The organism is Streptomyces sp. NPDC005423 (genome assembly GCF_040606415.1).
GTDB lineage: Bacteria > Actinomycetota > Actinomycetes > Streptomycetales > Streptomycetaceae > Streptomyces.
The window spans coordinates 110,742-164,982 of sequence record NZ_JBEXET010000015.1; the positions used below are offsets into that span (position 1 = coordinate 110,742).

General features: G+C 72.6%; 47 protein-coding genes and 5 pseudogenes (1 of these 52 running past the window's edge). 24 read left to right on the forward strand and 28 right to left on the reverse strand.

The window, feature by feature from the left end; translation table 11 throughout:
- Together ABZT12_RS18290 and ABZT12_RS18295 are read right to left on the reverse strand one after the other, a co-directional pair.
- Window positions 1-191: the 5' end (the start) of a MarR family transcriptional regulator gene (locus tag ABZT12_RS18290; RefSeq protein WP_356384894.1), read on the reverse strand. It extends 259 nt beyond the left edge of the window; 191 of the gene's 450 nt are visible here — the first part of the coding sequence; its start codon is at window positions 189-191; its stop codon lies beyond the left edge, outside the window.
- A gap of 96 nt (window positions 192-287) precedes the next feature.
- The gene (locus ABZT12_RS18295) at window positions 288-1,238 is read right to left on the reverse strand and encodes an NADP-dependent oxidoreductase (RefSeq protein WP_356384897.1); all 951 of its coding nucleotides are present in this window, start codon (window positions 1,236-1,238) and stop codon (window positions 288-290) included.
- A gap of 71 nt (window positions 1,239-1,309) precedes the next feature.
- Between ABZT12_RS18295 and ABZT12_RS18300 the strand changes: the two genes are divergently transcribed.
- On the forward strand, window positions 1,310-2,257 hold the full coding sequence (locus ABZT12_RS18300) for a helix-turn-helix domain-containing protein (RefSeq protein ID WP_356384900.1): 948 nt from the start codon (window positions 1,310-1,312) through the stop codon (window positions 2,255-2,257).
- A gap of 348 nt (window positions 2,258-2,605) precedes the next feature.
- On the opposite strand, the gene ABZT12_RS18305 is transcribed toward ABZT12_RS18300, so the two are convergent.
- Window positions 2,606-3,169 carry a TetR/AcrR family transcriptional regulator gene (locus ABZT12_RS18305; protein WP_356384903.1) on the reverse strand — a complete coding sequence of 188 codons (564 nt, stop codon included), beginning with the start codon at window positions 3,167-3,169 and terminating at the stop codon, window positions 2,606-2,608.
- The gene (locus ABZT12_RS18310) at window positions 3,166-3,528 is read right to left on the reverse strand and encodes a DUF1304 domain-containing protein (RefSeq protein ID WP_356384906.1); all 363 of its coding nucleotides are present in this window, start codon (window positions 3,526-3,528) and stop codon (window positions 3,166-3,168) included. The genes ABZT12_RS18305 and ABZT12_RS18310 overlap by 4 nt, the downstream gene beginning before the upstream one ends.
- A gap of 216 nt (window positions 3,529-3,744) precedes the next feature.
- Between ABZT12_RS18310 and ABZT12_RS18315 the strand changes: the two genes are divergently transcribed.
- Entirely contained in the window at window positions 3,745-4,137 is a 393-nt protein-coding gene (locus ABZT12_RS18315; RefSeq protein WP_356384909.1) for a VOC family protein, read from the forward strand.
- Window positions 4,138-4,221: 84 nt separating this feature from the next.
- Here the strand turns inward: ABZT12_RS18315 and ABZT12_RS18320 are convergent, their stop codons facing one another.
- The 3 genes from ABZT12_RS18320 to ABZT12_RS18330 all read right to left on the reverse strand — a co-directional run bounded on the left by ABZT12_RS18320 (window position 4,222) and on the right by ABZT12_RS18330 (window position 6,009).
- Window positions 4,222-4,518, reverse strand: a complete 297-nt coding sequence (locus ABZT12_RS18320; protein ID WP_356384912.1) for a DUF4235 domain-containing protein — start codon at window positions 4,516-4,518, stop codon at window positions 4,222-4,224.
- 207 nt (window positions 4,519-4,725) lie between these two features.
- On the reverse strand, window positions 4,726-5,175 hold the full coding sequence (locus ABZT12_RS18325) for a nitroreductase family deazaflavin-dependent oxidoreductase (protein ID WP_356384915.1): 450 nt from the start codon (window positions 5,173-5,175) through the stop codon (window positions 4,726-4,728).
- Between the two features lie 204 nt (window positions 5,176-5,379).
- Window positions 5,380-6,009 carry a LysE family transporter gene (locus tag ABZT12_RS18330; RefSeq protein ID WP_356384918.1) on the reverse strand — a complete coding sequence of 210 codons (630 nt, stop codon included), beginning with the start codon at window positions 6,007-6,009 and terminating at the stop codon, window positions 5,380-5,382.
- A gap of 289 nt (window positions 6,010-6,298) precedes the next feature.
- Between ABZT12_RS18330 and ABZT12_RS18335 the strand changes: the two genes are divergently transcribed.
- From ABZT12_RS18335 to ABZT12_RS18345, 3 genes are all read left to right on the forward strand, one after another.
- A complete protein-coding gene (locus ABZT12_RS18335; protein ID WP_356384921.1) occupies window positions 6,299-7,513 on the forward strand; it encodes a cytochrome P450 in 1,215 nt (404 codons plus the stop codon).
- 13 nt (window positions 7,514-7,526) lie between these two features.
- The gene (locus tag ABZT12_RS18340) at window positions 7,527-7,733 is read left to right on the forward strand and encodes a ferredoxin (protein ID WP_356384924.1); all 207 of its coding nucleotides are present in this window, start codon (window positions 7,527-7,529) and stop codon (window positions 7,731-7,733) included.
- Between the two features lie 61 nt (window positions 7,734-7,794).
- A complete protein-coding gene (locus ABZT12_RS18345; RefSeq protein WP_356384927.1) occupies window positions 7,795-8,370 on the forward strand; it encodes a flavoprotein in 576 nt (191 codons plus the stop codon).
- On the opposite strand, the gene ABZT12_RS18350 is transcribed toward ABZT12_RS18345, so the two are convergent.
- From ABZT12_RS18350 to ABZT12_RS18360, 3 genes and pseudogenes are all read right to left on the reverse strand, one after another.
- The gene (locus tag ABZT12_RS18350; protein ID WP_356384930.1) at window positions 8,325-9,149 is read right to left on the reverse strand and encodes a hypothetical protein; all 825 of its coding nucleotides are present in this window, start codon (window positions 9,147-9,149) and stop codon (window positions 8,325-8,327) included. The genes ABZT12_RS18345 and ABZT12_RS18350 overlap by 46 nt on opposite strands.
- A gap of 150 nt (window positions 9,150-9,299) precedes the next feature.
- Window positions 9,300-9,938: pseudogene (locus tag ABZT12_RS18355) on the reverse strand (alpha-glucosidase/alpha-galactosidase); the annotation flags it as partial.
- Window positions 9,939-9,948: 10 nt separating this feature from the next.
- A pseudogene (locus tag ABZT12_RS18360) lies at window positions 9,949-10,215 on the reverse strand (ABC transporter substrate-binding protein); the annotation flags it as partial.
- 220 nt (window positions 10,216-10,435) lie between these two features.
- Between ABZT12_RS18360 and ABZT12_RS18365 the strand changes: the two are divergent.
- Together ABZT12_RS18365 and ABZT12_RS18370 are read left to right on the forward strand one after the other, a co-directional pair.
- The gene (locus ABZT12_RS18365) at window positions 10,436-11,407 is read left to right on the forward strand and encodes an aldo/keto reductase (RefSeq protein WP_356384933.1); all 972 of its coding nucleotides are present in this window, start codon (window positions 10,436-10,438) and stop codon (window positions 11,405-11,407) included.
- 801 nt (window positions 11,408-12,208) lie between these two features.
- Entirely contained in the window at window positions 12,209-14,062 is a 1,854-nt protein-coding gene (locus tag ABZT12_RS18370) for a ricin-type beta-trefoil lectin domain protein (protein WP_356384936.1), read from the forward strand.
- 10 nt (window positions 14,063-14,072) lie between these two features.
- Here the strand turns inward: ABZT12_RS18370 and ABZT12_RS18375 are convergent, their stop codons facing one another.
- The 4 genes from ABZT12_RS18375 to ABZT12_RS18390 all read right to left on the reverse strand — a co-directional run bounded on the left by ABZT12_RS18375 (window position 14,073) and on the right by ABZT12_RS18390 (window position 19,220).
- On the reverse strand, window positions 14,073-14,621 hold the full coding sequence (locus ABZT12_RS18375; RefSeq protein WP_356384939.1) for a universal stress protein: 549 nt from the start codon (window positions 14,619-14,621) through the stop codon (window positions 14,073-14,075).
- A 19-nt stretch (window positions 14,622-14,640) separates the two neighbouring features.
- The gene (locus tag ABZT12_RS18380; RefSeq protein WP_356385039.1) at window positions 14,641-15,891 is read right to left on the reverse strand and encodes an arsenic transporter; all 1,251 of its coding nucleotides are present in this window, start codon (window positions 15,889-15,891) and stop codon (window positions 14,641-14,643) included.
- 69 nt (window positions 15,892-15,960) lie between these two features.
- On the reverse strand, window positions 15,961-16,632 hold the full coding sequence (locus ABZT12_RS18385; RefSeq protein WP_356384941.1) for a DUF4232 domain-containing protein: 672 nt from the start codon (window positions 16,630-16,632) through the stop codon (window positions 15,961-15,963).
- Between the two features lie 209 nt (window positions 16,633-16,841).
- Window positions 16,842-19,220 (reverse strand): SpoIIE family protein phosphatase, encoded by a 2,379-nt coding sequence (locus tag ABZT12_RS18390; RefSeq protein ID WP_356384944.1) that lies wholly within the window; start codon window positions 19,218-19,220, stop codon window positions 16,842-16,844.
- Between the two features lie 202 nt (window positions 19,221-19,422).
- Here ABZT12_RS18390 and ABZT12_RS18395 point away from each other — a divergent pair, with 202 nt between their 5' ends.
- Window positions 19,423-19,602, forward strand: a complete 180-nt coding sequence (locus ABZT12_RS18395) for a hypothetical protein (protein WP_356384947.1) — start codon at window positions 19,423-19,425, stop codon at window positions 19,600-19,602.
- Here the strand turns inward: ABZT12_RS18395 and ABZT12_RS18400 are convergent.
- Entirely contained in the window at window positions 19,599-21,065 is a 1,467-nt protein-coding gene (locus ABZT12_RS18400) for a cytochrome bc complex cytochrome b subunit (protein WP_356384950.1), read from the reverse strand. The two genes, ABZT12_RS18395 and ABZT12_RS18400, sit on opposite strands and share 4 nt — an antisense overlap.
- Before the next feature lie 257 nt (window positions 21,066-21,322).
- Here ABZT12_RS18400 and ABZT12_RS18405 point away from each other — a divergent pair, with 257 nt between their 5' ends.
- From ABZT12_RS18405 to ABZT12_RS18415, 3 genes are all read left to right on the forward strand, one after another.
- Window positions 21,323-21,568, forward strand: coding sequence for a hypothetical protein (locus ABZT12_RS18405; RefSeq protein WP_356384953.1), 246 nt, complete (start codon window positions 21,323-21,325; stop codon window positions 21,566-21,568).
- 3 nt (window positions 21,569-21,571) lie between these two features.
- The gene (locus ABZT12_RS18410; protein WP_356384956.1) at window positions 21,572-21,955 is read left to right on the forward strand and encodes a toxin Doc; all 384 of its coding nucleotides are present in this window, start codon (window positions 21,572-21,574) and stop codon (window positions 21,953-21,955) included.
- Between the two features lie 779 nt (window positions 21,956-22,734).
- Window positions 22,735-23,166 (forward strand): protease inhibitor, encoded by a 432-nt coding sequence (locus tag ABZT12_RS18415; RefSeq protein ID WP_356384959.1) that lies wholly within the window; start codon window positions 22,735-22,737, stop codon window positions 23,164-23,166.
- 149 nt (window positions 23,167-23,315) lie between these two features.
- Here the strand turns inward: ABZT12_RS18415 and ABZT12_RS18420 are convergent, their stop codons facing one another.
- From ABZT12_RS18420 to ABZT12_RS18430, 3 genes and pseudogenes are all read right to left on the reverse strand, one after another.
- Complete coding sequence (locus tag ABZT12_RS18420; protein ID WP_356384962.1) at window positions 23,316-23,606, reverse strand: STAS domain-containing protein; 291 nt, start codon at window positions 23,604-23,606, stop codon at window positions 23,316-23,318.
- 368 nt (window positions 23,607-23,974) lie between these two features.
- Window positions 23,975-25,480, reverse strand: coding sequence for an MFS transporter (locus tag ABZT12_RS18425; RefSeq protein WP_356384965.1), 1,506 nt, complete (start codon window positions 25,478-25,480; stop codon window positions 23,975-23,977).
- A gap of 219 nt (window positions 25,481-25,699) precedes the next feature.
- Window positions 25,700-26,113, reverse strand: a pseudogene (locus ABZT12_RS18430) (ATP-binding cassette domain-containing protein); the annotation flags it as partial.
- Window positions 26,114-26,315: 202 nt separating this feature from the next.
- On the opposite strand from ABZT12_RS18430, the gene ABZT12_RS18435 reads away from it, so the two are divergent.
- Complete coding sequence (locus tag ABZT12_RS18435; protein ID WP_356384968.1) at window positions 26,316-27,686, forward strand: S1 family peptidase; 1,371 nt, start codon at window positions 26,316-26,318, stop codon at window positions 27,684-27,686.
- Window positions 27,687-27,822: 136 nt separating this feature from the next.
- Here ABZT12_RS18435 and ABZT12_RS18440 read toward each other — a convergent pair whose 3' ends face one another.
- Complete coding sequence (locus ABZT12_RS18440; protein ID WP_356385042.1) at window positions 27,823-29,904, reverse strand: SpoIIE family protein phosphatase; 2,082 nt, start codon at window positions 29,902-29,904, stop codon at window positions 27,823-27,825.
- Window positions 29,905-30,109: 205 nt separating this feature from the next.
- On the opposite strand from ABZT12_RS18440, the pseudogene ABZT12_RS18445 reads away from it, so the two are divergent.
- Window positions 30,110-30,805, forward strand: a pseudogene (locus tag ABZT12_RS18445) (response regulator transcription factor); the annotation flags it as partial.
- On the opposite strand, the gene ABZT12_RS18450 reads toward ABZT12_RS18445, so the two are convergent.
- From ABZT12_RS18450 to lanKC, 4 genes are all read right to left on the reverse strand, one after another.
- Entirely contained in the window at window positions 30,728-32,617 is a 1,890-nt protein-coding gene (locus ABZT12_RS18450) for an ABC transporter ATP-binding protein (RefSeq protein ID WP_356385045.1), read from the reverse strand. The pseudogene ABZT12_RS18445 and the gene ABZT12_RS18450 sit on opposite strands and share 78 nt — an antisense overlap.
- Window positions 32,614-34,296, reverse strand: coding sequence for an ABC transporter ATP-binding protein (locus tag ABZT12_RS18455; RefSeq protein ID WP_356385048.1), 1,683 nt, complete (start codon window positions 34,294-34,296; stop codon window positions 32,614-32,616). The genes ABZT12_RS18450 and ABZT12_RS18455 overlap by 4 nt, the downstream gene beginning before the upstream one ends.
- Before the next feature lie 168 nt (window positions 34,297-34,464).
- Window positions 34,465-34,584 (reverse strand): SapB/AmfS family lanthipeptide, encoded by a 120-nt coding sequence (locus tag ABZT12_RS18460; protein ID WP_356384971.1) that lies wholly within the window; start codon window positions 34,582-34,584, stop codon window positions 34,465-34,467.
- Window positions 34,585-34,628: 44 nt separating this feature from the next.
- Window positions 34,629-37,256 carry a class III lanthionine synthetase LanKC gene (lanKC, locus tag ABZT12_RS18465; protein WP_356384973.1) on the reverse strand — a complete coding sequence of 876 codons (2,628 nt, stop codon included), beginning with the start codon at window positions 37,254-37,256 and terminating at the stop codon, window positions 34,629-34,631.
- 193 nt (window positions 37,257-37,449) lie between these two features.
- On the opposite strand from lanKC, the gene ABZT12_RS18470 reads away from it, so the two are divergent.
- From ABZT12_RS18470 to ABZT12_RS18495, 6 genes are all read left to right on the forward strand, one after another.
- Window positions 37,450-39,903 carry a SpoIIE family protein phosphatase gene (locus tag ABZT12_RS18470; protein WP_356384976.1) on the forward strand — a complete coding sequence of 818 codons (2,454 nt, stop codon included), beginning with the start codon at window positions 37,450-37,452 and terminating at the stop codon, window positions 39,901-39,903.
- A 94-nt stretch (window positions 39,904-39,997) separates the two neighbouring features.
- Window positions 39,998-40,282 carry a hypothetical protein gene (locus ABZT12_RS18475; RefSeq protein WP_356384979.1) on the forward strand — a complete coding sequence of 95 codons (285 nt, stop codon included), beginning with the start codon at window positions 39,998-40,000 and terminating at the stop codon, window positions 40,280-40,282.
- Window positions 40,283-40,375: 93 nt separating this feature from the next.
- Window positions 40,376-41,443 (forward strand): glucose-1-phosphate thymidylyltransferase, encoded by a 1,068-nt coding sequence (locus ABZT12_RS18480; RefSeq protein ID WP_356384982.1) that lies wholly within the window; start codon window positions 40,376-40,378, stop codon window positions 41,441-41,443.
- Window positions 41,440-42,411 (forward strand): dTDP-glucose 4,6-dehydratase, encoded by a 972-nt coding sequence (rfbB, locus tag ABZT12_RS18485; RefSeq protein WP_356384985.1) that lies wholly within the window; start codon window positions 41,440-41,442, stop codon window positions 42,409-42,411. The genes ABZT12_RS18480 and rfbB overlap by 4 nt, the downstream gene beginning before the upstream one ends.
- A complete protein-coding gene (rfbD, locus tag ABZT12_RS18490; protein WP_356384988.1) occupies window positions 42,411-43,277 on the forward strand; it encodes a dTDP-4-dehydrorhamnose reductase in 867 nt (288 codons plus the stop codon). Before rfbB ends, rfbD begins: the two co-directional genes overlap by 1 nt.
- A gap of 25 nt (window positions 43,278-43,302) precedes the next feature.
- Entirely contained in the window at window positions 43,303-44,151 is an 849-nt protein-coding gene (locus ABZT12_RS18495; RefSeq protein ID WP_356384991.1) for a hypothetical protein, read from the forward strand.
- 91 nt (window positions 44,152-44,242) lie between these two features.
- On the opposite strand, the pseudogene ABZT12_RS18500 reads toward ABZT12_RS18495, so the two are convergent.
- From ABZT12_RS18500 to ABZT12_RS18510, 3 genes and pseudogenes are all read right to left on the reverse strand, one after another.
- A pseudogene (locus ABZT12_RS18500) lies at window positions 44,243-44,434 on the reverse strand (dTDP-4-dehydrorhamnose 3,5-epimerase); the annotation flags it as partial.
- 6 nt (window positions 44,435-44,440) lie between these two features.
- A complete protein-coding gene (locus ABZT12_RS18505; RefSeq protein ID WP_356384993.1) occupies window positions 44,441-46,396 on the reverse strand; it encodes a glycosyltransferase family A protein in 1,956 nt (651 codons plus the stop codon).
- A 134-nt stretch (window positions 46,397-46,530) separates the two neighbouring features.
- Window positions 46,531-46,686 carry a hypothetical protein gene (locus tag ABZT12_RS18510; RefSeq protein WP_356384996.1) on the reverse strand — a complete coding sequence of 52 codons (156 nt, stop codon included), beginning with the start codon at window positions 46,684-46,686 and terminating at the stop codon, window positions 46,531-46,533.
- Between the two features lie 180 nt (window positions 46,687-46,866).
- Here ABZT12_RS18510 and ABZT12_RS18515 point away from each other — a divergent pair, with 180 nt between their 5' ends.
- From ABZT12_RS18515 to ABZT12_RS18535, 5 genes are all read left to right on the forward strand, one after another.
- Window positions 46,867-47,682 (forward strand): SAM-dependent methyltransferase, encoded by an 816-nt coding sequence (locus ABZT12_RS18515; RefSeq protein ID WP_356384999.1) that lies wholly within the window; start codon window positions 46,867-46,869, stop codon window positions 47,680-47,682.
- Window positions 47,683-47,752: 70 nt separating this feature from the next.
- Window positions 47,753-48,256 carry a metallophosphoesterase gene (locus ABZT12_RS18520; protein WP_356385002.1) on the forward strand — a complete coding sequence of 168 codons (504 nt, stop codon included), beginning with the start codon at window positions 47,753-47,755 and terminating at the stop codon, window positions 48,254-48,256.
- A gap of 83 nt (window positions 48,257-48,339) precedes the next feature.
- Window positions 48,340-50,196 (forward strand): cellulase family glycosylhydrolase, encoded by a 1,857-nt coding sequence (locus ABZT12_RS18525; RefSeq protein WP_356385005.1) that lies wholly within the window; start codon window positions 48,340-48,342, stop codon window positions 50,194-50,196.
- 133 nt (window positions 50,197-50,329) lie between these two features.
- The gene (locus ABZT12_RS18530) at window positions 50,330-50,986 is read left to right on the forward strand and encodes a TetR/AcrR family transcriptional regulator (RefSeq protein WP_356385007.1); all 657 of its coding nucleotides are present in this window, start codon (window positions 50,330-50,332) and stop codon (window positions 50,984-50,986) included.
- Between the two features lie 200 nt (window positions 50,987-51,186).
- Window positions 51,187-53,148 (forward strand): RICIN domain-containing protein, encoded by a 1,962-nt coding sequence (locus ABZT12_RS18535; protein ID WP_356385010.1) that lies wholly within the window; start codon window positions 51,187-51,189, stop codon window positions 53,146-53,148.
- 66 nt (window positions 53,149-53,214) lie between these two features.
- Here ABZT12_RS18535 and ABZT12_RS18540 read toward each other — a convergent pair whose 3' ends face one another.
- Both ABZT12_RS18540 and ABZT12_RS18545 read right to left on the reverse strand, forming a co-directional pair.
- On the reverse strand, window positions 53,215-53,556 hold the full coding sequence (locus ABZT12_RS18540; RefSeq protein ID WP_356385013.1) for a hypothetical protein: 342 nt from the start codon (window positions 53,554-53,556) through the stop codon (window positions 53,215-53,217).
- Between the two features lie 5 nt (window positions 53,557-53,561).
- Window positions 53,562-54,241 (reverse strand): cbb3-type cytochrome c oxidase subunit I (locus ABZT12_RS18545; protein ID WP_356385016.1); only part of this gene is annotated, 680 nt, incomplete at its 5' end.

Consider the following 54,241-nt stretch of genomic DNA (forward strand, 5'->3'; position numbering starts at 1 on the left):
GCGAGCTGCGCCGCCGACAGTCCGTCGTGGCGCTCCAGCACGGTGAGCGCCGTGTACTGGAGCGCGGTGATCCCGTAGGGCCTGACCAGCTCGTCCAGGCGGGACCGGACGGCGAGTTCCACCTGCTTGACCATGTACAGCAGGGACGGGGGTGTCTTCTCCGCCCGGGGTTCCGCTTCGGTGCCGTCCATGGACGCAGCCTAGTAAGGCTGCCAGGAGTGCCGTCCGTGCCGAGGCCTGGTCCCAGGGAGGGCGGTCAGGCCTGTGCGCACGTCCTGACGGGGATGTCAGTCGACCACCAGGACCAGCTTGCCCGTGGTCCGGCCGGTCGCGCCGAGCGCGTGCGCCTCGGCGGCCCGGGCCAGCGGGAACGTCTGCGCCACGGTCGCCCGCAGCTTGCCCTCCTCGACGAGTTCCGCGATCGCCCGCATCCCCGCGCGGTCGGCGTCGACGAGCATCCTCGCCGCCCGCATGCCGAGCCGCTCGGCCTCCTCGGGGAACTCCGCCGAGCCGATCGGCACGATCGAGACCACGATCCCGCCCGGCCGCAGCACCCGCAGCGACCGTACGGAGGTCTCGCCGCCGAGCGTGTCCAGGACGACGTCGACGTCCTTGACCACCTCGGCGAAGTCGGTCTCCCGGTAGTCGATCGCCTCGTCCGCGCCGATCTCCCGCAGGAAGTCGTGCTTGCCCGCGCTCGCCGTGCCGATCACGTACGCGCCGCGTGCCTTGGCGATCTGCACGGCCACGTGCCCGACCCCGCCGGCCGCCGCGTGGATCAGCACCCGTTGGCCGGGCCGCAGCTCCGCCGTCTCGACCAGGGCCTGCCACGCGGTCAGCGAGACCAGCGGCAGCGCGCCCGCCTGGACGTGGTCGATCCCGGCGGGCTTGTGGGTGAAGCCGCGGGCCGGGGCGGTCACGTACTCGGCGTGCGAGCCGTGCCCGAAGGGGTAGGACAGCATGCCGAAGACCTCGTCGCCCGGCGCGAAACGGGCGACGCCCACGCCGACGGCCTCGACCGTGCCGGAGACGTCCCAGCCGAGGACGAACGGCGGCTCGCCGAGGAAGCCGCCGGTGGCGCGGTGCTTCCAGTCGGTCGGGTTGAGTCCGGCGGCGCGGACCCGGACCAGGATCTCGTTGGGACGCGGCGACGGCCGCTCCACCACCGCCTCCTGGAGGACCTCGGGCCCGCCGAGGACGTTCTGGGTGATGACTCGCATGGTGTTCACAGTGCTCATGGTCAACCAGCTTGGCGGCTGCCGCCCGACGGGAAAATGGCACGATGGCCACCCTTCGATAGGATCGTGCCATGCAACCTCCGGAGCGGGTCGTGGTCCTGGCGCTCGACGGCGTCTATCCCTTCGAGCTGGGCATGCCCAGCCGCATCCTCGGCGCGGCCGACGGCAGGTACGAGGTGCTGACCTGCTCGGTGGACGGTCGACCGGTGCGTGCCAACGCCGACTTCACGATCACCGTCGAACACGGGCCGGAGCTGCTGAGGACGGCGGACACGGTGATCATCCCGGCGGTCGACGCGTCGCGCGTCACCGCCGAACCGGCCGCCGAGGTCACCGCCGCGCTCGCCCTGGTCCGGCCCGGGACCCGGTACGTCTCCATCTGCACCGGCGCCTTCGTGCTGGCCGCGGCCGGGCTCCTCACGGGCCGCACCGCCACCACCCACTGGAGCCTGGCGGACCGGTTCCGCGAGATGTTCCCGCGGATCACCCTCGACCCCGGAGTGCTCTACGTCGACGACGGCGCCGTGCTGACCTCGGCCGGCGCGGCCTCCGGTGTCGACGTGCTGCTGCACCTCGTGCGCCGGGACCACGGCAGCGAGCTGGCCACCAAGGTCGCCCGCCGCTGTGTCGTGCCGCCGTTCCGCGACGGGGGACAGGCCCAGTACATCGAGCAGCCGATGCCCGAACCCGGCGTGACGAGCACCGCCGCCACCCGGGACTGGGCCCTCACCCGCCTCGACGAGCCCCTCGCCCTGGCCGACCTGGCCCGGCACGCCGGGATGAGCCGGCGCACCTTCGCCCGCCGCTTCAACGAGGAGGTCGGGCTGAGCCCCGGCCGCTGGCTGATCCAGCAGCGCGTGGCCCGGGCCCGTCACCTCCTGGAGGCCAGTGACCTGCCGGTCGACCAGATCGCCGGCCAGGTCGGCTTCGCGACGGGCGCGTCCCTGCGCCAGCACCTGCACGCGGCGATCGGCGTCTCCCCGCAGGCGTACCGCCGTACGTTCCAGACGACACGCTGACGACGAACGGCCCGCTCGGTCCGCCGCATCCGGCCCCAACTCCCGCCTGCTGCACGGCACCTGGGGCACGCTGACGGCGTACATCCGGGTCGGTCTGCCGTATTCGGGCCCCCACTTCCGCCTGCTCTACGGCTTCTGTGGCACGCTGACCACGAATGGCTCGGCCAGTCCGCAGGACCCGGCCCCAACTCCCGCCCGCTCAGCAGATCTTGCGGCACGCTGACGGCGTACATCCGGGTCGGTCTGCTGTAACTGACCCCAACTCCAGCCTGCTCAAAGGCTTTTGCGGCACGCTGACCGCGCACGTCCGCGTCGGTCCGCCGTACCCGAACCCCAACCCTCGCCTGCTCAGCGGCTCCTGTGCAGCGTGACCAGCAACTGCCAGACCTGGTCGGCGATTTCGTCGGCGGTCGCTTCGAGCAGCCCGTGCAGCCAGTCGGCCAGCACGCCCGCGAAGGTGGCGGCGACGGCCGACGCGACGAGGGGAGCGTCGGCCGCGCCCGCGAGTTCCCGCTCGCGGAGGCTGTAGGCCCGCAGGTCCCGGTGGAGCACCCGGCCGAGCGGACCGCCGCCGCCCGGCGTCAACAGGGCGCGGTACAGGGCCGCGTGAGGCACCAGACCGGCGAAGAAGAGCGGCAGGGCGGGCGGCGCGTGGACCGGGTCGGGGCGGCCCCGCCAGGCGTGCAGGGCCTCCACCGCGTCCCGGACCACGTCGGCGCACGCGTCGACGGCCAGCGCCTCAAGGTCGGCGTAGTGGACGTAGAACGTGGCCCGCCCGACCCCCGCCCGGCGCACCAGTGCGGCGACGCCGACCTCCGCCAACGGGTGTTCGGCGCACTCGTCGAGGAGGGCCTCGCGCAGTCGCGCCCGGGTGCGGGCGGCCCGCGGGTCCTCGGGCGCGGGGCGGCTCACCGGGCGATCAGGACGGCGGCCAGCGCCACTGCTCCGGGCAGCGCCTGGGCGAAGAGGATGCGCCGGTTCGCCGTGGCCGCGCCGAACGCGCCGGCCACCACGACGCAGACGAGGAAGAACACCTGGACCCGGAAGCCGGTCGGATCGGCCGCTATCAGGCCCCAGACCAGACCGGCCGCCAGAAACCCGTTGTAGAGCCCCTGGTTGGCGGCCATCGGCGCGGTCGCCCGGGCCAGCTCCGGATCGAACCCGTGCAGTCCCCGACCGGGCTTCTTCTCCCAGAGGAACATCTCCATCACCAGGATGTACACGTGCAGTGCGGCCACCAGCCCCACCAGCACATTCGCGACCGTGTTCATGAGCAGACGACTCCTCTGTATCCGCGCGGGGTGCCCAGATGTTCAAGACAGGTGTCCATCATAGCTGGACGGGTGTCCATGTGAAAGCGGGGCCCGCTCGTCGCGTACCGGGCGCGGGCGCGGGCGCGGGAACGGCGGCGGAGTGAAAGCGGAGGACGGGGATATCCGGTAGGGAAACGCGGCGGGGTCCCGCCCGCACCGTCCCACGGAGGAACCATGGCACTCGTGATAGCCGGTCACATCGTGCTCGACTGCGCGGAACCGGAGAAACTCGCCGTGTTCTACACGGAGTTGCTGGAAGCGGTCCAGACGGAGGCGACGGCCAACCGCGTCGAGATCAGCGCCCCGGGCGGAATCCAGATGGCGTTCCGACGCGATGTGAACGCCGCCCCGCCGAGCTGGCCGCGCCCGGAGAACTCCCTCCAGGCCCATCTCGACTTCCTGGTCGAGGACTTGGACGAGGCCGAGCGCAGGATCATCGGGCTCGGCGGCCGTCCGCTGGACACCAAGGACTTCTCGGGCCCGTACGAGGAACGCGGTTACGCCGATCCGGCCGGGCACTCCTTCACGCTCCGCCTCCTCACCCCGACCGCGCCGAAGCAGGACTGAGGCCGCGGGAGGGCGGGGCCGAGAACCGGAGCGGGCCCGGGGGTGAAACGCCACCCCCGGGCCCGCTCCCGTACTACGCGCTGGTCAGTCCCGGCCGCCCTTGTCCTGGGCCGGCCAGGTCCCCGTGGAGCGCTCGATGGCCTTCGCGCCGGAGCGGTCCACGACGCCGCGCACCACCGCGAACAGGGCGCCCTGCACGGCGGCGGCGAGCAGGATCTCGCCCCAGCCCCGGTCCCGGTCCAGCGGGTCCGGCGCGTCGTCCTCATGCCGTACGGCCTTCCATGCGGCACGGAACGCGCGCGCCGCCAGAGCCCCGCTCACGGCGCCGAGCACCAGCCCGACGGGTTGGTAGACGAGCGGGAGTTTCTTCTTCTTGGCCACCTGGATCTCCTCTGCGTGCCACGTGTTCGGCAGACCGACCGTGCCACCGGAACGCGGTGCGCGGTAGTCCGGCGCGAGGACGCACGCACCTCGACGGGGCACGGAACGGCCCCGCCGCGACGGGGGAACGCGGCGGGGCCTGGAATCCGGGTTCCCGTGAGCCACCGGCTCATGCCTGCCCGGATCGGATTTCTCCGGGCGCCGGTCTCAGTGGGTGCCGCCCGGCTCCAGCACGAACACCGGGATCTCCCGGTCGGTCTTCTCCTGGTAGTCGGCGTACGACGGATACGCGGCCACCGCCCGCTCCCACCACGCGGCCTTCTCCTCGCCGGTGACCTCACGGGCCGTCATGTCCTGCTTGGCCGGACCGTCCTGCAGCTCGACGCGGGGATCGGCCCGGATGTTGAAGTACCAGACCGGGTGCTTGGGCGCGCCGCCCTGGGAGGCGACGACGGCGTAGCGGCCCTCGTGCTCGACGCGCATCAGCGGGGTCTTGCGGATCTTGCCGCTCTTGGCGCCCACCGTCGTCAGCAGGATGACGGGCAGGCCCGTGTCCTGGAGCGTCGTGCCCTTGGTGCCGCCGGAGCTCTCGTACAGCTCCACCTGGTCGCGCACCCACTGGCTCGGGCTCGGTTCGTACTCGCCCTGAAGAGGCATGTCATCCGTCCCATCTCGCGTACTGCGGCTGCCCCGCACCGGGTGGCAACGCCGGTCCGGGCGGGCTTCCTCCCTACCGTATTCCCCGAATGATCACGGTGACCGCGTTCCGCCGCGGGTCTGGCGTGTCCGCGTCGCACGCGGCGGGATCCGGCTGCCGGACGGGCACCGCAACGGCACGTTCACGCCAGCCGGCCCCGCGCGTCACGACCGCACCACCATCCGGACGGCCAGCGCCACGATCACCGCGCTCGACCCGAGCGCCGTCACCAGCCGCCCCCGCCGACCCGTCAGGGCCCGCCCGAGCAGCGCGCCGCTCCCCGCGAGCAGCAGTTGCCAGCTCGCTGACGCGACGAAGGCAGCCACCACGAACACCCCTTGTTCCAGAGGCTGTTCGGTGCCCTGCGTGCGGGAGCCGAGGACGAGGGCGGCGAAGTAGACCACGGTGGCCGGGTTGAGGAGAGTGACCCCGAGCAGGGTGAGGAAGGCCCGCGCCGGGCTCGGCGGGTCCGGGGCGGCGCGGGTGGCGGGGCGGCCGGCGCGGTGCTGCCGTACGGCGGTGACCGTGCCGCGTGCCGCCAGCGCGAGCAGGACGAGGGCGGACGCCCAGCGCAGCGGGGTCAGCACCGGGCGCAGCGCCCCGGAGAGGGCGGCGCCGCCGACCGTGGCCAGCAGGGCGAAGACGCCGTCGGCGGTCGCGACCCCGAGCGCGGCCGAGGCACCGGTCCGCAGCGACGTACGGGCGGTGAGGGAGACCAGGTAGGCCGCGACCGCGCCGACGGGCACGGCGATGCCGTAGCCCGCGAGCAGCCCCGCGACGAGCGGGGCGGTCATGACCGCGCGGAACCGGGCCCTCCGGGACGGCCGGGCCGCTGTCGGCCGCGCACCGCGAGGGTGGCGGAGGCCGGCGGCAGCGGGACATCGATCGTGGGCATGGCGCGATCCTGGCGGCGGCGCCCCCGCACCGGCAACCGAATTACGGCCCGGAACCGACGGCCCCGGCCGCCAGGTTCGGCCAGATCGGGCGTGTCCCCGATCTGGCCGAACTTCCCATGGCCCCATAGATGCCTGGGGCATCTAATGAAGATCGGTACGACGCACTCTTCTGTCTGCGAGGTCTTCCATGACGGAACTGACGGAACTGACGGGCCCCACCCGAACCGTCGCCTTCCCGCAGGACCGCACCTGTCCCTACCACCCGCCCACCGGCTACGACCCCCTGCGCGCCGAACGCCCACTGGCCCGCGTCACCCTCTACGACGGCCGCCCGGCCTGGCTGGTGACCGGACACGCCGCCGCCCGCGCGCTCCTCGCCGACCAGCGCCTCTCCACCGAGCGCAACCACCCCGACTTCCCCGCCGTCACCGCGCGCTTCGCGGGGCTGCGCAACCGGACGACCGCGCTGCTCGGCGTCGACGACCCCAGACACCGCACCCAGCGGCGCATGCTGATCCCCGGCTTCACCCTGCGCCGCGCCGCGGAGCTGCGCCCGAGCATCCAGCGCATCGTCGACGAACGGCTCGACGCGATGATCGCCCAGGGCCCGACCGCCGACCTCGTCTCCGCCTTCGCCCTCCCGGTGCCCTCGATGGTGATCTGCGCGCTGCTCGGCGTGCCCTACGCCGACCACGAGTTCTTCGAGGCGCGGTCACGACGGCTGCTGCGCGGCCCGAGGCCGGAGGACTCCCAGGCCGCGCGCGACGAACTCGACCTCTATCTGGGCGAGTTGCTCGATCGCAAGCTCGCCGAGCCCGGCGAGGGACTCCTCGACGACCTGGTCCGCGAGCAGCTGCGCACCGGCGAGGTGGACCGCGAGGAAGCGATCGCGCTGGGGCTGATCCTGCTGATCGCGGGACACGAGACGACCGCCAACATGATCTCGCTGGGCACCTTCACCCTGCTGCGGAACCCCGAACGGCTCGCCGAACTGCGGGCGGATCCGGGCCTGTTGCCGGACGCGGTGGAGGAACTCATGCGCATGCTGTCGATCGCGGACGGTCTGCTGCGGCTGGCCAAGGAGGACATCGAACTGGACGGCACGACCATCCGGGCGGGCGACGGCGTGCTCTTCTCGACCTCGGTCATCAACCGCGACGAGGACGTCTACGCCGCCCCCGACAGCCTCGACTGGCACCGGCCCACCCGCCACCACGTCGCGTTCGGCTTCGGCATCCACCAGTGCCTCGGCCAGAACCTGGCCCGCGCCGAGCTGGAGATCGCCCTGCGCACCCTCCTCGATCGGCTCCCCACGCTCGCCCTGGCCGCCCCGGCCGACGAGATCCCCTTCAAACCCGGCGACACGATCCAGGGGATGCTGGAACTCCCCGTGACCTGGTAAGAGGCTGCGGTCCATGCACACCGAAATCACCATCGACAAGGACCTCTGCATCGGAGCCGGCCAGTGCGCCATGGCCGCCCCGGGCGTCTTCACCCAGGACGACGACGGCTACAGCACCCTGCTGCCCGGCCGTGCGGACGGCGCGGGCGATCCGATGATCCGCGAAGCGGCCCGGGCCTGCCCGGTCACCGCCATCACGGTGTCCGACACGGCGGACTGAGCCACCGGGCACGAGACCGCACCCCGATCACCGCCGACGGCGACCACAGTAGGGTTCCCGGATGACCGAACCCGCCGGGAAACCCTTCCTCTACGTCGTCGTCTGCGGTGCCGGGATCGCCGCCGGAGTCGGCGAACTCATCGCCGCCGCGCAGCGACGGGGATGGGAGGTCGGGGTCATCGCGACCCCGGTCGCCGCCTCCGGCTTCTTCGACGTCGCCGCCGTCGAGGAGCGGACCGGCCGCCCGATCCGCTCCGCCGGACGCAGCCCCGGGGACCCGCGCCCGTTCCCGCCCCCGGACGCCGTGGTCGTCGCACCCGCCACCTTCAACACCGTCAACAAGTGGGCGGCCGGCATCGCCGACACCCTCGCCCTGGGCACCCTCTGCGAGGCGTACGGGCTGGGCGTCCCCACCGTCGTACTGCCGTGCGTGGGCGAGGCGTTGGCGGCGCACCCCGCCTACCGGGGGAGTCTGGAACGGCTGCGCGGGATGGGCGTCCGGTTCGCGGACCCGTACTCCGGCGAGGTCCAACAGGACGGAAGGCGGCCGGAGTTCGCGTGGGAACGGGCGCTCGACCTGCTCGACAGCCCTCAGGAACAGCCGACCGTGGGACCCGCCAGCATGCCGCCGGTGTAGAGCGCCTGGCCCCTGGGCGTCCAGTAGCCCAGCTTCGAAACCACCGTGGAACAACGGGAGTTGAGGGTCACACGCACCCGTACGGTGTCCGGGTGCCCGGGCTGGAGGTCGGTGAGGGCGCAGTCCAGGGAGTGGTGCAGCCGGACCTTCGAGGGGTGGCGTCCGACGAGCGGATTGACGCAGCGCCGGTCGGAGGTGGTCAGCTCCGCACCCGAGCCCTCCTCGGCGATGAGCCCGAAGCGCGCGCTGCCGTCACCCCCCTCGCTCTCCCGGGAGACGGTGTACGTCAGCGTCGTCACGGAACCGGGCGCCAGCGTGGAGCGGTCGACGTCGATGCGGTGCGTGGGCCGCTGTTTCGGCGCGGTCAGGGTGAGGGTGGCGCGCACCGTGCCCGAGAGTTCGACCCCCGAGGGAACCGAGCGGACCTGGACGGCGGCCGTGACGTCGTAGGTTCCCGGACCCGGATAGTCCTGCGCACCCGGCAGCGCGCCCGAGACGACCGTTCCGTCGGTGCGCCGCGCGGTCCAGCCGCCCGAGGTGAGACACGTGTACGGCTCGGCCGCGCCGCGCCGCCGGCAGCTCGCCGGCGCCGAGACCGCCATGGTGGGGGTGCCGCTGCCCGCGCAGAGACTCACCGTGGCGCTCTCACCGTGGCCGCCGCGCAGAGTCCCGGCGGGCGCGCACAGGGTGGACGGCGGTTCGGCCACGGGTGCCGGTGCCGGGCCGGCCCAGGCGGGCGACACCAGGGCCAGGGGCAGGGCGACCGCCCCCAGCAGCATGCTCCGGTTCGTCGGACGTCTCGACACCTGGTTGCCTCCAGTACCACCGGTGCGACCGGCCGGGCGCCGGTCGTCTGCGCCGAGGATGCGGGAGGCCAGGGGTGCCCGGCCGCTCCCACGCCGGGTGGTCACCCCGACGCCGGAGGCCCCTCAGTGCCCCAGCGTCACCCGCAGCTCCGGCTGGAGCAGCTCCCCGTGCGCCCGTACGAGGTCGTCGCAGAGGTCCCAGATCCGTTCCACCGGCAGCGCCGCGGCCGTCGCCGGGTCGGCCATCGCCGCGTGCCGGATGTGCCGTGGATCGCCGTCCGCGGCGGCCCGTACCACCAGGTCGGTGACCGAGACGTACGCGCTGTTGAGGGCCGCGCACTGCGGGGGCAGTGCCCCGATCCGGGTCGGCTGGACGCCCAAGGCATCGACCAGGCACGGGACTTCGACGACGGAGTCGGCCGGGAGATTGTCGATGAGACCCCGGTTGGGGACGTTGCCGTAGACCGTGCGGGGGGTGCCGGTCAGCACGCTGTGGATGATCTGCGGGGCGTACTCCAGGGTGCCCTCCACCGGGAGCGGGGTCCCGGCGGCCAGCGCGTCCCGGGTCCGCCGGTAGCTCGCCGTGTTCTCCTCGACGATCCCCAGATAGGCGCCGACCGGCAGCCGCAGCCGCTCGACCTCCTCGGCGTGCGGCAGGTACCAGGGCACGTACTCGGCGGAGTGCTCGCTGGTCTCGGTGGGGTAGTGGCCCAGCCTGCGGTACATGTCGACCCGGACCCGCCGCAGCAGTCCGGGGTCCTTCTCGATCGCCTCGTGACAGTCTCCTGTTGTAGACGACGGCCAGCGAGTCGAGGACGGCGGGTGCGGCCCGCACCCGGCCGTTGACGGTGACCGCGTCCCGCACCGGTTTCCAGAACGCGCTCCACGGCGTCGGCCCCGAGCGCAGCGCGGACGTCAGGTCGACCACCCGTGGGCTGCGCGCCACGCTCGCCAGGTCCGAGCCGAAGACGTAGGCGACGTCCGGACAGGCGCCGGCGGCGAGCGCGGCGGTCACCTTCTGGAGCATCGCGTCGGCCAGCCGGATGGCGTCGCGGTCCTGGCGACTCTGGCCGGGCTTGGAACCTGTCCGCTACCGGCTGGGCGCACCTCTCGCGTACCGCGCCGAACGCGCGGGCACGTCCAGGATCAAAGCGCTCGCGGGCGCCACCCGTCAAGGGCGCGCACCGCATGCGTGACCTGGAGCGCGCACGAAACGTACGCTCCCCCTGGTACCGAACCCGAAGGCAGGAGCAGCGACGATGCAGTACGTGAAGCTCGGTTCGACGGGCCTGGACGTCTCCCGGATCTGTCTGGGCTGCATGACCTACGGCCTCCCGGACCGCGGCGTCCACGAGTGGACCCTCGACGAGGAGGCGTCCCGCCCGCTGATCCGGCAGGCGCTGGAGGCGGGCATCACCTTCTTCGACACCGCCAACGTCTACTCCGACGGCACCAGCGAGGAGATCGTCGGCCGGGCACTGCGTGACTACGCCCGCCGCGACGAGATCGTGCTCGCCACGAAGGTGCACGGTCGCACCCACGCCGGGCCCAACGGCGCGGGACTCTCCCGCAAGGTGATCATGGCGGAGATCGACCACAGCCTCGCCCGCCTCGGCACCGACCACGTCGACCTCTACCAGATCCACCGCCACGACCCGCACACCCCGGTCGAGGAGACGATGGAGGCGCTGCACGACCTGGTGAAGGCGGGCAAGGTCCGTTACATCGGGGCGAGTTCGATGTACGCGTGGCAGTTCGCCAAGCACCAGCACACCGCCGAGCGGGGCGGCTGGACCAAGTTCGTCTCCATGCAGAACCACTACAACCTCCTCTACCGCGAGGAGGAGCGCGAGATGCTGCCGCTCTGCGCGGACCAGGGCGTCGGGGTGCTGCCCTGGAGCCCGCTCGCGCGCGGTCGGCTGACCCGCGACTGGGGCACGGAGACCGACCGCAGCGCCAGCGACAACTTCGGCAGCCGTCTCTACTCGGAGGCCGACCGGACCATCGTCGAGGCCGTCACCCGGATCGCCGGCGAGCGGGGCGTCCCGCGCGCCCAGGTCGCGCTCGCCTGGCTGCTGCACCAGGACTCGGTGGCCGCGCCGATCGTGGGCGCGGCCAAGCCCCGGCACATCGAGGACGCCGTGGCCGCCGTCGAACTGGAGCTGACCGCCCAGGAGATCGAGGCGCTGGAGCGTCCCTACACCCCGCACGCGATCAGCGGCCACTCCTGACGGCCCATCAGTTTCCCCTTTGATGACAAGTCAGCTCGAACCGTGCGGTGCGAATCCCGCTCCGCACGGCCCCACTTGGTGCGGACTCCGCCTGTCCATGGCCTCATTCGGGGCCCCGTGCTCCCTCTTCTCGCCGCGCCGGGCCCGGCCGCGTCCCGCCGCCTCCGGTTGTGCCCGGCCGTTCCCCCGCGACCAGGTGTTCCGCGGTCCCCGGACGATTCCGCCTGGCGCGTACCAGCGGGTACGGCCCGTGAAGTCCTCACTCCTCCGCTGTGCCCGCCTATTGGTTTCGCGCACATCCCGCACGGTGGCGGTGTGTGTTCGCCCACTTCGGAGACGAACCCCCGCCGCCCGGTAATGGCCCCCGCCTCTCGGAGATGACCTGCGGAGATCGCGCGAAGCGCACGGCCTCCGTCGGCCTTGTCGCGCGCTCTGCGGGACCCGGCCAATGGTTCTGGCAAATGCCGTCTCGATAGGACGGCATTCCCGCGTCGGCGCCTATTGACGTCGTGTCGATTTACCGGGGCGGAGACCCGGCGCGCAAAACCGGGGCACACCTTGTTCCGCCTCGCTGACCTGTGCAAAGGTGTGCCCTGTCGGCGCGCAGACAAGGGATGTTCGTCCTCTGCGCGCACGAGGCCGATCCCGTACGCTACGCCACCCCCCATGCTTCAAAAGTCTTTCCCCAGGCGGACGTTCGAGATGCCGAATCTCGTACGGGTGGGCCCGGTCCCTCGCTGACCGGACCGCATACCCGTTGGTATGGACTATTTACCGTGTTTTCCCTGGAGGAATGCAGCCGTGAAGGACGCAGGTCTGTCGAATTCCCCAACCCCGGTGCACCCGTTCGACGTGACCGACGAACAACTGAGTACCGAGCTGAAGAACTGGACGGGGTCGACGCCCGCGCTGCAACCCGTCGGTGAACTGCTGGACCGGCACTGGGAAGCGGCCTACGCCTACGCCCGGCTGTGCACCGACGGACCGCATCCGGCGGGGATGCTCACCACGGCGGCCTTCACCCGGCTCTTCGGGGAATCCCTGCGCCAGGGCGGCCCCAGCTCCGCCTGGCGGCCCCAACTCCTCGTCACCGCGCGCCGCATCGCCGCCGAGTGGGACACCGACCACCGGCAGGAGATGCTCCACCCCGACCTGCGTTCCGGGGGCCGCGACGGCGACCGGGCCGCGGCCCGCATGCTGCCGCCGCCCGAACGGCGCCTGCTGTCAAGGGCGTTCCAGCGGCTGCCGCAGACCGGACGCACCCTGCTCTGGCACATCGAGGTCGAGTCCGAGCCCCTCGCGACCCCCGCCGGTCTCCTCGGTCTCGACGTGGACGGCGCGCGCGCCGAACTGGACCGGGCCCGTGGACGGTTGCGCGAGGAGTGCGTCCAGGCCCACCGTGAGCTGGCCTCCGACGAGGAGTGCCACCGCTACATCCGGCTCCTGGACGTGACCTACCGGCGCGGCGGACACGACGTCGACCCCGACCTCGCCCAGCACCTGACCGGATGCAAGCACTGCCGGTACACCGCCGACCAGTTGAACCAGTTCAACGGGCGGCTCGGCACGGCGCTGGCCGAAGCCGTGCTGGGCTGGGGCGCACACGCCTACCTGGAGATCAGGGCGGGCAGCGGCCTGCCCGCGGAACCGGCCCCGACCTCGGCCGAGTTCGTGGTGCTCTCCGGCCCGGGCCGCGGTGAGCGCCGCTCGGCCCACCGGGCGGCCCGCCGGGTCCGCCGCCGCAACCTCGCCGCGGCCGTCCTGACCGCGAGCGCACTCGTCGTCGTCCCGCTCATCCTGTGGGCGGTGCTCGGCTCCGGCGACGGATCGTCGTCGAGCGCCGCCGGACACACCTCCGGCGCGTCCGGCAGCGGCAGGTCGACGGCAGGGCCGTCCTGGGCCGGGGCCGGCGACAGCACGCAGGGCACGCTCAGCGGCCGGCTGCACAACGTCCAGTCCGGTCTGTGTATCGGCGTCGTGGGCAAGAAGCCCGTCAAGGGCGCGGAGGCCGAGTTGCAGACCTGCTCCTCGGCGGCCGGCCAGCAGTGGGCGTACGACACCGACGGACAGCTGCGCCGCGCCGCCGACCCCAACCTCTGCCTCGACTCCCACCTCGGCTACTCGGTCCAACTGGCGCCGTGCACCGGCACGTCGGCGGCCGGCACCAAGAGCGTCCGCTACGACTTCACCCTGCAGGGCGTCCTCGTACCGCGCTGGAACCAGGACCTGGCGCTGGCCCCCGCCTCCACCTCCGGCGGCGGCGCACTCGTCCTCAAGACCCGGGCGGACAGCTCGACCCAACGCTGGGTCTTCGACACCTCCAAGACCGACCCCCAGATGCAGGTGGTCAACTGGGACGCCGACACCGCCGGGTCACCGGCCCCCTCGGTGACCCCCACCCCGAAGACCGCCAAGAAGCCCTCGCCCGCGCCGAGTTCGACCCCGCCCCCGTCGGCGGCGGCCTCGCAGCCGGCCCCGGCGGCCTCGGTCCCGGCCGGCGACCCCTGCGCCGCCAACCCGTACTTCTGCTACGGCAACGGACAGGACGGCCAGAACGGCGGTTCCGGGTACGGCGGTTCCGGGTACGGAGGCTACGGCTACGGGGGTTACGGCTACGGGGGTTACGGAGCCGGCTACGGACCCCGCGACCACTGACAACTGGACCTCAGTGAACGGGAGTCGGGCCCGGACCGGGACCGCGGCCCGGTCCCGCGTCGCCCGGACCGCGGCCCGGCGGCGGGGGAGGGGGCAGCGTCGAGAGGTCCGGCGCCGCCTCCGGCCACACCAGGAGGACCGGGCACGGGGCATGATCGACCGCGAAGCGCCCGGCCCGCCCCAGACTGTGCGGGCCGAGCCGGGCCCGGTCGCCGTCCCGTGCCAGCACCAGCAGATCGGCGTCGCCGGCGGCCGCCACCACTTCGTGCTCGACCCGCCCGGTCCGCTCCAGCCGGGTGCACGGCCGTCCCAGCCGTTCGGCCGCCGCGTCCAGCAGGGCCGCCGCCGACGCGCCGCCCAGATCGGCGAGAAGGGTCCCCGGATCGCGTTCCGCCCGGCCCCGGCCCAGCAGCCCGGCGAAGGCGCCGCGCGCGACACCGGGCACGTCCGGCTCGCTGACGTGCAGCAGCACGACCTCCGCCCCCTCCGGGGCGTGCCCGCGCACGGCGTCCACACACGCGGGCCAGGTGCCCTCCACCAGCCAGGCGATCACACGCATCGGTGGGCCTCCCCAGGCGTCAGAGAACGTGCAGTGATCCCCACAGTGCCACCACGGCGGGGACCAGCGCGATCGGTACGGCGTAGAGCCCCAGCCGGGTGAACTCCCAGAGGTCCACGTCATGTTCGTGCTGCCGCACGATCCGCCGCCACAGCAGCGTCGCGAGCGATCCCGCGTAGGTCAGGTTCGGGCCGATGTTCACCCCGAGCAGCACGGCGAGCACCGCCCCCGGCCCGGCCGCGGCCGTCAGCGGCAGCAATACCAGCACGGCCGGCAGGTTGTTGATCAGATTCGCCAGTACGGCGGCGAGCACGGCGGTCCCGAGCAGTGCCGGCAGGCCCGTGCCACCGGGCAGCAGGTGCCCGAGCGCGTCGGAGAGACCGTTGTCCACGACCGCCCGCACCACGATGCCCAGCGCCAGCACGAACGCCAGGAACGCGGGCGCCGCCGCCCGCACCACCGTCACGGGGGTGGCCTTGCCGCGCACCAGGGCGCGGACGGCCAGCACCAGGGCACCCGCCAGCGCGGCCCACGCCGGTTCGATGCCCACCGCCGAGGTCAGGACGAACCCGGCCAGCGTGCCGGCCACGGTGACCAGCGCGAACAGCGGCAGTTCCGGCGCGTCGGCAGGGCCGGGCGAGGGCGCGGCAGCCGCCAGGTCGGTGGCGAAGAAGCGCCGGAACACCCCGTACTCGGCGCCGATCGCGACCAGCCAGGGCAGCGCCATCAGCGCGGCGAACCGGGTGAAGCTGAGCCCGCTCGCCGCGAACGCCAGCAGGTTCGTCAGATTGGAGACCGGCAACAGCAGCGAGGCGGTGTTCGACAGGTGGGTGCACGCGTACACATGCGGCTTGGGGCGTACGCCCATCCGGGAGGCCGTCGCGAACACCACCGGGGTCAGCAGCACGATGGTCGCGTCCAGGCTGAGCACGGCCGTGATGACCGAGGCCAGCGCGAACACGGCCGTCAACAGCCGCCCGGGGCCGCCCGCCGCCCAGCGGGCCATCCACGCCCCGCACGCCGTGAAGAGCCCCTCGACGTCGCAGAAGTGGGCGAGCACCAGCACGGCGGCGAGGAAACCCACCACCGGCCCGAGCTGCTCCGCCTCCGCCCGGGCGTGGTCGAGCGAGATCGCCCCGGTGACTACGGCGATGCCGGCGGCCGGGACCGCCATGGCCGCCTCGGGCCAGCCGAAGGGACGGACCACGGCCCACACGAGCACGGCGGCGAGCAGGACGACGGACAGGGTCTCGGCGAGGGCGGTGTTCAGGGGTCGGTCCTCCGGGACGCGGTCGGTGGTGCCCGCCCATCCAACCAGGCGGGGGTGAACGAGCCCAGGTCAGGCGCCCGTGCCGGCGGCGAACACGGTCAGGAACACCGAGGAGGAGTTGCCCGAGACGGGCACCGCGCCCCCCGTCCACCTGACCTTCAGCGGGTCCCGCTCGTCGGGCGGGGTGATCACCAGCGACGCGGGGGTCGCCGTCTTCGCCCCGCTGACGCCGGGGTTGGAGAACGTCAGCCCCGCCCAGGCGCTGCGCCCCGGTTTCAGGGTGACCGTGGCGGGAGTGCCGGACTCCCGGCGCGGGTCGGGACCCAGCTGCTTGCCGGACGCGTCGACGAAGGCGGCGCCGGGGAATCCGCGCAGGGTGCAGGTACGGCCGGAGGTGTTGGTGAGGACGAGCGGGAAGTTCTCCTGGCCGGCCCCCGGATCGTCACGGCCCACGGAGGCGCGCAGTGCGGAGGTGTGGCACCGGCCGCCGGTGGCCGTACCGGAGCCCGTGGCGGACTTCGAGGTGACCGGGGTGGTGGTGGTGGTGGCGCTCGCCGGGGCGCTCCGCGGCCCGGAGGCGCCGGTCGTGAAGGACTCCTGTCGCGCGGCGCTCGGGGCGCGCGGGGCGCGCGGGGCGTTCGATGGACCGCTGTCGTTTCCACAGGCGGTCAGCAGGCCCAGCACGGCGACCGCGCTCGCCAGCAGGGCCGTCCGGTGCGGGGACTGGGACGTGTTCGTCATGTCCGACACTCCTGATCTCACCGCCGGCCGTAGGTGTACGACGCCTCGTGCGCCGTGACGGGAGTCCGCTGCGCGTCCGGCGGGAACCGTGCACGGAACTCCGGTGACTCTTCCCGTACGAGGGTCAGGTGACCCGCGGGGAGCGGAGTATGCGGGAGCGGGAGGCGCCCGGCGGGGCGGGCCCGGCCGACCTTCGCGCCCTGAGGCGCTCACTCGTCGCCGAGCAGGGTGATCTCCGCCCAGATCGTCTTGCCGTCGGCGGTGTGCCGGCTGCCCCAGCGCTGGGTCAGCTGGGCGACCAGCAGCAGCCCCCGGCCGCCTTCGTCCCAGGTCTTCGCGCGGCGCAGATGGGGCGCGGTGTGGCTGGTGTCGGACACCTCGCAGGTCAGCGTGGCGGTGTCGTGGATGAGCCGGAGCCGGATGGGGTGCGCGCCGTAGCGGATGGCGTTGGTGACCAACTCGCTCACGACGAGTTCGGCCGTGAACGTGGCTTCGCTCAGTCCCCAGGTGTCGAGCTGTTCGATGACCTGTTTGCGGATCGGGGCGACCAGCGCCGGGTCGCCGGGGATGTCCCAGGTCGACACCCGGGAGGCCGGCAGCCCCTGGGTGCGGGCCAGCAGCAGCGCCACGTCGTCGGTGGCGCCGCCGTGCGGGAGCAGGGTGTGCAGGATCCGGTCGCAGGTCTCGTCGAGCGAGTCGGAGGAGGTGAACAGGGCGTCGAACAACAGGCGTTGACCGGTGTCCGTGTCCCGTGCGCGGCTCTGCACCAGCCCGTCGGTGTAGAGCGCGAGCACGGTGCCCTCGGGCAGCTCCAGCTCGACCGACTCGAAGGGCAGCCCGCCCAGGCCGAGCGGCGGCCCCGCGGGCAGCTCGATCTGCTCGGGCGGGCCGCCGGGCCGGACCATGGCGGGCGGCGGATGTCCGGCGCGGGCCATCGCGCAGCGCCGTGACACCGGGTCGTAGACCGCGTAGAGGCAGGTCGCGCCGACCTCGCCCGGGCTGCCCTCGCCGTCGGCCTCGGTGGAGAGCCGTACGACGAGGTCGTCGAGGTGGGTCAGGAGCTCTTCCGGGGCGAGGTCGATGTCGGCGAGGGTGCGGACGGCCGTACGCAGGCGGCCCATGGTCGCGGAGGCCTGGATGCCGTGGCCGACGACATCGCCGACGACCATGGCGACCCGCATCCCGGAGAGCGGGATCACGTCGAACCAGTCGCCGCCGACCCCGGCCCGGGCCGCCGGCAGATAGCGCGAGGCGGCCTCCAGGGCGGCGGTGCTCGGCAGTCTGAGGGGCAGGAGGCTGCGCTGGAGGGCGAGGGCGGTCTCGCGCTCGCGGGAGAAGCGGCGGGCGTTGTCGATGCAGACGGCGGCGCGGGTGGTGATCTCCTCGGCGAGCAGCTTGTCGTCGTCGGTGAAAGGGTCCGGTCGCCGGTAGCGGGCCAGGACCGCGACGCCGAGGGTGAGACCGCGGGCCTGGATCGGCACGGACATCGAGGAGTGGATGCCGAGCTCCTTGACCTGCCGGTAGCGCTCCGGGTCCCAGGACAGCCACTGCCGGAGGGCGTCGCCGGAGACGACGAGGGTGCGGCCGGCCACCATCGCGTCGGCCTGCGGCGACTCGGTGGGGTACAGCTCCGGCTGGCCGGGCCTGGTCACGGCCTTGGGGCTGTCCGGCCGCACCGAGCGGTGGGCGGCCCGGCGCAGCCGGAGCGGGGCGGTGAGCGCCGAGGGGGGTTCGCCGCCGTGCTCCGGCGGGTCGAGCAGGTCGATGCTCACGAAGTCGGCGAGGGCGGGCACGCACACGTCCGCCAGCTCCTGGGCCGTCCGGGTGACGTCGAGGGTGCTGCCGATGCGTACGCTCGCCTCGTTGACGAGTTGGAGCCGCTCGCGGGCAAGGTGGTTCTCGGTGAAGTCGTGGGCGGCGAGACAGACGCCCCGCACCCGCCCCTCGGCATCGTTGACGGGGGCCAGCCGGACGAGCCAGGCGTGCGCCCGGTCCTCGCCGCCGGTCCGCATGTACGTCTGGACGTCCCGCGCGGTACCGGTGGTGAGGACCCGGAGCATCTCCAGTTCCAGTTGCACGCTCTCCGGCTTGCCGCCGATCTCGGGAAGCCGCAGCCCGCGGACCCGGTCCTCGGGGACTCCGATCACGTCGGCCATCGCGTCGTTGACCTGGCGCAGCCGCAGCTGTTCGTCGTAGACCGCGACGGCACAGGGCGACTGGGTCAGCGCGGCGGTCTCGAGGGGGTCCTCCGCGGCGGCCGGGGAGCCGCCCGTCAGCGGGGTCACGAGGAGCCAGCCGCCGGTGCCGCCTTGCCGGGGGCCGTCGCGGTGGGCGAGCAGCCACACGGTCAGGGCCCGGCCGTCGCGGTGGCGAAGGGTGAGCGTGCCGTCCCAGCGCGACCCGGCCGGCACCGGCGGTCGCCCGGCGTCGGCGTCGGCCAGCAGCCGGGCGGCGGGGCGGCCCACGACGTCGGCGGCGGTGTGGCCCAGCAGCCGCCGGGCACCTTCGTTCCACTCGACCAGCGTGCCGTCGGGGCCGATGACGGCGCGCGCCGTCCCGGCATCGTCGAACGGGTAGACCGGGCTCATCGGCGCCACTCCATCGCACGCACACACTCACGGTGAACAGCACGTCACTTGCGTTCCAGCCTATGGCCTGTCGTTTGGATCAGGTGGCAGACGGGTGCGGTGCCGTGTCGGTTTGGCTGAGCGGGGGTGCGGTGCGGGCGGCCGCCGCGAGGCGACGGGCGTCCTCGTGCGCGGGCGGGGCCGGGCGTGGGGGAGCCGGTGAGTGACGACATCCCTCGCCGCCGACGGCCGTTCGCCGCGCTCCGTGACCGCCGACGTCGTCGACGCCCGTGGCGTGGTGATGCCCGACGCCGAGTGCCTGGGCCTGACGGCCTCCGAGGTGTACGGCGGCTCCCTGGCCGGGCGGACAACCGGCCAGGGGCCGGGTCGGCGGCCCAACTAGGGCTCGCGCTCGGCGAGTTCCCTCTGTCGTCTGTGCGCGGTCAGGGTGTGGAGTTCGGCCTGGCCGAGCGGCCGGCGCACCTCGACGTACTCGCCGTGCGGCAGGCGCCTGATGACACCGGTCTCCCGGCCGTGCGCGACGAGTTCGCTGTCCCGGAGCTGGAGGCCGAGGCAGATACGGCGGGTGGCGACCGCGACGACGGCCGGGACGACGAAGACGCCGACCCGGACCAGCCAGGTCACGGTGTTGATCGACAGGTGGAGGCGGGTGGCCACGATGTCGTTCCCGCCGCCCGCCAGCAGGACCAGGTAGAGGCTGATCCAGGCCGCCCCGATCGCCGTGCGGCCGGGGCGGTTGCGGGGGCGGTCCAGCAGATGGTGTTCGCGCTTGTCACCCGTGAGCCACGCCTCCAGGAACGGGTACCCGCCGATGAGGACCAGCAGCAGCGGGAAGACCACGACCGGGATCAGCACGCCGAGCACCAGGGTGTGGCCCGCCACCGTGACCTCCCAGCCGGGCATCACCCGGACCAGTCCCTCCGCGAAGCCCAGGTACCAGTCCGGCTGGGCGCCCGTGGAGACCTGGTCGGCGCGGTAAGGGCCGTACAGCCAGACGGGGTTGACGCTCGCCACCGCCGCGAGCACGGTGAGGAGGCCGAAGACGAGGAAGAAGAAGCCGCCCGCCTTCGCCAGGTACACCGGCATGAACGGGGCGCCCACCACGTTGCGTTCGGTGCGGCCGGGACCCGCGACCTGGGTGTGTTTGTGGAACACCACCAGCAGGAGGTGCACCACGACCAGCGCGGCCATCACACCCGGGATCAGCAGGACGTGCAGCGCGTAGAAGCGGGAGACGATGTCGTGGCCCGGATACTCCCCGCCGAAGAGCCACATGGACAGGTACGTCCCCACCACCGGCACCGACAGCAGGGCCCCGTCGACGAACCGCAGGCCCGTCCCGGAGAGCAGATCGTCCGGCAGCGAGTAGCCGAGGAGGCCCTCGAACAGGCCGAGGAAGAGCAGGGTCCAGCCGAACAGCCAGTTCAGTTCGCGCGGTCTGCGGAACGAGCCGGTGAAGAAGTGCCGCATCATGTGCGCCAGCATCGCGGCGACGAAGACCAGCGCGGCCCAGTGGTGCAGTTGCCGGATCAGCAGGCCGCCGCGCACGTCGAAGCTCAGGTGCAGCGTCGAGGCGTACGCGTCGGACATCCGGATGCCGTTCAGCGGGACGTAACTGCCGTGGTACGTCACCTCGTTCATCGACGGATGGAAGAACAGGGTGAGGTAGACGCCGGTGAGGACCAGCACGACGAAGCTGTACAGACAGATCTCGCCGAGCAGGAACGACCAGTGGTCCGGGAAGACCTTGCGCAGGTACCGCTTCCCGAACGCGTGCAGCCCGAGCCGGCCGTCGAACCAGTCGGCGACGCGCTCGCCCCGTCCGGCCTTCTGTGCGTCCCTCACGCCAGTCCCTCCTCGTCCCGGTGCGCGTACGGTGGTTCACGTACGGCGCCGCACAGGCGGCGATGCGTCTCACCGCCGGCGTGCGCACTACTGCGAGGGGCGGCGGGGGGCCGGATGTGACAGCGCCCGGCCGCAATGTGACGTATATCTCAGGGAGTTGGGGGCAGCGGACGGCCGGCCGCCCGCTTGGTACCGTCTCCCGGTACTTGCCACCTGGGGTTATTTACGGGTAAGTACCCGCGCGGTACTGTGAAGGCATGCCAGCTCTCAACGTGGAGTTCAGCGATCGCGAGCTAGAGGATCTGCGGCAGATCGCCAAGGAGCGCGGTACGTCGATGAAGGCCCTCGTCCGCGCGGCGGCCGCCGCCGACATCGCCCGGCACCGGGCACTTCAGGAGGGTGCGGAGGCGTTCCGCCGCTTCTTCGCCACGCACGCCGACGAGTTCGCCGCCGCCTTTCCCGACGACGAACCGGGCAGCGGCGGCGAGGGGCGGGTCGCCTGACCCATGGCCCTCGCCCCGGTGCTCCACATCGACGTGCCCTGGCTGCTCCAGCGCCATGAGGAAGTCCTGCCCGACCAGCCCACGATCAACGACTTCTCGGCGCTGGTGGCGGCCGTGGCCCGGCACCGCGTCGATCCGCCGCGCCTCGGCGTCGACTCCGACCCGGCCTGGCGGGCCGCCGCCCTGCTGCACACGCTCGCCCTGCTCAAGCCGCTGCCCTCGGCCAACGCCCGCTTCGCCTGCGCCACGGCCGTGGCGTACATGTTCGTCAGCGACGCCGGCATCGACCCGCCGTACGGCGCGCTCGTCGACCTCGCCCGCGACCTGATCGCCGGCAAGACGGACGTGTACGGCGCGGCGGACCGGCTGCGCTCCTGGCGGATCTGAGCGCACCGCCGCCGTACCGAACCTTCCCGACGAGGCGGTCGCCGCGGGCGACAACCACCGGGCGGCCCGTCTCGCCGGCCGCCTGAGCGACTCGGCGACAGGGCCGTCCGCCCACCCCTGGGCCGTCGGCGGAGGGGCGGGCGGACCGGGGCCGGTGGCCGTACCGCGCGGGAGAGCCGCCTCGCCGCGCGGGGCCTCCGAGGAAGGGCCGGTTCCAGTGGACTACGGCACCTCGCGCCACGGCAGCGTGCGGGCCGCCCCGGCGTGTGCACGGGTTTCACACGGGGCGCACGCGATCCCGGACGCCCGGAACCGCGCCGGACCGGACGCGGTGACCTTCGTGTGCGGAGCAACAACCTTGCCCCGCAACGGCGTTGACCTCGCGGTGGGTTCGACGGTGACCAACTGGCCGGGGCCGCAGAGGTCGCAGAAGGCGTAGGGGGTGAGCGTGGCGCCCGGTGCTCGGCTGCGCGCGGCTCGGGCGGCACCTCGTCGCCCGCCCGCGCGGGCGCCGGAGGCCGTGGCGGAGTGTTTCAGGACTATTAACGAGGCCGGGAAAACAGGCCATCCGGCCGGGTTGAACGATCAAGAACCCCGTCGTTGCGGGGGCGAGGTCCGCGCGTTCCGTTACTTCGCGCCACTGATTCAATACGAAAGGTTACCGAAACCTGTGGGTCCGATGTGAGTTCCGGCGGCGGACTCGGCAGAGTGGCGCCCGCCGGTCCGGCACCGACCGAGCGGGACCCGGCACCCTCGAACCGAGCGGAAGGATGCACACAATGCGGAACACCGCGCGCTGGGCGGCGACCATGGGACTCACGGCCGCCGCCGTCTGCGGACCCCTGACCGGGTCCGCCCTCGCGACCCAGAGCACCCCCGCCGCGCTCTACGCACCGTCGGCCCTGGTGCTCACCGTGGGCCACGGACACGACGCCGCCACCGTCACCCCGGAACGGGCGGTGACCCTCACCTGTGCGCCCACGGCCTCCGGCACCCACCCGGCCGCGCCCCAGGCCTGTGCCGAACTACGCGCCGCCGGCGGTGACTTCGACGCCCTGCGGCCCGTGGACGGCGTGCTGTGCACCAAGCTCTACAACCCCGTCGTCGTCACCGTGGAAGGCGTCTGGCAGGGCAAGCGCGTCTCCTACGAGCGCGCCTTCGCCAACGCGTGCGTGAAGGACGTGTACGGAGGCAACGTCTTCTCCTTCTGAGGTCCCACCCCCGAAGACCGGGATCGCGCGGCCTCCGTGAGCATCAGGAAGGGCCCGTAGCTGGGGAGTGCGTGCCCCTGTCGCGGAGTAGCGCGGTCCCGCACCAGGGACCGGCCGGGCGGTGTGGGGTCGCCCGCCGGTCCCTGGCATCACCCCCGCTCCCCGGGCATCCCGGGGAGCGGGGGGAAACGTTTCAGCAGTCCCGAGGCCCGCAGCAGCCGGTGCAGGCGCGGCCCGTCGGACACGATCCGCAGCCGGCCGCCGCGCTCCCTGGCCCGTCTCTCGGCCCGGCAGAGCACCCGCAGCCCCGAACAGTCGAAGAACACGACGGAGCGCAGGTCGACCAGGACGTCGGGCTCCGGCCCCGCGGTCGCGGCGTCCAGATGCTCGACGAGGAGCCCGGCACTCGCCATGTCGATCTCGCCCGAGACCTCGACCACGGTGAACGGGGCACGTGCGTGGGTGCGGGCGTACGGATTGGCTTCCGGGGCGCGAGACCGTACGTCTGCGCACCCTCGTCCCCCGGTGACGACAGGGCGTCGTCACCGGCTTCCGGTCGGGGTCCTGTTCTCATCGGCCGCTCCACCTCGGCAGGAGGCGTATTCGATCTCGGTAGTTACCCGGCAAGGGCACCTGTCATCCCCGACACGCCGACCGCAAGATCTGGTTCACTCGACCCAGTGAATTCCCGCGAAAATGGTTGACTGAGCCGACGATCACGGCAAGGGGGAGGGGCCGCCGTCTCCCTGCGGACGGCGGCCCCTCGGGTACGAGCGGCTCTGCGGGACCGGTTCGAACCGGCCCCGGATCACATGTGGACGACCGGTGCGGCGTCCGCGGCCTGCTGCGGGACCCCGCGGCGGTAGAGCCCGAACGCGATCAGCGCGCCCGCGGCGAAGAAGCCCGCCGACCACCAGAACGCGGTGGTGTAACTCTCGATCGTGGCCCGTGCCTGGACCAGCTTGTTCGTGGCGTCCTTCCCGGCCAGGTAGTCGGTGGCGGCGCTCGCGGCCAGCGTGTTCAGCAGCGCCGTACCGATCGAACCGCCCACCTGCTGCATGGCGTTGACCGTCGCGGAGGCCACACCCGCGTCCTCGGCGGCCACTCCGCTCGTCGCCAGCTGCATGGCCGGCGGCATCACCATGCCCAGTCCCGCGCCGGTCACGATCAGCTGCGGCAGCACCGCGCTCAGGTAGTGCGAGCCGACCCCGAGGCCGCTCAGCCAGGCCATGCCGACCATGGCGATGGCGAAGCCCAGCGGAATGACCGTCTTCGGGCCGAGCCGGGGCACCAGGACCGTGGTGCCGAGCTGCGCCATGACCATCAGGGCGGCGATCATCGGCAGGAAGGCCACACCGGTCTTGGTGGGGCTGAAGCCGAGGTTCAGCTGGAGGTAGTAGGTGAGGAAGAGGAAGACACCGAACATGCCCGCGCCGGTGATCAGCACGGTGACGAACGAGGCGGCCCGGTCACGGTCGAGCAGGATGCGCAGCGGCAGCAGCGGGTGCGCGGAGCGCGTCTGCCACCAGGTGAAGCCGGCCAGCAGCAGCCCGCCCGCGATCAGGAAGCCCCAGGTCTGCGGCGAATTCCAGTCGTGGGTCTCGGCGTTGGAGAAGCCGTAGACGAGGGAGAAGAGGCCACCGGCGACCAGGACGGTGCCGGGCACGTCCAGCTTGGAGCCCGCGGCGTCGCGGTGGTTGCTGAGCAAAACCCAGCCGCCGGCGAACGCGACCACGGCGATGGCCACGTTGACGTACAGCGTCCAGCGCCAGTCGAAGGCGTCGGTCAGGACACCGCCGAGCAGCAGGCCCACCGCGCCGCCGGCACCGGCGATGGCGCCGTAGACGCTGAACGCCTTGGCGCGCTCGCGGGCGTCGGTGAAGGTGGTGTTGAGGAGGGAGAGCGCGGCGGGGGCGAGGAGCGCGCCCGCGACACCCTGTAGGGCGCGCGCGACGACCAGCATGTCGAAGCTGGTGGCGGCGCCGCCGAGCGCCGAGGCGGCGGCGAAGCCGACGACACCGCCGAGGAAGGCGGTCTTGCGGCCGAAGAGGTCGGCGATCCGGCCGCCGAGCAGGAGCAGGGAGGCGAACGCGAGGGCGTAGGCGGTGACGATCCACTGCCGGTTGCCGTCGGAGAAGCCGAGGTCGGCCTGGGCCGAGGGCAGCGCTATGTTCACGATGGTGGCGTCGAGCACCACCATCAGCTGGGCGACGGCGACGATCGCGAGGATCCACCACCGCTTGGGGGAGGCCGCGGGCGCCGCCTCCGCGACGGCGTCCGCCGCGGTGCCGTCGGGCAGGGTTTTCTGGGACATGGGGGAACCACTCCAGGGAAGTCGTTCAGGCGTTACCAAAACGTAAACGAAACGGTTTCGTACACATCAAGACTAGAGCACTCCCAGCGAAACGGCAACGTTTCGCTGGGAGGGTGGGCGGCACCCGGTGAGCCCGCGCGCCGGACGCGACGCGGGTGCCTCACGGGTGGTGATCTCACGCATACCGGGACGGTGTCTGCCGGGCGGGAACCGTCCAGGTCACGCCAGCTGTCGCCGCACCAACTCGTGCAGGCGTCCGCGCGTGTCCGCCAACAGCTCGGCCGGTGGCCCCTGTTGGGCGGCCTTGCCGTAATCCATGACGATGACGCGGTCGGCGTCCAGCACCGTGGAGAGGCGGTGCGCGATCACGACACGCGTGGCGTCGAGGGCCTTGGTGCTCTCGATCACCGTGTGCTGGGTCGCGTTGTCCAGCGCGCTGGTCGCCTCGTCGAAGAAGGGGATGTGCGCCGGCGGATCAACGCCTGCGCGATCATGAGGCGTTGGCGCTGTCCGCCGGAGACGGCCCCGCCGGCGACGATCGTGTGCGGGCCCATCGGCATCCGCGCGATGTCCACCCCGCACTGCCTCCGTACGGCGGACGGGTCCAGGGCCGCGTCATCGCACGACAGCTCCGTGTGCCGGTCCGGGGGTCGACAACTGCCCCGCTCCACCCCCAAGTCTGGGATTGCGCGTCACCGATTCACCGTTTCGCAAAGGAAGTTGGCAAACGGAATTGAACGCGCCGCCCCGCCCGTGCGTACCAACGGACATCCAGGCGCCCCCATCAGCCGCCGTACGACGGCACAAGACCCCGGTCCCCAGGAGGTCGAGAAGTTTGAGTCACAAGCGAATTCCGAAGCGCAAGGCCGCGATAGCGGCGGGCGGTGTCGTGGCGCTCGGAGTAGCGGCGATCCTGCTGCCGAACGCCAACGCGTCGCAGGGCAACTCCGCGGGCAGCACCGCCCCGAAGACCTTCAAGGCGACGGACGCGTCAGATCTCGCCTCGCAGCTCGCCGGAGCGCTGGGCGACGCCTACGCCGGGTCCTACTACGACAGCGCCGCGCGGCAGCTCGTCGTCAACGTGGTCGCGGGCAGCGGCGACAACGTGGTCGCGAAGGCGGAGAAGGCCGGCGCCAAGGTGCGTCAGGTGCAGAACAGCACAGCCGAACTCACCGCCGCCGCAAAGGTGTTGAAGACGAAGGCGACCATCCCGGGCACGTCCTGGGCGGTCGACCCCAAGACCGACAGCATCCAGGTCACCGCGGACAGCACCGTGACCGGCGCCAAGTGGAACACCCTGACGTCGACGGTCAAGAGCCTCGGCACCGGCATGGCCGCCGTGCGGAAGACGTCCGGCGCCCTCAAGCCCCTGGTCGCGGGCGGCGACGCCATCTTCGCCCAGACCGACCAGGGCGGAGTCCGTTGCTCGCTCGGCTTCAACGTCACCGCCGGCGACGGCACTCCGGCCTTCCTGACCGCCGGGCACTGCGGGGTCGCGGCCAAGGAGTGGTCCGACTCCGAGACGGGCCAGCCGATCGCCACCGTCGACCAGGCCAACTTCCCCGGTGCCGGCGACTTCTCCCTGGTGAAGTACGACGACCCGGCCACACAGACCGCCAGCGAGGTCAATGTCGGCAACGGGCAGACCGTCCAGATCACCGGCGCCGTGGACGCCACGGTCGGCGAGACCGTCTTCCGGATGGGCAGCACCACCGGTCTGCACGACGGCCAGGTGACCGGGCTCGACGCCACGGTCAACTTCCAGAGTGAGACCGACCCCAACGGCGTCGACACCGTCACGGGTCTCATCCAGACGAACGTCTGCGCCGAGGCCGGCGACAGCGGCGGCTCGCTGTTCACCCAGGACGGCGGCGCGGTCGGTCTCACCTCGGGCGGCAGCGGCGACTGCACCAGCGGTGGCGAGACCTTCTTCGAGCCGGTCACCGGCGCGCTGACGGCCACCGGCGCCACCCTCGGCGACGGTGGCGCGGGCGCCGGCGCGACGGCCGACCCGTCCGCGACCGCGGCCGACCCGTCGGCCACGGCCGCCGATCCCTCCGCCACGGCCGCCGACCCCTCGGCCACCGCCGCCGACCCCACGGCCACAGCCGCTGACCCCTCCGCGACGGCCGGCGACCAGTCGGGCACGGGCGACCAGTCCGGTACCGGCGCCGACGACGGCTCCGCCCTCACCTCCAGCCGCTGATCCGGCGCCTTCATCGGCTCCGGCCGCTGAAGGCGGTGAAGGCGGTGGACAGGTCCGGCCCTCCGGCGGGAGGGCCGGACCTTCCCTGCGTCCGCCCGGCATCAACACCCTTACAGGCACGCAATATGACTGGACGTCAGCCGCACTCCCGCGTACGCAACAGCAGCAGAGCCACGTCGTCAAGACGTTCCCGCGCCGCCGCGCTCTCCCCCACGAGCAGGTCGGCCAGTTCCTCCAGCGGCAGGTCACCGGCGTCGGCGAGGCGCCGCCCCAGCTCGGCCAGGGCGTCCTCGATGTCGACGCCCGGCGACTCGATGAGCCCGTCGGTGTAGAGGGCCAGGACACAGCCCGGCGCCAGAGCGACCTCCGTGGTGGGGTAGGCGGCGCTCGCGTCGATGCCCAGCAGCGGACCCCCGGCCAGGTCGAGCACCCGCACCTCGCCGTCCGGGCGCCGCAGCAGAGGCGGCGGATGGCCGGCCCGCGCCAGCACGGCCCGGCCGCGCACCGGGTCCAGCCGCAGATACAGACAGCTCGCGAACAGCTCGGCCCCGAGGTCGATCAGCAGCCGGTTGGTGCTGCGCATCACCTTCGCCGGGCCCTGGCCCACGGTGGTGTACGCGCGGACGGCGGTACGGACCTGCCCCATCAGCGCCGCCGCGGGCACGTTGTGCCCCTGCACGTCCCCGATCACGGCCGCCGCCACACCCTGGGCGGGCACCAGGTCGTAGAAGTCGCCGCCGATCTCCATGCCCTGGGTGGCGGGCAGATAGCGGGCGGCTGCCTCGATGCCCGGCAGCGGCGGCAGCGAGTGCGGCAGCAGGGCCGCCTGAAGTCCGTGCGCGAGCCGGTGCTTGGCGTCGTAGAGGAGGGCGCGTTCCAGAGCCTGGGCGATCAGGCCGCCGAGGCTGGTCAGGACGGCCCGTTCGTCGGCGGGGAAGGAACGCGGTTCGGTGTAGGCCAGTACGCAGGTGCCCACCGGCCGGCCGGAGGCGATCAGCGGGAGATAGGCCCAGGCCTCGAAGCCGTCGGAGGTCGTGGGCCGGTCCGGCCAGCTGCGTTCCAACTCCTCCTGTGAACCGAAGAAGGCGGGCACTCCGCTGTTCAGGGCGCGTGTCCCCGGCGTCGGCGAGGCCAGCAGCATGCCGTCGAAGCGCTCCACGATGCGCGGGTCCGGGTAGCCGCGGTGGCCCAGCACGTGCAGCCGGCCGGCCCGCGAGCCGAGCACCACCAGCGCTCGGCCGCCGACCGCGGGGACGATCTCGTCCGCGACCAACTGCACCACGTCCTGCACCCCGACCGCCTCGGTCAACGCGGCGGCCAGGCTGAGCAGTCGGGAGATGGTGACCAGCCGCGAGGGTCCCTCGCCGGGTCGCGGGGCGGTGCGTTGCAGTTCCGACACCGCGCGGGCCCGGCTGATCCGCACGCTCAGACCGGTCGTGTCCGGGTACAGCCGGAACGACAGCCAGTCGCCCGGTGGTCGCAGCGCCACGAACGAGGTGACGTCCTGGCTCAGCAGCGCCGCCCGGTAACGGTCCTCGTACACCGGGTTGGTGAGCCAGGGCAGCGTCAACCACAGCCGCGTGCCGCGCAGTTCGCGGGCCGGAACGCCGAGCAGCTTCGCGGCCGCCGCGTTCACGAACCGGACCCGGCCGTGCGGATCGAGCGAACACAGCCCGTACGGCAGCCGGGCGACCATCCGGGCCGCCTCGACGGTGCCCAGCGTGGCGGCCACGCTGGACGCCGGACCGGTGCCGAGCAGATCGGGTTCCGCCCGCACCGGGCGGCTCTCCCGGCCGGCCCGCTCCAGCCGCAGCGCGAGCCGGTCGCAGGCCGTGGTCAGCTGTTCCCGGTCACGGTCGGAGAGGTCCGGGGAGTGCGTACCGGGCCAGGTGACGAAGACCGCCCCGTACGCGGTGGACGCGGTCGCCACCGGCACCGCGGCCAGCGCGAAGGGGTAGGGCAGCACCACGAAGACGCGCGGATAGTGGCGGGCCATGTCCTCCTCGCCGTCCACCCAGACCAGCCGCCGCTCGCGCACCGCCTCCGCGACCGGCACCGGCGCGTTCAGCCCCACCCGCTCCCACGGCGCCACGAACGCCCGGGGCAGCCCCGCCATCACCGCCATCTCCAGCACCGGCTCGTCGGGCCTCAGCAGATACACGGCGCCGGAGTGCGCGGTGACGTCGTCCATCATCCCGGCCAGGCTCAGCGACAGCATCCGCCGTCCGGACGGCTGCCCGTCGGACACGCCGACCACCTCCCTCGCCCGCCCCGGCGGCCGTCGATGCCACGGCACGACGGGTGCGGGGGGATCCGTCGCGGGTCCCCGGATCAAGGCTCCCCCCTGGCGCCCGGACGCGCACGGCGAGCGGTGGCTCCCCCGGGCGGTGAACCGCCGCCGTCTACCCCGTGCGCCCCGTGACATGCCCCCCGACTGGAAGCGCGCCACGCGTACGAGCGCCGCACGCGTGCGCCCCCGCGCACCCTGTTGGCCGGAACTCCCGCCCCGGACTCCGGTCGCGGTCGCGAACAATGGGCACGCGTTGAACACACCGTGGAACCGGCGCACAGCGAGCGGAGAGAAGGGACGGCAGTTGATCCGGCTACTTCTGGTGCACGACGCGTGTCTGGAACGATCGGCTCTGGCGGAGTGGCTGCGCAGGGACCCCGATCTCCGGGTCTACGACAGCCCATGGCGCTCCGCGGCCGTACACGTCCGGTCCGTGCGGCCGGACGTCTGCGCGGCGGACCTGGACTGTGCGGACGCGTCCGGCATCCCGCCGCTCGGCGACCTCTCTCCGCGGGGCCTCGGCGCGCCGCCCCCGAGACTCCTGGTGCTGACCACCGCACACCGGCCCGGCCTGCTGAAACAGGCGGCCGACGCGGGCACGCTCGGCTATGTCGACAAGGCGAGTCCACCGGACCGGCTGGTGCGCGGAATCCGGCGCGTCGCGGAGGGGAAACGTTTCGTCGACGACTCGCTCGGCTTCGGATTCCTGAAGGCCGCCGAGATGCCGCTGACCCGACGGGAGCTGAGCGTGTTATCCCTGGCCGCCGAGGGCGCCTCCATCGCGGAGATCGCCGGGAGCCTGCACCTGTCCCACGGGACGGTGCGCAACTACATGGCGGCCATCACCCGCAAGACCGGGGCCCGCAACCGCATCGACGCGATCCGTATCTCGCAGGGCGAGGGCTGGCTCTGACACCCAGCTGCCAACCAGGTCCCGGTAGAGCGGGGAGCGCCGCAGCAGGTCGTCGTGGGTGCCGAGGGCGGTCCCGGGCCCGTCCAGGACCAGCACCCGCCCGGCCCGGCGCGCCGAACTGATCCGGTGCGCGACGACGAGGAGCGTTCCCCCCGGCCGCGCGGCGAAGGCCCGCTCCGCCCGCTCCTCCGCCTCCGGGTCCAGATGACACGTCGCCTCGTCGAGCAGGACGAGCGGGGCCCGCGACAGATAGGCCCGGGTCAGCGCGATCAGCTGCCGCTCGCCGGCGGAGAGCGCGGCCGGGTCCACCGCCGCCCCGGGCCCGCCCCACGCGTCGAGCAGCGGCCCGAGCCCGACCGCGCCGGCCGCCGCCAGCAGCTCCGGCTCGGGCACGGGATCCGGCCGCAGATGGCCGAGGTTCTCGGCGAGCGTCCCGCCGAACACGTACGCCTCCTGCGGTATCAGCACCCGCCGCGCGACGGCCGCCGGCCCGGCCGCCGGCCGCCCCTGCACCCGGACCGTCCCGCTCCCGGGCGTGAGCAGCCCGGCGGCCAGCGCGGTGAGCGTGGACTTCCCGATGCCGCTCGGGCCCACGACGGCCAGATGGGAGCCGGTGGGCAGTACGAGGTCGAGATCCCTGAGGACGGGTTCGCTCGCGGGACCGTAGGCGAAGGTGACGGCGGTGAGCGCGAGGGCCGGCGCCGGGGCGGCCCCGGTGGTGGTGGACGGGGCGGGCAACTTGCCTGCTACGTAAGCGTGTTGGCCGCCCGGGTCGGGGTGCTCCGAGGCGCGGGACGGGGCGGCCGGTGGCGGTGCCAGGCGGCGCAGGACCACCGTCAGTCTGGCGCCGCTCGTGCCCAGGCCGTGGACCAGGTTCTGGAGCGCGGGCAGCAGGGCCTGGGTGACGTAGGCGAGGGCACCGGCCAGCGCGCCCGGGGTGACACCCTGGGCGAGGAGCCAGGGGGCGCCGGTGAGCAGCAACAGGATCGGGAGCTGGCCGCCGATCGCGAGGGCGGCCACCCGCGGGATGCCCCACCGGGCCAGGGAACGGGCGGCCCGCCGCTCCGCGTCGACGAGGTGTCCGGTGGTGGCGGAGACCTGCCGTTCCGCACCGGCCGCCGTGATGTCCCGCAACCCCGGGCAGACGGCGCCCAGTTCGGCGGCGAGCGCCTCGTCGGCGACCAGGAACGCCTCCTGCCGGCGGGCCAGCGGGCGCAGGGTCGCCAGGAAGAGGCAGACACCGGCGAGGAGGGGCGGCGCCACGAAGAGCAGGAGCGGCGGGGCGAGCGAGAGGAGCCCGGCGAGTGCGCCCACGGCCGTGAACAGGAACGAACGGGAGACCATCACCAGTCCGGCGAAGGTGTCCCGGGCGATCTCCACCTGCTGGGTGAGCCGGGACAGCGCCCCGGGGTCGGCCTCCCGCACCCCGCGCTCCACCACCCGCTCGACCAGCCGGTCCCGGAGCGGTTCGACCAGCGCGGCGACACCGCCGTAGACCCGCCCGGTGCCGTAGGCGCCGACGAGGACGGCGAGGGCCGCGATGCCGAGCCAGCCGAGGCCGGTGGCGGTGCGGCCGGCCAGGAAGCCGGCGTCCAGGGAGCGGGCCAGGCCGTAGCCGACCAGGAAGGTCTGGCCCGTCTCCAGTACCGACCAGGCGGCGAGCGCGGCCGGCACCCGCCAGCGGGCCCGCAGAAAGCGCCGACCGCTCCGCCACAGCCCCTCCGTCATCGGCACGCCGACTCCTCCTCGTCGCCGAACACCGCGCGGTATCCGGCCAGTTGCCACAGTTCGCGGTGCCGGCCCACCGCCCGGACCCGGCCGCCGTCCAGCCAGGCGACCGTGTCGGCGCGGGCGGCCGTGGCGGCGCGGTGGGCGATCAGGATCCGGGTGCCGTGTGAGGCGTCGCCCAACAGGGCCTCGGTGATGTGGTGTTCGGTCACCGTGTCCAGGCTGGAGAGCGCGTCGTCGAGGATCAGCAGCCTGCCGCCGTGTGCGAACGCCCTTGCCAGGCCCAGGCGTTGGGCCTCACCACCGGAGTGCGGCGCCTCGGCGCAGCGGGTGGCGTAGCCGGCCGGGAGGCGGCCGACGAAGTCGTCCGCCCGGGCGGTGCGCGCGGCGGCCCGGATCCGGGCCGGTGAGGGGGCGGCGAGTCCGAAGCCGATGGTGTCCTCGATCGTCGTGCCGAGGAGCGCCGGGCGGTCGAAGGCGTAGCCGATCGCGCGCCGCAGTTCGTCGTGGGAGAGCGTGGGCAGGGGTGTCCCGTCGAGCAGGACCTCTCCGGCGTCCGGGTCGGCGAGCCGGCCCGCCACCGCCGCCAGCAGCGACTTGCCGGTACCGGAGCGGCCGACGACGGCGAGGGTCGTGCCGCCGGGAACCACCAGGTCGACCCCGTCCAGTACGGTCCGTTCGCCGAACCGGGCGGTCACGCCCCGCAGTTCGAGCCGGCCGCGGCCGTCGGGCGGCAGCCGGCGGTCGCCGTGGGCGGGGGCCGGCCGGGCGAGCACCTCGGCCAGCCGGCCGGTCGCCGCGCGGGCCCGGGAGAGCCCGGCCAGCTGGCCGACCAGCACGCCGACACCGGTCGCCAGGACCGCGTACCGGGACGCGGCGACCATCTCGCCGACCGACAGCCGGTGCCGGGTCAGCAGCAGGCCGGCCACGGCCACGACCGCCAGTTGCAGCAGCGGCGCCACGGCCGTCGCCTGGGCCGCGGCCCGCCCCTGCACCCGCCACATGCGGTGACCGGCCCGGGACAGCTCGGGCAGCGGACGCAGGATCCGTGCCGTCTCGCGGGACTCCGTGCCCGCGGCGCGGATCGTGCGGGAGCCGCCGATCGCCTCCGCGAGCGCCGCCGCGATCCGCCCCTGCACCCGCTGGTAGTGGGTCACGCACTCGGAGGTGTCCCGGGCCAGCGTCCGCAGCAGGAAGGTGAGGACGGGAGCGCCGGCCAGGAACACGGCGGCGAGCCAGGGATCGATCAGGCCGAGCGCCACCACACCCCCGACCGGACCGGCGAGCGCGGCGAGGAGCGCGGCCAGCGCGCCGGGCGCCGTCCCGGCCTGCGCCGCGTTGCCGACCAGCCGCGCCACCAGCTCCCCGGGTCCGAACCGGGCGGCGGCGCGCGGGCCGAGGGCCAGTACATGTCCGGTCAGCCGCTCGCGCAGCCACGCCGTGGACCGGGCGGTGACGGTGCCGCCCAGCACCGTCGCGCAGGCGTCCAGCACGGCGGTCAGCAGCACCAGGCCGGCACACGCTGCCACCCAGCGGGTCGCGGGGGCGTGGGCGAGCAGCAGGTCGAGGGCCCGGCCCAGTACGGCGGGGAGCAGCAGCGCGGCGCCCGTGGCGGCCGTGCTCACCGCGCTCAGGGCCGCGCATCCCGCCCGGCTGTCCCGGAGGGCCGCCCGCAGCAGTGGGACGGTCCCGTCGGCCGCCGTGTCGTCGTCGGTACAGGTCGTCACAGGGCGGCCCCTCGGAGGCACGGGTCGGAAGCGGGTGGGCGCGGGTCGGGAACGGGGAGACCCCGGCCGGTCCCTCCCTCGCGGGAGCGGACCGTCCGGGGCCTCGGACTCACCGCTCGGTCAGAGACAGAGCAGCACGCTCGCCGCGCTGACGCAGGAGAGCAGGCTGACGGTGCTCGCGCCGCCGCCGCCGTTGGTGTGGGAGTCGGACTCCATCGTCTGCAGGTCCAGAAGTGCCATGTCAGTTCCTTTCGTTGTGGGGACGGGGTGGTGTCACGACTCCGTCAGAGTGCGGAGCCGCGTGGTGTGGGCCGCTTCGGGAGCGGCGGGAGGAAGGGCAGTGAGGCGGGGGTACCGGTGTCGTCCAGGGCCGCGCCGAGCGCGAGCAGACAGCCGGCCGTGCCGGTCCCCAGGTCCATGGAGAGCCGCATCATCTGGTTCCCGGGGAAGGCCAGTTGGCCCTCGTACGACATCGCGAACCAGCCCAGGCCGGCGATCTGTTCGGCGAGCCTGCGGGGGTCGGCGCCCGGTACGGTCGTCCGCGCCAGGTGCAGGATCATGCCGGCGCGGCCCTGGAAGAGGCCGGGCTGGGCGTAGAAGCGTGAGGTGGCCGCGGCGTGGATGCCGGTCCGGGCCCGCTCGAACGCGCCGGTGCCGTCCTCGGCGTGCGCCAGGTAGTCGTCGAGGACCATGCCGATCCCCACGCTGCCGTCGCCGAGGTACGGCAGCGTCCGCCAGCCCTCGTCGACCTCCAGACCGCCGCCGCGCTGCAGGACACAGCACTCCAGGTCCCGGCCGAGCGCCCCGGCCGCCGCGTCCAGCAGCCGCCGGTCGCCGGTCCACTCGTACTGCCGCAGCAGGAACAGCGCGGGTCCGCTCGCGCCCCGCAGCAGCCCGGCGCGGCGCCGGGGCGTGTCGGCGGGGGGCTCCGCCAGCCGCCGTACCAGGATGTCCGCGGCCTCCGCGGCCCGGTCGCGCAGCTCCGACTCGCCGGTGTCGTAGGCGAGTTGGCCGAGGACCAGGCCGAGTCCGGCCAGCCCGCCGTGCAGGTCGGAGGAGAGGTTCTGCCAGCGTTCCTTGAGGATGCCCGCCATGAGGTCCAGGGCGCGCTCGCGGTGGCCGAGCCGGTCCAGGACGTGGGCTACGCCCGCGAGACCGTCGTAGAGGCCGAGCGGGGTGCCGACCGGCGGCGGGGCCGTGTGGTCGAGGAGCCAGCGTTCGCCCTCCTCGTGGCGCCCGGCGCCGGTCGTGTCCAGTGCGTACAGCACTCCGGCGGCGCCGTGCGCGAGGCCGAGACCGCCGCCGTCGGAGAACTGGACGATGTCCCCGGGGAAGAGCCGGTCGGCCCGCTCGGGGGTCGCCGAGGCGAGGATGGCCTTCACCATCGAGTCACGGCTGTGCGGCCACTCCCGGGGTTCGACGAACGCGGTCGAGCCGCGGACCGGGGCGGCGGCGGTTGTCCCGGCGGAGCAGTCCCGGGTGATCTCCGCGACCGCCTCGTCGAGGAACTCCCGTGGCACGGAAGGGAATTGTTGGGCGATCACCTCGGCCAGATGGGCCGCCTTGCCGCGGTCGACGACGAACAGCGTGGTCACGGGCAGGAAGAGGGCCAGCCGCAGACAGGCCAGCGCGTACCGGTCGACATCGGCGCCCCTGCGGTCCGGCGGGGCGAAGAAGCCGGGGTGGGCGACGACCTGACGGCCGTTCTCCTCGGCCGGCGCCGCCGCCTCGAAGTCGATCAGGAACACCGACTCCTCGTCCGGCGCCACGATGATGTTGAAGATGTGCAGGTCGTTGAAGACGATCCCGCGCGCGTGCACCGCCTCCACCGCCTTCTCCACCTCCCGGTGGATGCGCAGCGCCCACGCCGTGTAGGCGGCGACCGCGTCCGGGTCGGGGTCCGGGGTGAGCAGCGGGTGCCGTTCCGCGAAGAAGGCGTTGAGCGGCCGTCCCTCGACGAAGTCCATGACCAGGAACCGGTGTTCACCCAGCTGGAACCAGTCCCGTACCTCGGGTACGACGCCGCTCCCGGCGACCCGCTCCAGGGCCTGCCGCTCCCGCTCCAGCCGGGCGATCGCGTCGGCGCCGTCCGAGGCCAGCCCCGCGTGCGGGCGCCCCTCCTTCAGCACCACCTTGCGTCCGTCACGGGTGTCGGTGCCCGCGTAGACCCCGCCGCCGTTGGAGAAGTGCAGCGCCTTCTCGATGCGGTACGGCAGTTCGCCCACCGTCGTGGTGTTGCGGGCCGCGAGGTGCGGCTCCAGGAAGTCCGGCAGCGTGACCCACTCCGGGACCTGGAAGGACGGCGCCCGCCGGTCCGGCACCGGCCGCCCCGCGCCGTCCCGCACCGCGGGCACCAGCGAGCCCCGCTCGTCGACCACGAAGGTCCGCGCGAAGGCGCCGTAGCGGACGTAGAGGGGACCGTCGTACCAGCGCAGGTCGGTCAGGATGTACGGCCCCTCGAAGCCCTTCAGGAGGCTGCCCAACTCGCTGAGTACGACGTGCAGTTGGTTCTCGTCGGCCGGGTAGAGGGTGACGAACTTGCCGCTGGTGTCGCGGCCCGCGTACTTGGTGTTGCGCAGGTGCAGCAGGTGCGGGCCGGGCACGAACTTGAACGGGATGCGGCGCGGCACGCAGTAGTCCCACACGATCGCCGCGATCCGGTCCGCGTTCGCCCGGGTGGCCGAGGAGTGGATCTTCCACCCCTGGGCCGGCCCCGGCAGCGCCGTGCCGTCCGCGGCGAGCGGTGTCAGGGTCAGCCAGTCGCCGATCCGGGTCGCGTCCCAGCCGTCCGGAACCTCGCGGCGCGCGGTGTCGAACAGCGGCGCGGCCTCCGGACCGCCCGCGGAGAGACGGTCCGGTGTCTCGTAGAAGTGCCGGTCGGCGAGTGCGTACACCTCGTACCGCTTGTCCATGCGTCCCCCTCAGTGGCTCGACTCCGACCCTTCCAGCCGGCCGGTGGCCCAGACAGTCACGCGTGTCACGAGACCACCGTGCGGAACGCACGGGTGGGGACATGTCCGGCGCGTCCCGGGCAGGCCGGACCATCCGGGCCCCGCCCGCACGGAACCGTCCCAGGGGCTGCGCGGGCGTGCCATACGCGCTGTAATGACGGACGTGGCCAGTGAGGGCGTTGCGGGACGCGGAGGCGCTGCGCCGCGAGCCGAACTCGCCCTGAAGACACTCGCGGCCGACCTCGACGCGCGCGAACGGCTGCGCCGCGTGCTGGAACACGCGCTGGTCTTCGCGGGCGCCGCCTTCGCGGGCGTCTACCGGCCGGGCGACAACGCCGACGTGCTCTGCCTGATCGAGTCGGCGGGCGTGCCACGGACGCTGTACGGGCTCCGGGACAGCTATCCCGCCGCCGGCGGTTCCCCGGTCGCCGACGCCCAGCGCACCGGGCGGGCGGTCTGGCTCGGCCCCGCGGAACTCGCCGGCAGCGCCGACTCCCGGCGGATGCCCACCAGGGACTTCCACCTGGCCGCCCTGCCCGTACCGGGGCGGGGAGCGGGCGGCTCCCTGCTGGTCGTGAGCGAGCGGCCCGGCGGTTTCGGCACCGGGGACCGAGCCTGTCTCGCGCTGGTCGCCGAGGCGGTCGCCTTTCCCGTGCCGGCCGAGGCGCCGGAGGGCGGGGAGCTCCCCTCGGGCGCGTTCAGCCTCGCCATGGACAGCGGGCGGGTCGAGGCCGGCGACGACGTCCTGGAACTCTTCGGACTGCGGCCCGGCACCTTCGACGGCAAGGTCGAGACCCTCCTCGGCCTGACCGTCCCGGACGACCTGCCCTCCCTGATGTCGGTGGTCGAGGCCGACCACATGTCGATCGGCGACCGCGAACTGGAGTTCCGGGTCCTGCGGCCGTCGGGGGCGCCCCGGTGGCTCCGGCTGCGCGGCCGGCTGCTGCCCGGCGGCGACGGCCGGCCCGCCCGGCTCGTCGGCACGGTCGGCGACGCCTCCACCCTGCGCTCCGGGGTCAACGACGTGGCCCGCGTCCAGCGGCTCGCCGCCGCCCTGGCGATGGCGGGCACCGTACGGGACGTCAGCCAGGCCGTCGTCTCCGCGCTGCGCGAACCGCTGCGGGCCGACCGGATCGCGCTAGCCGGACTGGAGGGCGAACGGCTCGTCGTCACCGTCCTCGACCCGCCCGCCCCCGAGGCCTGGCCCGAACTGTGGCGCCAGGAGTGGCGCGCCGAATGGCCCGACGCGCCCGTCCGCGCGATGCCCACCCTCGCCGCCGCCCTGCGCGACGGCCGGGCCGCGATCTGGCCCGCCGGAACGGCCCTCGAACCCGCGCTCGCGGAGGTCGGGCCCGGCGGCCTCGCCGTACTGCCGCTGAGCGCGGGCGGCCGGACGGCGGGCGCCTGCCTGATCGGCTGGGACACCCCGCACGACTTCGGACCCGACGAGCGCGCCCTGCTCACCGCCTCAGCGAACCTCGCCGGACAGGCCCTCACCCGCGCCCACGCCTTCGACGCCGAACACGAGCTCATCGGCATGCTCCAGCGCACCCTGCTGCCCCGCCGGCTGCCCCGGCTGCCCGGCGGGGTCGCCGTCGCCCGCTATCTGCCGACCACCTCGGCCCTGGAGCTCGGCGGCGACTGGTACGACGTCATCCCGCTGCCCGACAACCACGTCGCCCTCGTCATCGGCGACGTCCAGGGCCACAACGCCGGCGCCGCCACCCTCATGGGCCAGATGCGCACCGCCCTGCGCGCCTACGCCGTCGAGGGCCACCCCCCGGACGTGGTCGTCTCGCACGCCAACCGGCTCCTCATGGACCTGGAGTCCGACCTCTTCGCCACCTGCTGCTACGTCGACGTCGACATGGAGGAGGGTTCCGCCTGGTACGTCCGGGCCGGCCATCCGCCACCGGTGCTGCGTCACCCGGACGGCCGAACGGAGGTCCTGTGGGCGGAGGGCGGGCCGCCGCTCGGTGTCGTGCTGCGGGCCGACTTCCCGATGAGCCCGATCCGGCTGCAGCCCGGCGCGGTGCTCGCGCTGACCACGGACGGCCTGGTGGAGACGCGGGACGCCGACATCGACGAGGGCATGGACCGCCTCGCCCGCGGCCTGTCCGCCGCCGACTCCGCCCACCTGGGACACGTCGTCGACGCCCTGCTCGCGGGTGCCGGCCGCGACGACGACATCGCCCTGCTCCTGCTGCGCTACGACGGCCTGGCGACCCGCCCGCTGCGGGAGAGCTGGACGGTGTGGCGGGTCCCCGAGGCGGCCCGGCACGCCCGCCGCTTCACCCGGCGCACCCTGCGCGCCTGGGGCGTCACCGAGGAGACCGACAGCGTCCTGCTCGTCGTCTCCGAACTCGTCACCAACGCCCTGGTGCACACCGTCGGCCAGGTCCGGCTCGACCTGACCCTCGTCCACCGCAGGTTCCGGGTCGCCGTCGCCGACAGTTCGCCGCGCACCCCGGCCAAGCCGACCAGTATCGGCTGGGAGGCCACCGGCGGCCGGGGGATCCTCCTGGTGGAGGCCGTCTCCGCGGCGTGGGGCACCGTTCCGGTGAGCGGCGGCAAGCAGGTGTGGGCCGAACTCGACCTCGACGGGTGAGAAGAGGGTGTGAACCGCCACTCGGGTGTGGAGCGGGAGGCGTCACGGCAGGTCGGAGTGGGCACGTCCATCCGCCGTGGTTGGGTCCGTGGCTATGGCACACACCTTCGGGGAACTCGTCGAGAAGCAGCGCGCCGCCGACCAGGCGCAGACCCGGGTCCGCGAGATGCGCGAAGCCCTCGGCGCCCCCGCGCACGAAGCCTGGACCGATACCCAGACCGACACCTACGAGACCGCCTGGCGGGCCTGGCGCGACCTCGCGAGAGACCTCCAGGCGACGGCCGAGGAGTACGCCAAGGAGCAGGGCCTCACCCGGACGGACGTGGAGGCGGAAGTACGCCGGGTGGCGGACGGAGACCCCGGGCCGGAAGGCGGTTAAGCCACGCCATGCCCGTTCTTTTCATCGGCCAGTCGTAATAAACGCTTAAGAGCAGAAACGATGAGCAACCATCGATGACGCTAAGGTGAAGCGATGAAGGCTCTCGTTCTCTCCGGCGGCACCGGGTCCCGCCTGCGGCCGATCACCCACACGTCCGCCAAACAACTGGTCCCGGTCGCCAACAAGGCGGTCCTCTTCTACGGACTCGAATCACTGGCCGACGCCGGTATCACCGAGGTCGGGATGATCGTCGGTGACACGGCCGCGGAGATCGAGGAGGCGGTGGGCGACGGTTCCAAGTTCGGTCTGCGGATCACCTACATCCCGCAGGACCGGCCGCTCGGACTCGCCCACGCCGTCCTCATCGCCCGGGAGTACCTCGGCGACGACGACTTCGTCATGTATCTCGGCGACAACTTCATCGTCGGCGGCATCACCGGCCTCGTCGAGGGATTCCGCGAGAGCCGGCCGGACGCGCAGATCCTCCTCACCCACGTGCCCGACCCCCGCTCCTTCGGCGTCGCCGAACTCGACCCCTCCGGCCAGGTCGTCGGCCTGGAGGAGAAGCCCGAGCACCCCAAGAGCGACCTCGCCCTCGTCGGCGTCTACCTGTTCACCCCGGCGATCCACGACGCGGTCCGGGTGATCAAGCCGTCCTGGCGCGGCGAACTGGAGATCACCCACGCCATCCAGCAGCTGATCGACGACGGCGCCGACGTGCGCTCCACCGTCATCCACGGCTACTGGAAGGACACCGGCAACGTCGTCGACATGCTGGAGGTCAACCGGACCGTCCTGGAAGGCATGGACCGGCGGATCGACGGCACCGTCGACGAGGCGTCCGAGACCATCGGGCGCGTGGTGATCGAGGAGGGCGCGCGGATAACGAACTCGCGCATCGTCGGCCCGGTCGTCATCGGTGCCGGAACCGTGGTGAGCGACTCCTACGTGGGCCCGTTCACCTCGGTCGCGGAGAACTGCCGGATCAGCGACAGTGAACTGGAGTTCTCCATCGTGCTGCGGGACTCGTCCATCGACGGGGTGGGCCGGATCGAGTCCTCGCTGATCGGCAGGCACGTCGAAGTGACCCCCGCCCCGGGGGTACCCAGCGCCCACCGACTCGTTCTCGGAGACCACAGCAAGGTGCAGATCCGTTCATGAATCTCCTCGTCACCGGCGCCGCCGGATTCATCGGTTCCACGTACGTCCGCATGCTCCTCGCCTCCGAAGCGCCGGACGCCCCGCGCATCACGGTGCTGGACAAGCTCACCTACGCCGGCACCCTCGACAACCTCGAACTCGGCCATCCCCGGCTGGAGTTCGTGCAGGGCGACATCTGTGACGCCGAACTGGTCGACAAGCTGATGGCCGGCGCGGACCAGGTCGTGCACTTCGCGGCCGAGTCCCACGTGGACCGCTCGATCAACGGCGCCGCCGACTTCGTCCGCACCAACGTGGTGGGCACCCAGACCCTGCTCGACGCGGCCCTGCGCTACCGCGTGCCGTTCGTGCACATCTCCACGGACGAGGTGTACGGCTCCATCGAGTCCGGCTCCTGGCCCGAGGAGCACCCGCTGGCGCCCAACTCGCCCTACTCCGCGTCGAAGGCCTCCTCCGACCTGCTGGCCCTGGCCTACCACCGCACCCACGGCCTGGACGTCCGCGTCACCCGCTGCTCCAACAACTACGGCCCGCACCAGTTCCCCGAGAAGGTCATCCCGCTCTTCGTCAGCAACCTCCTCGACGGCCGGAAGGTCCCGCTCTACGGCGAGGGCCTCAACGTCCGCGACTGGCTGCACGTCGAGGACCACTGCCAGGGCATCGAACTCGTCCGCACCGGGGGCCGCCCCGGCGAGGTCTACAACATCGGCGGCGGCACCGAACTCAGCAACAGGGAACTCACCGGTCTGCTCCTGGAAGCCTGCGGCGCGGGCTGGGACCGGGTCGAGCACGTCGAGGACCGCAAGGGCCACGACCTGCGCTACTCGGTCGACTGGAGCAAGATCCGCGACGAACTGGGCTACACACCGCGGCACGACTTCACCACCGGTCTCGCCGACACCGTCGCCTGGTACCGGGAGAACAGGGCCTGGTGGGAGCCGCTCAAGGCCCGGACGGAGCGCGCCTGATGAGGTGGCTGGTCACCGGCGCCGGCGGCATGCTCGGCCAGGACATGCTGGCGGAACTGGCCCGGCGCGGTGCGCCGGCCACCGGCCTCGACCGGACCGCGCTCGACATCACCCGGCCCGAGGGCGTGCGAGCCGCGGTCGAGGAGCACCGGCCCGACGTGGTGGTCAACTGCGCCGCGTACACGGCCGTCGACGACGCCGAGACCGACGAGGCACGCGCGCTCGCGATCAACGGCGAGGGGCCCCGGCACCTCGCCCGCGCCTGCGCCGACCACGGCGCGCGCCTCATCCACGTCTCCACCGACTACGTCTTCGACGGCGAGGCCCGCTCCGCGCCGTACCCCGAGGACCACCCCACCGCACCGCGCACCGCGTACGGCCGGACCAAGCTGGCGGGGGAGCGGGCGGTCCTGGCCGAACTGCCCGGCGCGAGCGCGGTGGTGCGCACGGCCTGGCTCTACGGAGCCCACGGCGGCAACTTCGTCCGCACGATGATCGACCTGGAAGCACGGCGCGACACGCTCGACGTCGTCGACGACCAGCGGGGCCAGCCCACCTGGACCGCGAAGGTGGCCGAACAGATCGCGTTTCTCGGCGCAAAGCTCTGCGCGGAGGAGGGTGCGCACGGTATCTTCCACGCCACCAGTTCCGGTGAGGCGACCTGGTTCGAGCTGGCCCGTGAGGTGTTCCGGCTCGTCGGCGCCGATCCGGAGCGGGTGCGTCCCACCACCAGCGAGGCGTTCGTGAGGCCGGCACCGCGCCCCGCGTACAGCGTCCTCGGACATGACAGGTGGAAGGAAGCGGGACTGCAACCGCTGCGGGACTGGCGGGAAGTGTTGACAGAGGCTTTCCCGTCCCTGGTGTAACCGTCGTCGAGGGAGATTTTCGAGCATGTCGATCCAGTCGGTCGTGAAGAGGATCGTCAAACCGGTTGTGGGCGAACGGGGTTGGCAGGCACTGCGTAGGATCAAACAGCGGACGGCCGGTCGCCGTCCGGCGCCGCCCGCGCCCAAGAAGCCCACGGGCGTCGCCGCGATCTCCGACGACCTGTGCAAGCTGGCCACGCACTTCAAGACCGACAAGTGGGGCACGCACAAGTACGCGCAGCACTACCAGCGCTATCTCCAGCACCTCAAGGACGAGGAGTTCAACCTGCTGGAGATCGGCATCGGCGGCTACAACCGGGCCGGTCAGGGTGGCGCGTCGCTGCGGATGTGGAAGCACTTCTTCCCTCGTGCGCAGATCTTCGGCATGGACATCCAGGACAAGTCGTTCGTCGACGAGGACCGGATCACGACCTTCGTGGGCGACCAGTCCGACCCCGAGTCGCTGCTCGCCATCCAGGAGAAGATCGGCCGGCTCGACGTGATCATCGACGACGGGAGCCACCGCAGCCCGCACGTCGTCACCACGTTCCACACGCTCTTCCCGCTGCTCACCGACGGCGGGATCTACGCGGTCGAGGACACCCAGTCCTCGTACTGGCCCGAGTGGATGGGCAGCGAGGACCTCGATTCCCCGGACACCAGCATGGGCCTGCTCAAGCGGCTGACGGACGGCCTCAACTACGAGGAGTTCGTCGACGACGACTACGAGCCCACGTACTTCGACCGCAACATCCGCTCCGTGCACTTCTTCCACAATCTCGTGATCATCGAGAAGGGCGTGAACGCGGAGGGCAGCAACAAGAGGCAGGCGCTCAAGGCCCGCTACAACACCTCGCCGGCGAGCACGGCGTAGCGACTCCGCACCGGACCACGGCCCTCTCCGGAACATCCGGAGAGGGCCGTGGTCTGTCCGGCGTACGCCGGAGCGTCTTCGCGTCAGCCGTTCAGCCGTCGAGCCGCCGCTCGCGCAGGAGCGTGGAGTACGCCGCGCAGTCGGGGTAGGACGGCAGCAGGCCTGAGCGCTCCGCCTCGGCCAGTGAGGGCGCCTCGGCGTCCTTCTCGGACAGCACCGGCTCGATGCCGTCGGGCCAGGTGATGCCGAGCGCGGGGTCGAGCGGGTGGATGCCGTGCTCCCGCCGGCGTCAGGATGCGGTGCCGCGCCGGCGCGCGCGGAGGGCCCGGCGCAGTCCGCGCACGGCCCGTCGTAGGAAACCGAGCCGGGGTGCGGCGGACTCGGCGCCCCTCACCCGGACGCCTCCGGCGCCCGCGGTCAGGGTGACCGGGAGGGCGAGGAAGCGTGGCTCGGGGGCGGCCGGGGCGAGGCACAGGGTGACCCGCCGGGCCGTCTTCTCCATTGCGGCCAGGGGGAGTTGGGCCTCCAGCCGGGCCCCGGAGGCGTCCCCGGGGCTGAGCGTGCCGGGCACGTCCAGGGCCGTACCGGACGCTTTGGCGGTCAGCCGCAGCAGTACGTCGGTGGCGGCGGGGACATGGAACGGCAGCGTCGTGCTCAGCCGGCCGTCCGTGACGCTCACGTCCCCGGGCTGGAGACCGCCGAGTCCGAGGCGCTTGCCCGCCCGGTCGATGTCGAGGGAGAAGTTGCCGTGCGGCGCGGTCCAGTACGGCAGGACCACATGGCCGTCGACGACACCGGCGTGCCCGGCGTTGGCGCCCGCGCGCGGGACCGGGCCGAGCCGGCACTCCTTGGTCCAGCCGCCGATGGTGACCCGGACGTGGGCATCCCAGATGCCGCTGCCCAGCGGGCCCGCGCCGGCCGCGGTGGCGGCGTCGACCGTGGCGGCGACCCGCAGCACCAGACGGACGGCGCCGTCCCCGGCCGGCACCCGCTCGTGGGTGACCTCGACGGGCTGGAAGTGCGAGGCGGCGCTGGTGCGTTCGCGCAGGACCAGGTCGGCGGTGGCCCTGCCGAAGGTGGCGCGGGCGTCGGCGGTCAGCCACTCCTTGGCGGCCGCCAGGTCCTCGGGCGCGCTCTGTCCGGCGGCGGAGGCGCCGTCGGCGGGGAACACCATCGGGTCGCCGGCCCCGCCGGTGAGCTGGACGGTGAAACCGAGCCGCAGCGCGCCGTCGTGCCAGTCGGGGTCCGCGGTCGGGATCGCGCGCGGCCTGACCGCGACGTCCCACTCGGCGAGGGCCACGAGGTCGTCGTAGCGGTCGGCCGCCATCAGGGCCGCGATGACCCGCTGGCGCGGCGGGAGCCCGGCCGCGACGCCGGGGCCGAAGCGCTCGGCCATGACCTGGCGCATCTCCGCGAGCAGCGCGCGCCGGTACTCCTCCGGCGCCGCGAGCAGCCGTCGGCCGCCCATCCGCTCGACCATCTCCACCCGCAGCCAGCGGCGGAAGAGCCGGTCCCGCACCGGGCCCGGTTCGGTGTACTTCTCGACGACGTCGAGGGCCTCGCGCAGGTTCCCGAAGTAGCCGACCGGGTCGAAGCGCTGGAAGCCCGCGTTGGCGGCGTCGTCCCGCTTGATGTGGTAGTAGCAGACGTAGTCGGCGAGCACGGACACGTTCTCCGCCCGCAGGTACGCCTCCGTCACGAAGACGTGGTCCTCCAGGCGCCGCCGGCCCTCGGGGAAGCGCAGCCCGATGCGGTCGAGGAAGGCGCGGCGGAGCATCTTGTGCGGGGTGAGGCTGTCGATCAGCGGCGCGTTCTCGACGCTCGCGCGCGGACGGTTCCGGCGGAACAGCTCCACCGGCACCGCCCGGCCCTTGCCGGCCATCTTCCCCACGATCACGTCGGCGCCGTTCGCCACGCCGTAGTCGTACATCCGCTCCAGGGCCTCGTCGCCGAGGTAGTCGTCGTTGTCGACGAACATGACGAACTCGCCCTGGGCGGCGGCGATGCCGACGTTCCGGGGCTTGCCCGACCAGCCCGAGGGCTCCTGGTGGATGACGTGCAGGTGGGGGTGGAGCGCGGCCAGTTCGTCGAGCCGGGCGGGGGTTCCGTCGGTGGAGCCGTCGTCGACGAAGATCGCCTCGAACTCCTCGGCAGGCAGTGACTGTCTCAACAGCGAGGAGACACACTCCTCGATGTACGGACCCGGGTTGTACACGGGCACGACGACACTGACTTTGACCGACATCCGGCAGCTAGCCCCCTTGGATCGCGTTCCGTGTCCACTGTGGAACGGCGCGGTGGCCCGATGCTAACCCGGTCTGTGGGGATGTCGCCCGTTGGGTCTGTGTTCGGGAGATCCCCTCCCGAACCACCCGGTGATCACTCGGCGCGGTGCGTGCGGGCGAGGAGTTCGAGGCGTCCGAGGAGTCCGGCGGTGAGCGCCGCGGCCGGCCGTGGACACCACCCGCGGAGCGCGCGCGGCGCGAGCGGCGGAGCCGAGACGGCCGCGGGCGCCGCGGTGATCCGGTGGTCCACGCCGCCCACCGCGGGCAGTGGCCGGGCGGGACTGTCCAGCGGGACCGGACAGTCCCGCCCGCGGCTCGCCGGCGAGGCCCGTCACGGCTCTCAACTGGGCTCCCCGGCGCTCCAGTTGGCTGGCCGGGTGGGCTACTGTGTGCGCCGATAGACGAACGCCGGCACCTGGAGAGCGGTCCCATGAACGAGCGTCCGGCGGGCGGAATGGCCCCCATCAACTCCTCCCAGGCACACCCCGCGCGCGTCTACAACGCCTGGCTCGGCGGCAAGGACAACTACCCCGCCGACCAGGAGGCGGCCGAGCTCGCCTCCGTCGCCAACCCCGAGATCGTGCCCGCCGTCCGCGCCAACCGCGCCTTCCTGGGCCGGGCCGTCCGCGAACTGAGCACCAAGGCCGGGATCCGCCAGTTCCTCGACATCGGCACCGGCATCCCGGCGGCGGACAACACCCACGAGGTCGCCCAGCGCCTCGACCCCGGGGCGCGCGTCGTCTACGTCGACAACGACCCGATCGTCCTGGCGCACGCCCGCGCCCTCCTGGTCAGCACCCCGGACGGGGCGACGGACTACCTGGAGGCCGACCTGCGCGACGTGGACCGGATCCTCACCGCTGCGGCACGGACGCTGGACCTGTCCCAGCCGGTGGGTCTCATGCTCGTCGCGATCCTCCAGTACGTGCCCGACCGCGACGACCCGCACGCCATCGCCCGCCGCCTGCTGGACGCGCTCGCCCCCGGCAGCCACCTCGTCCTCTCCCACCCGGCCGCCGACATCGGGGCCGAGGAGGTCGCGGAGTCGATGCGCGTCTACAACGAACGCGCCGCCGATCACGCGGGAGCCACCCCGCGTCCGCACGCCGAGGTCACCCGCTTCTTCGACGGCAGCGAGCTGCTCGACCCGGGCGTCGTCCAGCTGCCGGCCTGGCGCCCGGATCCCGAGGACGTCCCGGCCGCCGGTCCGCTCCCCATGTGGTGCGGCGTCGGCGTCAAGCACTGACCGCTGACCGCTGACCGCTGACCGCGTCCGGGCGCGCGCGCCGGCTCCGCCCTGCCCCTAGGCTGGGCGGGTGCGTCTGCTGCTGCTGTCCGACACCCATCTGCCCAAGCGCGCCAGGGAGCTGCCCGCCCCGCTCCTGGCCCAACTCCCGCGCGCGGACGTGGTCCTGCACGCCGGTGACTGGGTCGACTCCGCCACCCTCGATCTGCTGGAGGGCCGCGCCCGCCGGCTCGTCGGGGTGTACGGCAACAACGACGGCCCCGGCCTGCGTGCCCGGCTGCCCGAGGTGGCGTACGCGGAACTGGGCGGTCTGCGGTTCGGCGTCGTCCACGAGACGGGCGCCGCGCAGGGCCGCGAGGCGCGCTGCGCCGCCCGCTTCCCCGGCCTGGACGTGCTGGTCTTCGGCCACAGTCACATCCCCTGGGACACCACCGCGGCCACCGGTCTGCGCCTGCTGAACCCGGGGTCGCCGACCGACCGCCGCGGCCAGCCGCACTGCACGTACATGACGGCGACGGTCGCGCACGGGGAGCTCACCGACGTCGAGCTGCACCGGCTGCCGCCCCGGAGCTGACCGGGACGCCCCCGAGCCCGCGGTAACTTACCGATGAGTCAGGAGTGTTGACAGTGTCCTGAACCCACCGGATTGTAGTGGACATGCCGAATATCCGGACGCGTCTCGTCGTTGTCCTGGTCCTCCTCTCCGGGTTCCTGTCCGTGGTGGGCGCCTCACCCGCCACCGCGGCCACCCCATCCGACTCCCTCTGGTTCGACGGTTCGCCGCTCACCGTGCAGAACGGCGGTTTCGTCGACGGCTACGGCCGTCAGGTCGTGCTGCGCGGCTACAACGTCTCCGGTGAGACCAAGCTGGAGGAGAAGAGCGGTCTCCCCTTCGCCTCGGTCGCCGACGCCAAGAAGTCCGCGACCGCGCTACGCGCCCTCGGCGGCGGCAACTCGGTCCGCTTCCTGCTCTCCTGGGCCCACGCGGAGCCCGTACGCGGCCAGGTCGACACCACGTATCTGGCCGCCGTCACCGACCAGCTGCGGGTCTTCCTCGACGCCGGAATCCGGGTCTACCCCGACTTCCACCAGGACCTCTACTCCCGCTACCTCTTCAACTCGGGCAGCTGGTACACCGGCGACGGCGCCCCCAAGTGGGCCGTGACAGCCGGAAGTTACCCTCAGGAGTCGTGCGGGATCTGCCTCTTCTGGGGGCAGAACATCACCCAGAACACGGCCGTGCAGAAGGCGCAGTACGACTTCTGGCACAACACCTACGGCCTCCAGGACGCCTTCCTCAGCACCGCCCAGTCGACCATGACGTACGTCCAACAGAACTTGACCGCTGAGGAGTTCGCCGGCGTCGTCGGCTTCGACCCGTACAACGAGCCGTTCGCGGGCAGTTACGACTCCGGCCAGACCAGCCGCACGTGGGAGCAGAACCTACTGTGGCCCTTCTACGTCAAGTTCCGCGCCCGGATGGACGCGGCGGGCTGGCAGACCAAGCCGGCCTTCGTCGAACCGAACCTCTTCTGGAACTCCAACATCTCCAGCCAGCAACAGGTGGGCGGCCTGCTCGACGCCGGCACCCTCGGCCCGCGCTATGTCTTCAACACCCACTTCTACGACCAGAAGGCCATCTCCGGCGTCCTGATGTGGGGCAACGCGGCCGACGGCCAGTACGCGACCGACTTCGGCACCGTCCGTGACCGGGCCTCCGCGGCCGGCACCGCGGCCGTCGTCAGCGAGTTCGGCCATCCGCTGTCGGGCACCGTGGCGGGCAAGGCGCCGACCGTCCTCAAGGCGATGTACCAGGCCCTCGACTCCCGTCTGCCGGGCGCGAGTTGGTGGTCGAACCCGAGCGGCTCCGGTCCTGTCCTCTCCGGCGACCAGTGGCAGTGGGACATCTACAACGGCCGTCACCACGAGCTGATGAACGACAACGCGAGCAAGGTCGTCACCTCCGGCGACGGCTGGAACGACGAGGACCTCTCCGCCGTGAACCTCAGCGACTCGGGCACCGTCACACTCCGTCAGGACGCCCGCCTCCTCGACCGCGTCTACCCCAGCGCGACCGCCGGCACGACGGTCGCCTTCACCTACGAGGACCGGTCCCGTGACGGCTCGACGACCCTGACCTGGAACCCGGTCCCCAGCACGCTGCCCAACACCGCCCAGTTGGCCGGCTCCGGCCAGTACGCCCTGCTCATGTGGCGCTCCGGCACCTCCACCGCCCCGACGGAACTCCACCTCCCGGCGTCCTTCCCCGCGGCGTCCACCACCGTCGTCTCCGACCTGGCCGCCGTCTCGGGTCTCCCGGGCTACACAGCGTCCACCCCGATCGGCTACGCGGCCGAACCCGGCGGCACCGGCAGCCACCGTCTCCTGCTCACCGCCACCGGCTCCGGGACCCTGCACTACGCCCTGATCACCAACGGCGCGTCGAGCCCGTCCGCGGCCCTGCTGACCGCGGCCAAGTCCGAACTCGCCACCTGGGCGGCCGCACACTCGTAGAAGGCGGGACGGCGCCGGTCCCCGCCCGGGACCGGCGCCACTGAGGCATACCTGACTCGCCCCCGGCCCACCCCCTCCGCGAGACTGTGTACACGACAGGCAGATTCCATGGGTGTGAGCGAGGCGAGCGGCAGTGACGGGCAGACTCAGGGCGCCGACGGGCCGCTACGGCGGCAAGTCCGCCGAGGAGCGGCAGGCCGACCGCCGCCGGCGCTTCCTGGACGCCGCGCTCCAGCTCTTCGGCGACACCCCCGGCTACCGCGCCGCCACCATCGCCGCCCTCAGCGAGGCCGCCGGACTCTCCACCCGCCAGTTCTACGAGGAGTTCCGCGGCCTGGAGGACGTCCTGGCCGCCCTCCACCTCCAGGTCAACGGCTGGGCCGAGGAAGCCGTGCTGGCCGCGCTCGGTGCCGTGGGCGACCTGCCACTCGGCGACCGCGCGACCACGATCTTCCGCGCCTACGCCGCGCACGTCACCGCCGACCCGCGCCTCGTCCGCATCACCTTCGTCGAGATCATCGGGGTCAGCCCGCGCCTGGAGGAACAGCGGCTGGCCCGCCGCTCCCGCTGGGTCGACCTGATCTGCGCCGAGGCGTCGGCCGCCGCCGAACGCGGGGAGGCGGCACACCGCGACTACCGGATCGCGGCGACCGGGTTCATCGGCAGCGTCAACGGTCTGCTCCACGACTGGAGCGCCGGATGGCTGGACGCCACCCTGGACGAGGTGGTCGACGAACTGGTCCGCCAGCTCCTGTGCATCCTGCGCCCGACGGGCCGGCTCCCGGAGTAGGGGACCGGTCCGCCGACGGCCAGCGCCAACTCCCGGGCAGAGCAGATGCGTTGAGGGTGCCTTCGCAAAGCCGCCGGGAGCGGCGGAGCGGACGCCCCCGGTGTCACAACCGTTGACTTCGGGTCCGGGCGGCCCTAGTTTCAGCGCGCCGTCACGTTCGGTAACCCGATCCTTGTTCGAAATATCGACAAAGGAGCCGCATGTTCCGCACCCCCCTGCTGCGTGTGCTCGCCCTGGTCGCCGCAGCCGCCGCCCTGTTGCTCGTCACCAGACCCGCGCCCCCCGCCGTCCCGCTCAGGGCGGCCCCCGTCGCCTCGGTGACCCGGCAGACAGCCGTGCCCACCGCCCCCATGGGCTGGGCCTCCTGGAACAGCTTCGCCTCGAAGATCGACTACAGCGTCATCAAGCGGCAGGTCGACGCGTTCGTCGCCGCGGGCCTGCCGGCGGCCGGATACAAGTACATCAACATCGACGAGGGCTGGTGGCAGGGCAGCCGCGACAGCTCCGGCAACATCACCGTCGACACCGCCGAGTGGCCCGGCGGGATGAGCGCCATCGCCGACTACATCCACAGCAAGGGACTGAAGGCCGGCATCTACACGGACGCGGGCAAGAACGGCTGCGGCTACTACTACCCGACCGGCCGCCCCGCCGCCGCGAACACCGGCAGCGAGGGCCACTACGACCAGGACATGCTCAAGTTCTCCCAGTGGGGCTTCGACTTCGTGAAGGTCGACTGGTGCGGCGGCGACGCCGAGGGACTCGACGCGGCGACGGCGTACAAGGCGATCAGTGCCTCCGTCACCAAGGCCACCGCCACCACCGGCCGCCCGCTCACCCTCTCCGTCTGCAACTGGGGCGATCAGAACCCCTGGAACTGGGGCCCGGGCCTGGCCCCGATGTACCGGACGAGCACGGACATCATCTACTACGGCAACGCGCCGTCCACGACGAACATGCTGTCCAACTTCGACCAGGGCCTGCACCCGACCGCCCAGCACACCGGCTACTACAACGACCCCGACATGCTGATGGTCGGCATGCCCGGTCTCACCGCCGCCCAGAACCGCACCCACATGGCGCTCTGGGCGATCTCCGGTGCCCCTCTGCTGGCCGGCAACGACCTGACGACCCTGACCACCGAGACCACCGGCATCCTCACCAACTCCGAGGTCGTCGCCGTGGACCAGGACCCGCGCGGCCTCCAGGGAGTGAAGGTCGCCGAGGACACGACCGGCCTCCAGGTGTACGGCAAGGTCCTGTCGGGCACCGGCAGCCGGGCGGTGACCCTCCTCAACCGCACCTCCTCCGCCCAGAACATCACCGTCCGCTGGTCCGACCTCGGGCTGACCACGGCGTCCGCCACCGTCCGTGACCTGTGGTCCCGCACCAACATCGGTACCTACGGCACGAGTTACACGGCGAGCGTGCCGGCCGGCGGGTCCGTGTTCCTGAAGGTCAGCGGCGGCACCGAGGCGCCGAGCACCAGCTACTCCGCCACCTCCACGGGCAGGTACACCGGCGTCAGCGCGACCGCCACCGGCCTGGACGTCATCGACATCGCCTACACCAACACCGGCTCGACCGCCGTCATCGGCACCCTCCAGGTCAACGGCCAGAACTCCACGACGGTCTCCTTCCCGCCGACCGGCTCGACTCCGGCCACGATCTCGGTCCAGGCGGGCCTGTCCAAGGGCTCCGCCACCACTCTTACTCTCACCGGCAGTTCACTCCCCGCACTGGGCGCCATCACCGTCACCCCACTGCCCGGCACCAACGGTTCCCTGGTCGTCGGCAAACAGTCCGGCCGCTGCGCCGACATCTACGACAACACCCTCACCAACGGCACCCAGGCCGAACTGTGGGACTGCAACGGCGGCCGGAACCAGGCGTGGACGTACACCTCCCGCAAGGAGCTCGTCGTGTACGGCGACAAGTGCCTGGACGCCTACGACAACGGCACCACCAACGGCACCAAGGTCGTCATCTGGGACTGCAACGGCCAGAACAACCAGAAGTGGACCGCCGGTTCGGACGGCACCCTCACCAACGTCAACGCGGGCCTGTGCCTGGACGCGTCCGGCGCGGCCACGGCCAACGGCACCCAGCTGATCCTGTGGAGCTGCGGCACGGCCGACAACCAGAAGTGGACACTGACGTAACCGCGTCCGTCTCCCGACCCGCCTCCCGCCGCCGTCCCGGCCGGCGGGAGGCGGCGGCCCCGCACCTCAGAGCAGCGACACCGTGACGAGACCCGTCGCCGCGAGCACGGCACACCCCAACAGGCAGCAGACGAGCAGACGTTGACGCAGCAGGCGGTACGTCAGCTCGTACTCGTCGCGCAGCTGCCTGCCCCGTTCGGCCGTGCGCTGCCACGACAGCCGGGTCAGTGCCAGGTACTCCGTCGCGAACTGCCGTGCCACCTCCTCGCGTTCCCCCTCCGTGAGCCAGTCGAGCCGGGCCGCGAAACGGGCGGCGACCGCACGGCCCTCCTGGCGGGCCGCCGCCAGCAGCAGATGCCCCTCGACGTCGTTGAGGAACTCGGCGGTGTCCAGGGGATGTTCCCCCATCGCCGTCACGGGGCGGTCAACTCCCGTTCGACGGACGTCATCTGCGGGTGGTGCAGGTCGAACGCCGGGGATTCGCTGCGGATCCGGGGCAGCGTGAGGAAGTTGTGGCGGGGCGGCGGGCAGGAGGTGGCCCACTCCAGGGAGCGGCCGTAGCCCCACGGGTCGTCGACCTCGACCTTCTCACCGTACTTGGCCGTCTTCCACACGTTGTAGAAGAACGGGAGCATCGAACTCCCCAGCAGGAACGAGAAGATGGTCGACACCGTGTTGAGGGTGGTCAGGCCCTCCACGGCCAGGTAGTCGGGGATCCGGCGCTGCATACCGTTCACGCCCAGCCAGTGCTGGACCAGGAAGGTGCCGTGGAAGCCGATGAACAGCGTCCAGAAGGTGATCTTGCCGAGGCGCTCGTCGAGCATCTTGCCGGTCATCTTCGGCCACCAGAAGTGGAAACCGGAGAACATCGCGAAGACGACGGTGCCGAACACCACGTAGTGGAAGTGGGCGATGACGAAGTACGAGTCCGACAGCGCGAAGTCGAGCGGCGGGGAGGCGAGCATGACGCCGGTCAGGCCCCCGAACACGAAGGTGATCAGGAAGCCGGTGGCCCAGAGCATGGGGGTCTCGAAGCTCAGTGACCCCTTCCACATGGTGCCGATCCAGTTGAAGAACTTCACGCCGGTCGGGA

Bases quoted from the DNA above. Each gene is read 5' to 3' on its own strand.
- ABZT12_RS18295 (WP_356384897.1), bottom strand. From the start codon at position 1,238: ATGAGCACTGTGAACACCATGCGAGTCATCACCCAGAACGTCCTCGGC.
- ABZT12_RS18300 (WP_356384900.1), top strand. From the start codon at position 1,310: ATGCAACCTCCGGAGCGGGTCGTGGTCCTGGCGCTCGACGGCGTCTAT.
- ABZT12_RS18310 (WP_356384906.1), bottom strand. From the start codon at position 3,528: ATGAACACGGTCGCGAATGTGCTGGTGGGGCTGGTGGCCGCACTGCAC.
- ABZT12_RS18315 (WP_356384909.1), top strand. From the start codon at position 3,745: ATGGCACTCGTGATAGCCGGTCACATCGTGCTCGACTGCGCGGAACCG.
- ABZT12_RS18325 (WP_356384915.1), bottom strand. From the start codon at position 5,175: ATGCCTCTTCAGGGCGAGTACGAACCGAGCCCGAGCCAGTGGGTGCGC.
- ABZT12_RS18330 (WP_356384918.1), bottom strand. From the start codon at position 6,009: ATGACCGCCCCGCTCGTCGCGGGGCTGCTCGCGGGCTACGGCATCGCC.
- ABZT12_RS18335 (WP_356384921.1), top strand. From the start codon at position 6,299: ATGACGGAACTGACGGAACTGACGGGCCCCACCCGAACCGTCGCCTTC.
- ABZT12_RS18340 (WP_356384924.1), top strand. From the start codon at position 7,527: ATGCACACCGAAATCACCATCGACAAGGACCTCTGCATCGGAGCCGGC.
- ABZT12_RS18345 (WP_356384927.1), top strand. From the start codon at position 7,795: ATGACCGAACCCGCCGGGAAACCCTTCCTCTACGTCGTCGTCTGCGGT.
- ABZT12_RS18350 (WP_356384930.1), bottom strand. From the start codon at position 9,149: ATGCTGCTGGGGGCGGTCGCCCTGCCCCTGGCCCTGGTGTCGCCCGCC.
- ABZT12_RS18365 (WP_356384933.1), top strand. From the start codon at position 10,436: ATGCAGTACGTGAAGCTCGGTTCGACGGGCCTGGACGTCTCCCGGATC.
- ABZT12_RS18375 (WP_356384939.1), bottom strand. From the start codon at position 14,621: ATGCGTGTGATCGCCTGGCTGGTGGAGGGCACCTGGCCCGCGTGTGTG.
- ABZT12_RS18385 (WP_356384941.1), bottom strand. From the start codon at position 16,632: ATGACGAACACGTCCCAGTCCCCGCACCGGACGGCCCTGCTGGCGAGC.
- ABZT12_RS18390 (WP_356384944.1), bottom strand. From the start codon at position 19,220: ATGAGCCCGGTCTACCCGTTCGACGATGCCGGGACGGCGCGCGCCGTC.
- ABZT12_RS18405 (WP_356384953.1), top strand. From the start codon at position 21,323: ATGCCAGCTCTCAACGTGGAGTTCAGCGATCGCGAGCTAGAGGATCTG.
- ABZT12_RS18410 (WP_356384956.1), top strand. From the start codon at position 21,572: ATGGCCCTCGCCCCGGTGCTCCACATCGACGTGCCCTGGCTGCTCCAG.
- ABZT12_RS18415 (WP_356384959.1), top strand. From the start codon at position 22,735: ATGCGGAACACCGCGCGCTGGGCGGCGACCATGGGACTCACGGCCGCC.
- ABZT12_RS18425 (WP_356384965.1), bottom strand. From the start codon at position 25,480: ATGTCCCAGAAAACCCTGCCCGACGGCACCGCGGCGGACGCCGTCGCG.
- ABZT12_RS18440 (WP_356385042.1), bottom strand. From the start codon at position 29,904: ATGCTGTCGCTGAGCCTGGCCGGGATGATGGACGACGTCACCGCGCAC.
- ABZT12_RS18450 (WP_356385045.1), bottom strand. From the start codon at position 32,617: ATGACGGAGGGGCTGTGGCGGAGCGGTCGGCGCTTTCTGCGGGCCCGC.
- ABZT12_RS18460 (WP_356384971.1), bottom strand. From the start codon at position 34,584: ATGGCACTTCTGGACCTGCAGACGATGGAGTCCGACTCCCACACCAAC.
- lanKC (WP_356384973.1), bottom strand. From the start codon at position 37,256: ATGGACAAGCGGTACGAGGTGTACGCACTCGCCGACCGGCACTTCTAC.
- ABZT12_RS18470 (WP_356384976.1), top strand. From the start codon at position 37,450: ATGACGGACGTGGCCAGTGAGGGCGTTGCGGGACGCGGAGGCGCTGCG.
- ABZT12_RS18475 (WP_356384979.1), top strand. From the start codon at position 39,998: ATGGCACACACCTTCGGGGAACTCGTCGAGAAGCAGCGCGCCGCCGAC.
- ABZT12_RS18480 (WP_356384982.1), top strand. From the start codon at position 40,376: ATGAAGGCTCTCGTTCTCTCCGGCGGCACCGGGTCCCGCCTGCGGCCG.
- rfbB (WP_356384985.1), top strand. From the start codon at position 41,440: ATGAATCTCCTCGTCACCGGCGCCGCCGGATTCATCGGTTCCACGTAC.
- rfbD (WP_356384988.1), top strand. From the start codon at position 42,411: ATGAGGTGGCTGGTCACCGGCGCCGGCGGCATGCTCGGCCAGGACATG.
- ABZT12_RS18495 (WP_356384991.1), top strand. From the start codon at position 43,303: ATGTCGATCCAGTCGGTCGTGAAGAGGATCGTCAAACCGGTTGTGGGC.
- ABZT12_RS18505 (WP_356384993.1), bottom strand. From the start codon at position 46,396: ATGTCGGTCAAAGTCAGTGTCGTCGTGCCCGTGTACAACCCGGGTCCG.
- ABZT12_RS18515 (WP_356384999.1), top strand. From the start codon at position 46,867: ATGAACGAGCGTCCGGCGGGCGGAATGGCCCCCATCAACTCCTCCCAG.
- ABZT12_RS18525 (WP_356385005.1), top strand. From the start codon at position 48,340: ATGCCGAATATCCGGACGCGTCTCGTCGTTGTCCTGGTCCTCCTCTCC.
- ABZT12_RS18535 (WP_356385010.1), top strand. From the start codon at position 51,187: ATGTTCCGCACCCCCCTGCTGCGTGTGCTCGCCCTGGTCGCCGCAGCC.
- ABZT12_RS18540 (WP_356385013.1), bottom strand. From the start codon at position 53,556: ATGGGGGAACATCCCCTGGACACCGCCGAGTTCCTCAACGACGTCGAG.